48 protein-coding genes (1 of these 48 running past the window's edge) are annotated in these 57671 nt (G+C 61.3%); 14 read left to right on the forward strand and 34 right to left on the reverse strand.

Features of this window, described 5'->3' with window-relative positions:
• Positions 1–171: 171 nt before the first annotated feature.
• From L8I05_RS27825 to L8I05_RS27835, 3 genes are all read left to right on the forward strand, one after another.
• Positions 172–3264, forward strand: a complete 3093-nt coding sequence (locus L8I05_RS27825; RefSeq protein ID WP_242175785.1) for a transglycosylase domain-containing protein — start codon at positions 172–174, stop codon at positions 3262–3264.
• Positions 3265–3384: 120 nt separating this feature from the next.
• Complete coding sequence (locus tag L8I05_RS27830) at positions 3385–8454, forward strand: DUF6543 domain-containing protein (protein WP_242175801.1); 5070 nt, start codon at positions 3385–3387, stop codon at positions 8452–8454.
• A gap of 118 nt (positions 8455–8572) precedes the next feature.
• Positions 8573–9619, forward strand: coding sequence for a hypothetical protein (locus L8I05_RS27835; protein ID WP_242175811.1), 1047 nt, complete (start codon positions 8573–8575; stop codon positions 9617–9619).
• Here the strand turns inward: L8I05_RS27835 and L8I05_RS27840 are convergent.
• The 15 genes from L8I05_RS27840 to L8I05_RS27910 all read right to left on the reverse strand — a co-directional run bounded on the left by L8I05_RS27840 (position 9591) and on the right by L8I05_RS27910 (position 24501).
• Complete coding sequence (locus L8I05_RS27840) at positions 9591–10841, reverse strand: hypothetical protein (RefSeq protein WP_242175821.1); 1251 nt, start codon at positions 10839–10841, stop codon at positions 9591–9593. The genes L8I05_RS27835 and L8I05_RS27840 overlap by 29 nt on opposite strands.
• Positions 10842–10871: 30 nt before the next feature.
• Positions 10872–11372 (reverse strand): CS1 type fimbrial major subunit, encoded by a 501-nt coding sequence (locus L8I05_RS27845; RefSeq protein ID WP_242175832.1) that lies wholly within the window; start codon positions 11370–11372, stop codon positions 10872–10874.
• Entirely contained in the window at positions 11369–12109 is a 741-nt protein-coding gene (locus L8I05_RS27850; protein WP_242175841.1) for a molecular chaperone, read from the reverse strand. Before L8I05_RS27850 ends, L8I05_RS27845 begins: the two co-directional genes overlap by 4 nt.
• Positions 12110–12171: 62 nt before the next feature.
• Positions 12172–14691, reverse strand: coding sequence for a TcfC E-set like domain-containing protein (locus tag L8I05_RS27855; RefSeq protein WP_242175850.1), 2520 nt, complete (start codon positions 14689–14691; stop codon positions 12172–12174).
• 104 nt (positions 14692–14795) lie between these two features.
• Positions 14796–15287: a CS1 type fimbrial major subunit gene (locus L8I05_RS27860; protein WP_242175853.1), complete on the reverse strand. Its 492-nt coding sequence runs from the start codon at positions 15285–15287 to the stop codon at positions 14796–14798.
• Positions 15288–15772: 485 nt separating this feature from the next.
• Positions 15773–16732, reverse strand: coding sequence for a fimbrial protein (locus L8I05_RS27865; RefSeq protein ID WP_242175870.1), 960 nt, complete (start codon positions 16730–16732; stop codon positions 15773–15775).
• Positions 16733–16743: 11 nt separating this feature from the next.
• The gene (locus L8I05_RS27870; RefSeq protein WP_242175872.1) at positions 16744–17712 is read right to left on the reverse strand and encodes a fimbrial protein; all 969 of its coding nucleotides are present in this window, start codon (positions 17710–17712) and stop codon (positions 16744–16746) included.
• Between the two features lie 119 nt (positions 17713–17831).
• Positions 17832–18380 (reverse strand): fimbrial protein, encoded by a 549-nt coding sequence (locus L8I05_RS27875; RefSeq protein ID WP_159954451.1) that lies wholly within the window; start codon positions 18378–18380, stop codon positions 17832–17834.
• An 11-nt stretch (positions 18381–18391) separates the two neighbouring features.
• Positions 18392–18871, reverse strand: coding sequence for a fimbrial protein (locus L8I05_RS27880; protein ID WP_242175874.1), 480 nt, complete (start codon positions 18869–18871; stop codon positions 18392–18394).
• 13 nt (positions 18872–18884) lie between these two features.
• Complete coding sequence (locus tag L8I05_RS27885; RefSeq protein WP_237235729.1) at positions 18885–19382, reverse strand: fimbrial protein; 498 nt, start codon at positions 19380–19382, stop codon at positions 18885–18887.
• A gap of 7 nt (positions 19383–19389) precedes the next feature.
• On the reverse strand, positions 19390–19968 hold the full coding sequence (locus L8I05_RS27890) for a fimbrial protein (RefSeq protein ID WP_242175882.1): 579 nt from the start codon (positions 19966–19968) through the stop codon (positions 19390–19392).
• Positions 19969–19989: 21 nt separating this feature from the next.
• A complete protein-coding gene (locus L8I05_RS27895) occupies positions 19990–20751 on the reverse strand; it encodes a fimbria/pilus periplasmic chaperone (protein WP_242175887.1) in 762 nt (253 codons plus the stop codon).
• Positions 20748–23360 (reverse strand): outer membrane usher protein, encoded by a 2613-nt coding sequence (locus tag L8I05_RS27900; protein ID WP_242175913.1) that lies wholly within the window; start codon positions 23358–23360, stop codon positions 20748–20750. The genes L8I05_RS27895 and L8I05_RS27900 overlap by 4 nt, the downstream gene beginning before the upstream one ends.
• A gap of 19 nt (positions 23361–23379) precedes the next feature.
• Complete coding sequence (locus tag L8I05_RS27905) at positions 23380–23940, reverse strand: fimbrial protein (protein WP_242175923.1); 561 nt, start codon at positions 23938–23940, stop codon at positions 23380–23382.
• Positions 23941–23991: 51 nt separating this feature from the next.
• Positions 23992–24501, reverse strand: coding sequence for a fimbrial protein (locus L8I05_RS27910; RefSeq protein ID WP_197624766.1), 510 nt, complete (start codon positions 24499–24501; stop codon positions 23992–23994).
• Between the two features lie 536 nt (positions 24502–25037).
• On the opposite strand from L8I05_RS27910, the gene L8I05_RS27915 reads away from it, so the two are divergent.
• Positions 25038–25559, forward strand: coding sequence for a PadR family transcriptional regulator (locus L8I05_RS27915; protein WP_159954443.1), 522 nt, complete (start codon positions 25038–25040; stop codon positions 25557–25559).
• Entirely contained in the window at positions 25556–26323 is a 768-nt protein-coding gene (locus tag L8I05_RS27920) for a siderophore-interacting protein (RefSeq protein ID WP_242175933.1), read from the forward strand. Before L8I05_RS27915 ends, L8I05_RS27920 begins: the two co-directional genes overlap by 4 nt.
• Positions 26324–26446: 123 nt before the next feature.
• Here L8I05_RS27920 and L8I05_RS27925 read toward each other — a convergent pair whose 3' ends face one another.
• Both L8I05_RS27925 and L8I05_RS27930 read right to left on the reverse strand, forming a co-directional pair.
• A complete protein-coding gene (locus L8I05_RS27925) occupies positions 26447–27073 on the reverse strand; it encodes a Pr6Pr family membrane protein (RefSeq protein ID WP_242175942.1) in 627 nt (208 codons plus the stop codon).
• 4 nt (positions 27074–27077) lie between these two features.
• Positions 27078–27311 carry a VF530 family protein gene (locus tag L8I05_RS27930; RefSeq protein WP_010212838.1) on the reverse strand — a complete coding sequence of 78 codons (234 nt, stop codon included), beginning with the start codon at positions 27309–27311 and terminating at the stop codon, positions 27078–27080.
• A 321-nt stretch (positions 27312–27632) separates the two neighbouring features.
• Here L8I05_RS27930 and L8I05_RS27935 point away from each other — a divergent pair, with 321 nt between their 5' ends.
• Both L8I05_RS27935 and L8I05_RS27940 read left to right on the forward strand, forming a co-directional pair.
• Complete coding sequence (locus tag L8I05_RS27935) at positions 27633–29651, forward strand: TonB-dependent receptor (RefSeq protein WP_242175955.1); 2019 nt, start codon at positions 27633–27635, stop codon at positions 29649–29651.
• Between the two features lie 447 nt (positions 29652–30098).
• Positions 30099–32516, forward strand: coding sequence for a glucose/quinate/shikimate family membrane-bound PQQ-dependent dehydrogenase (locus tag L8I05_RS27940; protein ID WP_242175965.1), 2418 nt, complete (start codon positions 30099–30101; stop codon positions 32514–32516).
• Between the two features lie 175 nt (positions 32517–32691).
• On the opposite strand, the gene L8I05_RS27945 is transcribed toward L8I05_RS27940, so the two are convergent.
• The 9 genes from L8I05_RS27945 to L8I05_RS27985 form a co-directional block, all read right to left on the reverse strand.
• Entirely contained in the window at positions 32692–35040 is a 2349-nt protein-coding gene (locus tag L8I05_RS27945; protein WP_242176114.1) for a GGDEF domain-containing phosphodiesterase, read from the reverse strand.
• A gap of 198 nt (positions 35041–35238) precedes the next feature.
• Positions 35239–36414, reverse strand: coding sequence for a PotD/PotF family extracellular solute-binding protein (locus tag L8I05_RS27950; protein ID WP_242175975.1), 1176 nt, complete (start codon positions 36412–36414; stop codon positions 35239–35241).
• Positions 36411–37385: a GTP-binding protein gene (locus tag L8I05_RS27955; RefSeq protein WP_242175977.1), complete on the reverse strand. Its 975-nt coding sequence runs from the start codon at positions 37383–37385 to the stop codon at positions 36411–36413. The genes L8I05_RS27950 and L8I05_RS27955 overlap by 4 nt, the downstream gene beginning before the upstream one ends.
• On the reverse strand, positions 37382–37678 hold the full coding sequence (locus L8I05_RS27960) for a hypothetical protein (protein WP_177016381.1): 297 nt from the start codon (positions 37676–37678) through the stop codon (positions 37382–37384). The genes L8I05_RS27955 and L8I05_RS27960 overlap by 4 nt, the downstream gene beginning before the upstream one ends.
• Before the next feature lie 13 nt (positions 37679–37691).
• Positions 37692–38441: an SDR family NAD(P)-dependent oxidoreductase gene (locus L8I05_RS27965; RefSeq protein ID WP_242175984.1), complete on the reverse strand. Its 750-nt coding sequence runs from the start codon at positions 38439–38441 to the stop codon at positions 37692–37694.
• 137 nt (positions 38442–38578) lie between these two features.
• Positions 38579–39340, reverse strand: a complete 762-nt coding sequence (locus L8I05_RS27970; protein WP_242175988.1) for an SDR family NAD(P)-dependent oxidoreductase — start codon at positions 39338–39340, stop codon at positions 38579–38581.
• Between the two features lie 10 nt (positions 39341–39350).
• Positions 39351–40691 (reverse strand): MFS transporter, encoded by a 1341-nt coding sequence (locus L8I05_RS27975; RefSeq protein WP_069786160.1) that lies wholly within the window; start codon positions 40689–40691, stop codon positions 39351–39353.
• 30 nt (positions 40692–40721) lie between these two features.
• Positions 40722–41600: a polysaccharide deacetylase gene (locus tag L8I05_RS27980; protein ID WP_053254585.1), complete on the reverse strand. Its 879-nt coding sequence runs from the start codon at positions 41598–41600 to the stop codon at positions 40722–40724.
• Positions 41601–41611: 11 nt separating this feature from the next.
• On the reverse strand, positions 41612–42943 hold the full coding sequence (locus L8I05_RS27985) for an amidase (RefSeq protein ID WP_242175999.1): 1332 nt from the start codon (positions 42941–42943) through the stop codon (positions 41612–41614).
• Between the two features lie 350 nt (positions 42944–43293).
• Here L8I05_RS27985 and L8I05_RS27990 point away from each other — a divergent pair, with 350 nt between their 5' ends.
• The 7 genes from L8I05_RS27990 (at position 43294) to cmoB (ending at position 50413) form a co-directional block, all read left to right on the forward strand.
• Positions 43294–44283 (forward strand): GntR family transcriptional regulator, encoded by a 990-nt coding sequence (locus L8I05_RS27990; RefSeq protein WP_159954430.1) that lies wholly within the window; start codon positions 43294–43296, stop codon positions 44281–44283.
• Positions 44284–44420: 137 nt separating this feature from the next.
• On the forward strand, positions 44421–46844 hold the full coding sequence (gene lon / locus L8I05_RS27995; RefSeq protein WP_242176008.1) for an endopeptidase La: 2424 nt from the start codon (positions 44421–44423) through the stop codon (positions 46842–46844).
• Between the two features lie 183 nt (positions 46845–47027).
• A complete protein-coding gene (locus L8I05_RS28000) occupies positions 47028–47417 on the forward strand; it encodes a protease inhibitor I42 family protein (protein ID WP_242176017.1) in 390 nt (129 codons plus the stop codon).
• A gap of 1 nt (position 47418) precedes the next feature.
• Complete coding sequence (locus L8I05_RS28005; protein WP_242176027.1) at positions 47419–48063, forward strand: lysoplasmalogenase; 645 nt, start codon at positions 47419–47421, stop codon at positions 48061–48063.
• Between the two features lie 149 nt (positions 48064–48212).
• On the forward strand, positions 48213–48623 hold the full coding sequence (locus tag L8I05_RS28010; RefSeq protein WP_242176037.1) for a hypothetical protein: 411 nt from the start codon (positions 48213–48215) through the stop codon (positions 48621–48623).
• 93 nt (positions 48624–48716) lie between these two features.
• A complete protein-coding gene (gene cmoA / locus L8I05_RS28015; RefSeq protein ID WP_242176045.1) occupies positions 48717–49460 on the forward strand; it encodes a carboxy-S-adenosyl-L-methionine synthase CmoA in 744 nt (247 codons plus the stop codon).
• The gene (gene cmoB, locus L8I05_RS28020; RefSeq protein WP_242176055.1) at positions 49457–50413 is read left to right on the forward strand and encodes a tRNA 5-methoxyuridine(34)/uridine 5-oxyacetic acid(34) synthase CmoB; all 957 of its coding nucleotides are present in this window, start codon (positions 49457–49459) and stop codon (positions 50411–50413) included. The genes cmoA and cmoB overlap by 4 nt, the downstream gene beginning before the upstream one ends.
• Positions 50414–50551: 138 nt before the next feature.
• On the opposite strand, the gene tadA is transcribed toward cmoB, so the two are convergent.
• The 8 genes from tadA to lepA all read right to left on the reverse strand — a co-directional run.
• Positions 50552–51049, reverse strand: a complete 498-nt coding sequence (tadA, locus tag L8I05_RS28025) for a tRNA adenosine(34) deaminase TadA (protein ID WP_159954423.1) — start codon at positions 51047–51049, stop codon at positions 50552–50554.
• A complete protein-coding gene (locus L8I05_RS28030; protein ID WP_242176064.1) occupies positions 51049–52425 on the reverse strand; it encodes a multicopper oxidase family protein in 1377 nt (458 codons plus the stop codon). Before L8I05_RS28030 ends, tadA begins: the two co-directional genes overlap by 1 nt.
• Before the next feature lie 240 nt (positions 52426–52665).
• The gene (gene pdxJ, locus L8I05_RS28035) at positions 52666–53409 is read right to left on the reverse strand and encodes a pyridoxine 5'-phosphate synthase (RefSeq protein WP_242176070.1); all 744 of its coding nucleotides are present in this window, start codon (positions 53407–53409) and stop codon (positions 52666–52668) included.
• A gap of 51 nt (positions 53410–53460) precedes the next feature.
• Positions 53461–54150 (reverse strand): DNA repair protein RecO, encoded by a 690-nt coding sequence (gene recO / locus L8I05_RS28040; protein ID WP_242176077.1) that lies wholly within the window; start codon positions 54148–54150, stop codon positions 53461–53463.
• A 207-nt stretch (positions 54151–54357) separates the two neighbouring features.
• A complete protein-coding gene (gene era, locus L8I05_RS28045) occupies positions 54358–55260 on the reverse strand; it encodes a GTPase Era (protein ID WP_032886448.1) in 903 nt (300 codons plus the stop codon).
• Positions 55253–55942: a ribonuclease III gene (gene rnc, locus L8I05_RS28050; protein WP_003188856.1), complete on the reverse strand. Its 690-nt coding sequence runs from the start codon at positions 55940–55942 to the stop codon at positions 55253–55255. Before rnc ends, era begins: the two co-directional genes overlap by 8 nt.
• A 152-nt stretch (positions 55943–56094) precedes the next feature.
• The gene (lepB, locus tag L8I05_RS28055) at positions 56095–56949 is read right to left on the reverse strand and encodes a signal peptidase I (RefSeq protein ID WP_159954419.1); all 855 of its coding nucleotides are present in this window, start codon (positions 56947–56949) and stop codon (positions 56095–56097) included.
• A gap of 5 nt (positions 56950–56954) precedes the next feature.
• On the reverse strand, positions 56955–57671 hold the final stretch of the coding sequence (gene lepA, locus L8I05_RS28060) for a translation elongation factor 4 (RefSeq protein ID WP_003210439.1). The gene runs 1083 nt beyond the window's last position; the window shows 717 of its 1800 coding nt (coding positions 1084–1800); its start codon lies off the right edge, out of view; the stop codon is at positions 56955–56957.

The raw sequence follows: 57671 nt of genomic DNA on the forward strand, positions 1-57671 counted from the left end.
AATGCCGCTACGGACGCTCTGCGTCCGGCTCCTAAAGTCGTGACGCGGAGCGTCATAGGGTGCGTTACCACGCGGAGCGTGGGAACGATCACACACATTTCCCTCGCACTCAGCCCCCAGCGACTAAGCTTCAGACAAGTCCGATCAATCTGCGTTAAGGATCAATCGACTATGGGCGCACTGTGGCAAACCGAATCGAGCAAGGCTGCGAAATTACAAGGCAGTTCGGACCCAGCGCCTCTACCCAAAAACAAACCCAGGCCCCGCTATGTGCGGCGCCTGTTCTGGTTGATCGTGCTGATGGCGTTGGTGGCACTGGGGTTTGCTGCCCTTAAAGAGATGCGCACCTCGCGCCTGCAGGCCCAGCAACTCAGCCGCCTGGCACACGACCTCACCTGGCAGGTCGAGCCCGGCCCCAGCCAGGCCATGCGTTATCCCGGCGCCGGCCCCTTCGACCGCCGCCTGGGTTACAGCGACCTCGGCACTTTCCTGCCGCGCCTGCTCAAGCGCGGCTATGTCATTGAGGCCCAGGCGCGCTTTTCGCCGGCGTTGATGGACTACAGCGCCAAAGGCCTGTTTGTGCCCTATGCGGAAAAAATCCAGGCCGGGCTGACCATCACCGACTGCCGCGCCGAACCGCTGTACCAGTACAACTATCCACAACAGCTGTATGCGAGTTTCGCGGCGATTCCACCGGTGGTGGTCAACAGCCTGCTGTTCATCGAAAACCGCGACCTGCTTGACCCCAGCCAGCCCCAGGCCAACCCCGCCGTGGATTGGCCGCGCTTTGCCAAGGCCGCATGGTCGCAAGTCGCCAAAGTGCTGCACCTGCCCGGCCAGAGTGCCGGTGGCAGCACCTTGGCGACGCAGTTGGAAAAATACCGCCACTCCCCGGATGGCCTGACGGTGTCGGGCGAGGAAAAACTGCGGCAGATGTTTTCCGCCGCCGTGCGCGCCTATCGCGACGGGCCGCAAACCTTGCCGGCGCGGCAGAATATCCTGCGTGACTACCTCAACAGCGTGCCGCTGTCGGCGGTGCCCGGCCACGGCGAAGTGCATGGTTTGGCCGAAGGTTTGCGGGTGTGGTACGGCGCCGATTTCAACAGGGTCAACCAGGCGCTGGTCGGCCCGGTCAGCGCCGAACAAGGCCTGGCCCTGCGGCAAGTGCTGTCGCTGATCATCGCCCAGCGCCGCCCTTCTCACTACCTGGCCAAAGGCCGCGAAGAACTGGCCGAGCTGACCGACAGCCATCTGCGCCTGCTGGCGCAGAACGGCGTCATTACCCCTGCGCTGTTGCAGGCGGCGCTGGCGGCCAGCGTCAGCTACCGCGATTGGGTGCAACAACCCACCGTGCAGCCGGTGGAAACCAACAAAGGCATCAGCATGGCCCGTGCGCGCCTGGCCGCCCTGCTCGACCGGCCGCTGTACGACCTGGACCGTCTCGACCTGTCGGCCACCACCACTCTGCAAGCACCGTTGCAGGGCCAGGTCAGCGATTACCTCAAGCACCTCGCCGACCCCGACTTCGCGCGCCAGGTCGGGCTGCTCGGCGAACGCCTGCTGACCCCGGCCAACACCGCGCAAGTGCGCTACAGCTTCACCTTGTTCGAACTGACCCCGGACGGCTCACGGGTGCGCGTGCAAACCGACAACACCGACCAGCCCTTCGACATCAACGAAGGCAGCAAGCTCGAACTGGGCTCCACCGCCAAGCTGCGAGTGCTGACCACTTACCTGCAAATCATCACCGAGCTGCACGACAAATACGCCGCACTCGCCCCCGCCGCGCTGAAAAAAGTCGAGGTGCCCGAACAGGACCCGCTCTCGCGTTGGGCCGTGGATTACCTCACGCAAAACCCCGACCATAACCTCGCGACAATGCTCGACGCCGCGCTCAACCGCACCTACTCGGCCAGCCCCAACGAAGGCTTTTTCACCGGCGGCGGCTTGCATCATTTCCATAATTTTCGCAACGAAGACAACGGCCGCAGCCCGACCCTGCGCGACGCATTGCGCGAGTCGATCAACCTGCCGTTCATTCGCCTGATGCGCGACCTGGTGCGCTTCACCACCTACTCCGGCGCCAACAACAGCGCCGCGCTGCTCAAGGACGACAGCGACCCGCGCCGCCAGGAATATCTCGCCGATTTCGCTGACCGCGAAGGCACCACCTTCCTGCGCAAGTTCTGGAAGAAGTACCAGAAGAAAGACACCCAGGCGCGCCTCGACACCTTCCTCGACGGCCTGCGCCCCACGCCGATTCGCCTGGCCGCCGTGCACCGCTACCTGTTGCCCGAGGCCAGCCAGGCCAGCTTCAACCTGTTCGTGCGCGCGCACCTGACCGGCGTCAAAACCGGCGAAAAACTCAGCGACGAACGCCTGCAAAAGCTCTACAACGATTACCGCCCCGGCACCTACGACCTGCCCGACCAGGGCTACATCGCCAAGGTTCACCCGCTGGACCTGTGGCTGCTGGGTTACTTGCTCAACCATCCCGAAGCGTCCTTCAGCGAGGTGGTCAAAGCCAGCCAGTTCGAGCGCCAGGAGGTCTACAGCTGGCTGTTCAAGAGCCGCCATCAGAGCGCCCGCGACAGCCGCATCCGCACCATGCTTGAAGTGGAAGCGTTTCTTGAGATTCACCAGCGCTGGCAGGCGGTGGGCTATCCGTTCGATCACCTGGTGCCGTCCCTGGCCACGGCCATCGGCAGTTCCGGCGACCGCCCGGCGGCGTTGGCGGAACTGATGGGGATCATCCTCAACGATGGCCTGCGCGCAAAAGTGGTACGCATCGACAGCTTGCACTTTGCAGCCGGCACGCCCTATGACACCCAGGTCATCAACGACCCAGCCGAAGGCAAACGCGTGATGCCGGTAGAAGTCGCGCGGGCGCTGCGTGGTGCGTTGTCGCAAGTGGTGGATGCCGGCACCGCCAAGCGCGTGGCCGGCAGCTTCAAGCTGGACGACGGCACACCACTGGCCATGGGCGGCAAGACCGGCACCGGCGACAACCGCATTGAAGCCATCGGCGCCGGCGGGCGGGTGCTCAGTTCCAAGTCGATCAACCGCACCGCCACCTTTGTGTTTTACATCGGCGACCGGCACTTCGGCACACTCACCGCGTTTGTGCCCGGCAGCTCGGCGCAGGGTTTCCGCTTCACCTCGGCGCTGCCCGTGCAGGTGCTCAAAGGCATGGCGCCGATCCTTATGCCGTACTTGAAGCCGGGTGAGCAGACGCTGTGCGCGCCGATGGCTAGTCGGCAGTGAAAAAAATCGCCGGGCTGACCAGCAGGCCGCTCGGCAGCGCCTGTCGATAGACAATTACCGCCTGGCAGGCCCCTGCGCGGGCCTAGTCTGAGGGCCCTTCCTGCCACAGAAAACACCGTCATGACGACACTTGCCACCGCGTCCCTCGAAGCTCAAAGCCCGCACTACGAACTGATCCGGGACGCCTTGCCCGACTGGATAAAAACAGTCTCAACCGCAAGCATCAATGCCTTGAAAACCAGCCAGAAAAGCCTGCCGGCCTGGTACAAAAGCGCCTCGCCCCAGCAGCACCAGCTGTTGAAAACCGCGATAGCCGAACACTGGAAAACCCAAACGCTGGTCGACCAGAAACTGACCCCGGTCACCGACGTCAAAGGGTTTGCCGAGCCCTTGTTAAAAGCCGCGCTGAAACGGCACTACAACCTCGACGTGGATGTGCAGCGCACCTGCCTGCGGCTGTATGCGCCGGCCAAGCAAGCGTGGTGGGTCAAGAAACTCAGCGGCGGCGTGCAAAGCCGCACGGTGTCGCTGCTGGACGCGGCGTTGCACAACTTCGCCGACAGCGAGGTGTTCACCGCCGACTCGCAGTTCATCACGCGGCCCGATGCTTCGGGCCGTTTCGAGGTGCTGGGGCTCAACAACACACTGTCGGTCCAGCAGTTCAAAAACCTGGTGCGCAGCCTCGATATCGGTGCCCAGTATCAAACGCACCTTGAACGTTACCTGGGCCGCACCGAGCCGGTGGTGGACGGCGTGCTGCGTGCCCGTGTGACCGTCAACCAGCTGGCGGCCCTCAAGGTCGCGGCGCAGATGGCGCTGATGAAAGGCGATATCCAGCCGCAGGACCATCAACTGATCACCCACCTGATCGAAGGCCGCCAGGGGCTGACACTCGACGGCAAGGCCGCGCACTGCCATGACCTGAGCCTGTTGGACGCGACCTTGACCGGCGTCGTGTTGATCGCCGCCGACCTGGAGCAACACCGCCAACCGCTGCCCGTCATCGCCTATGTGCCGGATGACCCGCAGCACCCGCTCAAGCGCTACGCCTCGACAGTGGCGTTCATGCAGGCGCTGACCCGACAACTGCGCCAGCCCGACTACCAGAAATTCTTCAGCCGGTTTGTCGAGCATCAATACCAGGGGCATTTCTTCAGCCAGATGGGCGTGCGCCTGAGCGGGGTGAAGTGGCACGCGCATGTGCCCGGCGACCCACTGCCGAGCTGGCGCGAAACGGCGCTGGACCGCCCCCGGCTGCAGTTTCGCGCGACGCGTATCCGCACGGCACTGTGGGAACATGTGTACAGGCGCAAACTCAATAAAATCCTCAACGATGCGCGTGAACTGGCGGTGCCCACTGCTTACGCCGACCGCATGGCGCGCTGGGCCTGGTGGGACAACCTGGAAAAGATCTTCGCGGACATTCTCAATGCTGCGTTGCTGGTCGTGACCCCTTTCGTGCCGTTTTTGGGCGAGTTGATGCTGGCCTATACCGCTTACCAACTCGCCGACGAAGTGTGTGAAGGCCTGTTGGACTGGGCCGAAGGCTTGGGGCTGGAGGCGATTGAACATGTGGTCGGGGTGACCGAAAACGTGCTGCAACTGATCGCCTTCGGCGCCGCCGGGCAACTGGCGCACGTCCAGTTGTCGGCGTTTGTCGAAGGGCTGAAGCCGGTGACCCTGGCCGATGGCAAACAGCGGTTATGGCATGCGGACTTGAGCCCTTATGAGCAAACCGCCGTGACCTTGCCCCCAGGCGCGAAACCCGACGCCCAGGGCTTTCATCAGCACGACGGCAAAACAATCCTGCGCCTGGGCAACAAGCACTACGCCGTCAGCCAGGACGCCAACAGCGGCCAGCACCGGGTCATCCATCCACAACGGCCCGACGCCTATCGCCCCGAGGTGGTACTTAACCGTCGCGGCGCGGCGGTGCTCGAAGGTGAGGAACCCAGGGCCTGGGACGCGTCGCAACTGTTGCGCCGCGTGAGCCCGACCACCGCCACCTGGCCCGAAGCACGCCTGCAACAGGTGCGCGACATCAGCGGCACCGAACCGGGCGAGCTGAGGCGAATGTACGTCGAAAACCAGGCACCGCCACCACTGCTGGCCGACACCCTGGATCGCTTCGAACTGCGCCAACACATCGAGACCCTCAGCGAGTCGCCTGCCGGTAACGGTGAGGCCGCCTACTGGTCGGCCGATATGGTCACGCGCATGGACGGCTGGCCCAGCGGCAAAGCCATCGCCGTGTTCGAGGCGCCTGACCTGAGCGGCGAACCGATCCTGCATGGCGCAGCGGCGGATGCGACCCTGTCCATCAGCCGTGAAGACCTGCTGGCAGGCCGGCTGGCCGAGCGCGTGGTGGACTTCCTCGACGAAAGCGAACTCACAGGCTTGCTCGGCAAGCCATTGCCCGTCGACCCCAACACGCGGGCACAGGCACTGCGAGAACACCTGAGCCGCTATGTGGCATCGCGCAAGGACGACATTTTCGAGCATCTGTATAGCTTCAAACGCCAGTCAAAAAGCGCCCATGGTTTACTGCTGCAACGCCAGTTCCCTGACCTGCCCGACCACCTGGCCCAAACGATACTGGCCCAGGCGCGCCCCGCCGAAATGCGGCTCATGGACGAACAACAGCGCCTGTCGGTGCGCCTGAGGCATCAGGCGCGGGAGCTGCAATTCGAAGCGCGAGCCACCCACGCCTATGAAGGCTTTTACCAGGGTGATGCACCGACGCCCGACACCGAACGCCTGCTGCTCAATGCCCTGAGAATCCACAGTGACGCCTTCGGCAATCAACGCCTGAGCATTCATGAGCAACTGCCTGGCGGGCAATTGCGCTGCCGTGTCGGCCCGGATGATCCGGCCACCGAAACCCTGCTGATACGCACCGCGCCAGGGCGGTATGCGCTGCACGGGGCAGACCCAGAGGCCACCTGGGATTTATATGAGGCCGTGCTGCACGCCGTGCCCGCCGACACGCTGGGCTTCGCGCCCGGCCAAGGCGAGGCGTTGCGCCAGTGGCTCAAGCAAACCCTGCAACCACCGAGCGAGCGCCGTACCGTGCTGGCCGAACCGCCGATCTTCGCCGAGCCGCGCCGAGAGACCCTGCGCTTGCTGCAGAAACCCATGTTCAGCGCCCTGCGCCAGCGCATAGGCCGTACCAGCGTCGAGGAACGGCTCAAAGCGCTGTATCCGACACTGACCGAAGAAGACGTGACGGCCTACGCCCATTCCCTGAATACGGCCGATGGGCAACGTCTGTTACTCGAACTCGAAACCCAAAAGAAAACCCTGCTCAAAGAGCTCAAAACCTGGCAGCAACTCCCCGCTGCCGGCAGCCGGTACCTACGGCCATCGCTGCCGGAACAGTTATTCAGAAAACGCATGACCAAGCACATCAGGGAAAGTTGGGAGCAATCGGCCAAGGGGTACGAAACCGACACCGGCATCCGGCAACTGGGCAGCGAGCTGGACCTGCGCGGAGAAATCATCCACGGCTTTTTACAGAACTTCCCGCAGCTCAACACCAAGTTGAGCCACGTCACCAGCATCAATTTGACCGATACCGAATTTAACGACGCCGACAGCCCGTTCCTGCACAACTTTCCCAACCTGCGCAGCCTGGATATCACCGGCAGGCGCCTCAAGAAACTGCCGGACGCCATAGCGGGCATGCCTCGGCTCAGGCACCTGGGGCTGGCGGAAAACCCCATTCACTGGACCTCCCAGCAGTTGGAGAAGCTGCAAGACCTGCAGCATCTGCGGGTGCTGATCCTCTCGCACAACCCACACCTGAGCGTGCCACCCAACCTCAGCCGTATGCGCGCACTGCAAGTGCTGATGCTCAATAACACGCGCATCAGCCAATGGCCGGAAGGCCTCTTCGAGCTGCCCCGCAAGCAGGCTTTCCACCTCAACTTGCTGAACACACCTATCAGCCAGGTGCCCATCGTCGAGCCCGGGTCCGCGTCAGCGGAACTGATCGCCCGCACACGTCTGGACCGCCACAAGCTGGAGCGCGACGCTGAGGACCGCGTCGTGAGTTACCGCCGCGCCGCCGGCCTGGACCCTTACCGCACCTACCCCCAGCGAGGCGCAGAGGACAGCCAGTTCTGGCTCGGCCACTTGGCGCCTGTGCTGCGTCAAGGCTGGCAGGAAGTCTGGGATGAACTGGAGCAGGCGCACGGCTCCCAGGGCTTTTTCGAGGTTATAAAAAGCCAGCAGGCACCGGCCCCCGAGGTCGTCCAGGACCCGGCGGACCTGGTGCGTTATCAACAGAACCTTACCCACTTGCGCCAAAACGTATTGCGCCTGCTGCGCGCTGCCGACAGTGATGAAGAAACCCGTACCGCACTGTTCAACCTCGCCGCCGCACCGGCCCAATGCGCCGATGCCGGCGCCCAACTGTTCAACGCCATGGGCTTTGAGGTGCTGAAACTGGAGGCCTGGGTCAAGCCCACTGTGCAAGCGCGGACCAATGCACTGGTGCTGCTGGCCAAACAAAAGGCGCGGTTGGACAAGGTCAACCATATCGCCAATCGGGATATCCAGAGGCGCCTGGCCACGCCCACGCTCAACGACGACGGCAGTGCAGGCCCACCCTTGCGGCTGACCACCGATGTGGTCAATGGCGAACCGGGCACCCTGGATGAAGTCGAGGTGTACGGCGCCTACCAGACTGGCCTGAAGGCACGCCTGGAGCTGCCCTGGATGGCTGATCACATGCTCTACCGCACCACCGCTCAAGTCGATGCAGGGCAATTGGTCAGTGCCTACAACAAAGTGATCGAGGAAGAACAGGACGAAGGGCTGGTGGACCAAATGCTTGAGCAGTACTTCTGGAGCGACTATTTGCGCAACCTCCATGCCGACGACTACGACCAGATCGAAGACGCGCACAGACAGGTGGGTGAAACGATCGAAAGCTTGCGCCTGGCGCAAAACGCCTGGGCCGCACATGAGCAACTGCCGGCAGAGCAAAAAAACCAGGCCACCGGCGCGCAACTGCGCCAGCGCGTGATCGAGCTGGCCGACGCGCTGGAGATGGCCCCTGCGCCATTCTTGACCGGCGAACCCATGAGCGACGAGCTGTACGGGAGCCTGTTTCTCCAAGGCTTTGAGGATGAGAAGGAACTGGGCCGACGCCTGACTCGCCTGGCCATGGTGATCGCCGGCGTCTAACCCACCGACTTGTAGTGGTTATGTATTCCTGTGGCTTTCCCGGAGGTGATTAGTGTGGGCATTCGCGTGTGGTGCCCGCACTGCACGGTTACCTCTATCGCCACAGGGAATCCAAACCATGCCTTTACCCCCACTGCCCACTGCCGAGGAAATGCTCCGCGCGTTACAGACCTGTATCACCGCCATTGAGTATCTGCTGGATGCACAGCCGGACTTGGTGACGGTGATGGACGCTCAGTTACGCCAGGCATTCAGTGCGCTGAGCCCCGATACGGTGTTTCTCAACGAGTACGTTTACGACAGCACGTCGACACAGGGACACGACAGCCTGAGCCTGTACTTGCAGGCGCTCGCGGCATTCTGGTCAGCGCCCCACGCCAGCACCGGCGCCCTGAGCGTGCTGGAGGCTGTAAGCCAACAGCAGCGGGTGATGTTTGCGCTTGAGGCGGACCTGCAATTGCTGGATGCCCGGCAACAGCTCGCCCTGGCTGAGCAGGCCCAGGAGAACAGGCCTGGCGATGCTGCGGCGCTAACAGCCGTCGCCAGCGTCACCGCGCGCCTGAAGACGCTGACCGAGGGCCGACACTTGATCGAGAATCGGATACTCCATGAAACCTCGAACAACGCCACGCCACCGCAAACCGTCGGCATTAGCCTGTATTCAACAGCGTCGCCTGACGGGTCCACGCCGCTCAACGGCTGCTTCATACTGACCGAGCACCTGCATGGGCCACGGCCGGCAGTGCTTTATACGCCGCAATTCGGGGTTGAGATATTCGAGCACTTCTCTGCCATGGAGAATGTCTTGCGCCGCCGCCTGGTGAGCGGCGACGACAAAACCCTGCTGCTCGCCAACGTTGCTCAACGCCATCGCGCCCAGGCCAGTGAGACGTTACGCGACGGGCAATACCTGCGCTATACGCCGATCACCGGGCCCGTATTCAGTGCCTGCCTGCACGCCCTGCTCGACCAGCAACAGGCGGATATCGAGCAGGCGTTCAGCGCGTCCCACAGCACTTTTGACGCCTTGGCGACGAAAGTGCGCAGTTGCCTCGCGCTGCCACTCAAGGGCAGCCCGGGTGTGCTGGCGCGGTTGCCTGAACCGCTTGTACGCGTGGGGCCGAGGTGTATCGGCACTAAACTTCCGAATCCCAAATCACCGTGATGTTGCCTGAATAAGCCCGCGACTCACCCACCTTGAGCATCTTTTCCACTTCGTCCCGCTCGATCTCGAAATGCAGGGTGCTGGGCTTGCGGTCCACATAAAAAGTCGGCTGGAACAGCTCGGTGCCCACGCCATCGCGGCGCAACGGCCGACGGTTGACCGGGCGCCCGGCCGGGTCGGTAATGCCGTGGGGCAGGCTGACACTGACGTTCACCGGCACCGACTCACCGGATACGCTATCGAGAATCCGACAAGTATTGTCGGCCTCGGCATATTGGCAATCGAGGCTCATCTTGAAGCGCGAGGAGGCGTAGAGGTTGACGGTCTGGTCCTTGAATAAGCGCGTCGGTTTACGGCCCTGGTTCAGCCACGCTTGCCAGCCGCCCTGGGGCACCAGTTCGACAAGGGTGCCACCGGGCGGCACGTCGACCTTGAGGATATGGTCGACGTCCAGGGTGAAATCCAGGGTGAGCGAGCTATCACCGGTGGGGATCATATTATCGCCAAAGTCAAAGTCCGCCCCCGCGCCACCGACGGTGTACGTCATGCTGCCCACGTATTGCCCGGACGCCATGCCCAAGGGGTTGGGGGTGACGAGTTCGTAGGCGTACTCCAGGGTGTAATAGTTGAGCCACGCAAGGTCAGACGACGGTACACGGTTACACGCCCCGGCATCTTTGGGTACGACCCAGAAAAATGACGCATAAGAGGCGGATGCTGCCAGATGCCCGGTGCTGACGCAGGGGCTTGGCGCGCGCCGCCACTGGGTGTCCCAATTGGCCCCCGGCTGCGTCCATGCAGAAACACCAGGCGGCCTGGGCAACGACCAGAGCGCCCCGAGCCCGGCAATTCGCACCTGCACGGTTTCCAGTTCACCGGTTGTGGTATTGCGCACCTCCACGTCCCTGAACGATGAAGGCACCTTGAAATAGGCCCCGGCTCGTGGGTCCGCATGGTTGGCCACGATGGGCGCCTGGGAACTGGCTACGAAGTTGATAAAGCGCAGACTGAAAATACCCAACGCCTTGCATTGGGCCGGGATATGCCCTGCGCAAATCGAGCTTTGGGGTGTGGTGTTCTTGAACTTGTTGGCCGTCACATTCGTGGGGTCCGGCCTGAAACTGGCGGTGATCTGCTGAGTTTCTGCGCTTGCAGGTACAGTCCACAACGCACTCGCCAAACCGGCGGCCATGGCCTTTTGCTTGAATGTCTTGAGGTTCATTTCTATTACTCATCCATCGAGTCGGCGGCATCAAGGCCTGAGCGCATCAAAAATAATCTGCACGCTGCCGTAGTACTGGCCCGGCAGGTAGCCGTCCACGGGCGGCGGCTCGGCGGCAATCACCAGTGGCACGCGCTTGCCCACCCTGGCCTCGTTCTCCGGCACCACGAGGGTGTCGACCACATCCAGGCGGTGGCCATTGAAGGTCACTTGCAGGGCAATCACGTCAGTGCCATTGGACAGTACCGGTGCAAACCCCAGGCGCGCATTGATACCGCCCAGCACGTTCTTCACATCAAAGGGTTCACGCAACGGGCTGAGGTGTCCGGTCACCAGGTTGTAGTGCATGACCTGCTCGCGCTCGAGAAAGCCAGGGTTGAGCGCCAGCACGAAAAAGTCGCTGGTGGGCACCTTGACCGAGACGTGGAACACCGCTTCTTCACGGGCGGCGATGGCGGAAAAACTCAGCAGCACCAACCCACACAACAGCAGCACCGCCGACAACCGCCACTGCGGCATCGAGCGGTTCACTCTTTCACCACATAATCTTTGCGGGCCGCACCTTCTACGAGCTTGAAGCGGTACTCGCGACCGGCTTGCTTGTCGAACGAGAAAACGCGCCCCGGCAACACGTGGTTCTTGGTGGTGGGGTGGCAGTCATTCGGCTTGCCGGCCACGCAGTTTTTGAACTCATCCACCTCGATCACACTGTTGCCGCTATTGCGCAGGGTGTAGTGGGCACCGCCGTTTTCAATACGGGTGTCGAAGCGGGTGTCCTTGGGCCGCACAAAAAACACCGTGCCGTAACCGGCCAGCACGCTGACCCCGGCTTGCAAGGTGGTTTGGTAGGCCGCGCGTTCTTCCTCGGACACCGCGAATGCGTCCTCCTTTTCGGGCATCACCGGGATGTAGCGCACCCGGAAGTAACGCTCGCGGCCGCGCTCGCCCAGGTAGACCAGGCGCGTGCCCTGCATGCCGTTGGCCGGCACGATCAGCCGGGCGGGGCTGGCGATCAAGCCGTCGCGGGCGCTGCTGTCGGGCTGGGACTGGAGGGGTATTTCCCTGGCCGCGCCTTGTGCGTCGTAGACGATTTCCAGAATCTCGACCTTCACAAAAGCGGTGCTGGTGCCGCCATTGAAAATGCGTTTGAGATAGGTGCTTTTGTCGCCATCCAAGTAGTCATACACCACCCCGACGTTAATGCTGGGACCTGCCTGAACCCCGTGGGCCAACAGGCAAAAACCCATGAATGCCAATACTCGTTTCATTGCGTTGAACCTCATCGAATAACAGACGCAGGGGCGCGGGCCACCTGCCCTTTTCAACCCCTTCAACCCGCCGCTGGCGGCACCACCAACGCGTCGGCCAGGGTGTCTTGGGTGCAGCGCAGATCACCGATCATCAGCACATCGTTTTCACTGCGCGCCTTGCTCGGGTCGAGACGGAACCGGCACAGCAACTCGGTGCCACGGCGGACCTCAAGGGTCGGTGAGCCAGCGTTCATTTCCATCGAGAAAAACCCATCCACTTCGCTGACCCCACGGCTGGCGTGGTTGATGAGGTGATGGCCCTTGAGCGGGCGGCCCTGCGGGTCGACCAGGCGACCGAGTACGGTCACGGTTTTCATCACGCTGATCTTGCGGTAGCCGACCCCGCCCTTGTTCAGGTGGTAAGCGGTGCGCGCCGGCTGGATAGTGGCGGCCGGCGGGTGATTGCCCTCGAAGTCGAAGGCCACCGAGCTGCTCTTGTAAGCGGTGATGGGCACGAAGTTACGCCCGGGCCGCAGTGGCATGCTGGAGCCGGTCATGTCGTCGGCACGCAGGGCAATGCCCTCCATATCGGTTTCCACGTCAATGATCATTCCCGAGCCGCTGCCGTGGTACTGGCTGGTCAGGACCATCTTCTGCGCGCCCACCGCGAGGGTGTTGTTGAGGTTGAGGCCGCCGGTCAAATCGCCGTTATAGGACGAGCGCTGGGCAAAGGCATCACCCGCCAGGGTGTCGGTGGCGAAGCTGGTCATGCTCGACAGGCCCACGCCGTAGACATCGGTCAGGGCGGTGACCGAGACGTTTTGCAGGGCGTGATCCTTGAGTTCTTTGCGGTAGGTCAGCGAGGCGTTGTTATCGCGCTGGCCTTCGCGCGCGGTGCGCGAACCGATGCTGCCCGACCAGCTTTCCCCAGGGCCGCCGAGGGCCAGGTTGAGGGTCAGGTCGACGCCGCGATTGCGCTTGTCGCTGAGGCTGCCCGTGGCGGGCCGGTCGAACACCGACAGGCGCCAGTTGGCATCGCTGCCGAACAGGGTGTCGTGCCGGGACCAGCCCAGGTCCAGGCCGACACCTTCGACATTGCCCTTACTGTGGGAGACGCGGGCGTTGACGGAATTCTGGTTGCCCAAACGGTGGTTGACCGACAACGATGACGTGCTGGTCTGGCCGACAAACGTGTTGCGCTGGCGCAGGCGTGTGCCGTCGGGCAAGGTTTCGTAGGTGTTGCGGGTGTCGAGCCAACTGCGGTTATGGCTGGCGATCACGCTGCCCATGCCGTAGCTGAAAAGCCCTTGCACATCCATGCCAGTGCCGTAGTCGCGAGTCTGGTAGACGTTGGCATACACACTGGCGCTCTGGGCCAGGCTCCAGTCGATGGAACTGCCCAACTGCAGGCGGTCCTGCACCTGGCGGCCCGACAGGCCAAGGACCACGCGCGGGTGCGCCAGGTAGTTGATCGAGGCACCGGCGGTCATGTCGCCCTTGTCACGCTGTTCCCAGTTGTTGAGTAAGGTGCTTTCACGCCCGGCGAACAGGTTATAGCGCCAGCGCTCGTCATGGTTGCGCCAGTTATTGGGCTTGTACACCAGCTCCTGGCGGGTGGACGTGACCTGGCCGTCTTCGATCAGGCGCACTTCCACTTCATAGATACCGCCGGGCAAGGGCCGGGTGTCCAGCGTCTGCAAACCGGCCGGTACGGGTTGGGTGTTGATCAACAGGCCATTGCGGTAGATCTCCACCGAACCCTGGCGGTTGGACGTGACGTAGATCGGGTAAACGCTCGGCTTGGGGTTGTTGATCGCCAGGCTGTCGGAGCTGCCGACCATCACCCCGACGGCCACATCCGGCGCCGCGCCGAATGAACGAGGCTGGCGGTTCAAGCCTTCGGCGTTGGGGGTGAAATAGCCCAGGCGCAAGAACTGGCCCTCGAACTCACGCTGGGCGTAAGCCGAATAAAGCGCGTGGTAAAGCTGGGTATCCGGCCCACCGAGGCGCGCCAATTGCATATTCAGGGTCTGGCTCCAGTTGCCCAGGCTGCTGCTGGTTTCAATGCCGAAACGCCCGCCCAGGTCCTGGTTCTGCCCGCCATTGAGGTTCAATTGGTGGTTGATGATCAGCCCGGTGCTGCCGCCGTCGGGCTGGGTGTAAAACTGCTGCGGGGCCGCATCACGCTCGGCATTTTCGGTGAGGATGGAGACCAGGGAGTTTTCCAGGTTGTAGTGCACCGCCAGCAACTGTTCCGGGCAGCCCTGAGTGCACGCCCCCAAGGGAATGCCGGGCTTGAGGTAACTCGCCCAGGTATCACGTTCGGTGCCGCTGATCGGGCTGTCGCTGTGGTCGGTAAACTCCAGCAGGGTAAGCCGGTCATCCCGGCTCAGCACAATCATCGCTTCGCCCACGAACTGTTGATCCCGCTCGACCCGTACCGCCAGCGGCACATCGAAAAAGTGCTCTTCGAAATCGCTCGGCAAACCTTTAGCCTGAGACAACAAACTGCGCGGGGTGTAGTTGTTATCAGGCGCGGCCATAACGACCGAACAGGTGGCGAGCGCAATGGCTGCCACGAGGGGCCTCAAAGGGAACATGAACTCAATACTCTGTTGGCAAACTGCAAACCGGTTGAAAGCCGACCGCAGGAAGCAGCCGGCTGACGTGTTCAATAAGGGCTGGCCTTATTGGCCACCTGCACTCATGGCGTGGTGCGCGGCACGTTATCGAAGATCACGGTGGACACCGTGGCGTATCGGCCGGTTTGTGCGTCGGTCGGCTTGGCCGCCTTGATCACCATGGTTTTTTGCAGGCCCGGATTGGACTCCGCGTCTGCAGCCACTTCTTTAGGCGTGCCATCGAGCGTCACATCGCCCAGGGTGATGGTCAGTGGGATAGCGTCGGAGCCGTTGGTGAGCGCTGCGGGACCATCCTGCAGGTAGGCATCGATCGAGCCACCGGTGTTTTTCAGGGTGAAGACGGTCGACAGCTGGCTCAACTCGCCGCTCACCGTGTTGTAGGTCATGACTTCGTCACGACCGAAGTCAGGGTCCAGCGGCTGGGCGTGGAACTGCTTGGTCGGAATATCGGCGCGGATGTTAATGAGGGTGCTGGCATCGTTGGCGGCCATCGCAGCCGAAGCGCCTAATACCGCGACAGCCAGAGGGAGGCAAACTGCGAGTTTCTTGAACATGGTCAATACCTGTTTTTAACGTTTAGTTGAGGCGCTGCACGGCGAGATCGAGACAAACGCTGGGTCTGAACGCATTAACATCAGTCGCGTTAACCCCGCCCACTCAGTGTTGCAACGCTGCATTAGAATCCGTTAACTCAACCAACAGGTATGCCAGCCACGTCCCTACTCGGTGTGGGTTTAAAGTGTGATCTTTGAAAGAAAAAGGTGGCCTTTTGCCAAAACTTTTGAATTGACCGTAAGAGCAGGACTACACTTTTATAAACAGGAATTATTTAACGGAAGAGATTACTGTAATCCTTTACTCACACATCGCACCCAGGCAGGAGATGGATATATTAAAAGGTACAACAAGTTCCACTGCGCTTACACTTGAGCAATCACTCTAGCTTATAAAGCAGCCCTGTAAAGCACTCTTTAAGGGGATGGATAGCACTGCGTGCTGCTGAACCCGGATGGGCTCAGCAGGCAGAGTGAGGCGTGAGTCACGGCACGCCCATCACCAGTACACCGCTGCCATTGATGGGCCCCGCCGCGGGTAGCGAGCCATTGCGCCGCACCAGGGTGAAGGTCACATCATCGCCGCCCACGCTGTTGGTAATGCGGGTCAGGAACGAACCGCCGACCTGTACCGCAGAGCCGGCACGCACGAGGGCGGTGCCCACGTCCGGGTTGCTCATCACCAGCAGGCGTGTATCGAACGACGACGGCGTGCCTTTGTAGGTGATGGTGATCGGCGTGTTAACCCCACCGTCCGGGCAGGAATAGTTGAGCCTGCGGTCGGTGCGGATGGTGGTGGTCAGCGGATCGGTGCCGATGCCGCGCTGGTGGACGTTGCCGAAGTTGATATCAATCGGGTTGTTGTTATTGATCGTGCACGTTGACGGCGACACGGTGAAGTTGTTGGCGGCGGAGTAAGTCACCGTCAGTTGCGGGCGGGTGGCGTCGTAGTTGTTGGAACTGCTCAGACGTAATAGACCGAGGTTATCCCCGACTCGAATATCGATGGGGTTCGCCGGATAGTTACGCAGCAGAATATAGGGGTCGATATTGATGGGGTAACTGGCCAGGTTGTCCGGCATCGTGGCGGCCAATATCCCGCTCTGGACCGGCGTATTCAGGTACGCGCCGTTTATTCGCAAGCCCGTGCCTTCGCCGCTGAATTTTGGACCCGGTGTCCAAGGTGTCCCCGACAAGTTACCGGTCGCCCAATAGTCCGCCCTCCAGGAGGGGCTCCCCGACCACGGGGAGAACTTACATTCAAGCCGTGCACCTTCCAGCAAAACCCTCGTACGATCCGGGGCCAGGCGGACGGTAACGGGCACATATAAATTGGGGTTGCCCGTCTGCCACGGCCCGCCATTCACGCGACAATCGACAGCCTGTGCCGTCGCACCTATACCCATCAAGACCAGAATCGCCAAGGCTCCATAGAGTCGTTTCAAAGATAAGTAAGTCATGGCACCCCCATCACTAGTACACCGCTGCCACTGATAGGCCCGGCCGCCGGCAGGGAGCCATTTCGCCGCACCAGCGTAAACGTGACGTCGTCGCTGCCTACGCTATTGGTGATGCGGGTGAGGAACGAACCACCAACCTGTACCGCAGAGCCGGCACGCACAAGGGCGGTGCCCACGTCCGGGTTGCTCATCACCAGCAGGCGCGTGTCGAACGACGACGGCGTGCCTTTGTAGGTGATGGTGATCGGTGTGGTAATACCGCCATCCGGGCAGGAGTAATTGAGCCTGCGGTCGCTGCGGATGGTGGTGGTCAGCGGGTCGGTGCCGATGCCTCGCTGATGTACGTTGCCGAAGTTGATGTCAATGGGGTTGTTGTTGTTGATCGTGCACGTTGACGGAGACACGGTGAAGTTGTTGGCAGCGCTGTAAGTCACCGTGAGTTGCGTCGACTGCCCACTCCCCGAGTTGTTGGTCTGGACCATACGCAACAGCCCGAGGTTGTCGCCTACGCGTATATCGAAAGGGTTACCCGGCGTATTGCGCATCACAATATAAGGCGTCACATCAATCGGGTAAGCGACCGCATTATCAGGCATGGTTGCCACCCGGATCCCCACCGGAACCGGAGTGTCTCGGTACGTTCCATTGATGCGCAAGCCGGTTCTTTCCTGGGCGAATTTTGGACCCGGCGTCCAGGCTGCGCCGTTACCCGTGGCCCAGTAGTCCTCTTCCCAAGAGGGCGTTTTATGGCTGATAGTGAATCGGCATTCCAGCCTAGCCCCTTCCATTAAGATTCGGTTTTGGTTGGTGTCCAGCCGTACGGTGACAGGCACCTGCAAGTTGATATTCTGGTTCCCGCCTACCGTTACCCACGCGCCGCCATTTACACGGCAATCAACGGCTCTGGCGGTTGTAGAAACCGCCAGCAGGACTAAAAGCACCATGGCGCCATAAAGTCGTTTCATTTTTCTTGTCTCATTACCTCTCTACCCAGGCACCACCTGCCGAATAACCAGTGCGCATGCCTGGAAGAGAGTTGAAGTATGTCCAAAGCTGTTGCCAGCCGATGAATGACGGCTTACCGCTACGGATAATCGAGGGTGAACGTGGAGCTCACCGTGTACGCACCCGGCCCGATGGTCTGATCCCGGATCGCATCCGGCTCGCCCTGCACATAGGCTTTAAGCTCGATCACATTGCTGCCATCACTGAGCACCTGTTCGTCACTGACCGTGTTCACCGGCAATGGCTTGTTGTTGAGGGTCTCTATACCCACCGCGATACCTGTCGCGGCACTGCCACCGTCGAGGGCGAACAACCCAGGCAACTTGATGCTTTCAGTGCCGCCCAGGGTGATGGTTACCGTCTTGCCAATCGTGGTGTCGCAGTCTTGCAGGTGCAGCTTGAAGCCCTTCCCCTGGGTGCGCGTGTTGATATAGAGGTGCTTGCTGGTCACGTCCCAGAGTTCGAGGACGATGGCCTCGTCGCCAGGCCGGACGGTGCAGGCCTCTTCAACCAGGTTGCCCTTGAAGCGCAGGTTGTCCGCCGCCTGGGCCTTGGGCACCAGGCCGAAGGTCAGCAGTAATGCCAGGCCAGCCCAGGGCCAGGCCTTATGAAGCAGTTCATGTCGCATAGACTTCACTCCTACTCGTATTCAGCCAACAGCGTGGCCACCGCCGCAAACGGTGCGGGGGCCAGGACTGCGCCGAGCTGCTTGACCGGTACGACTTCCAACATCGGCGGTGACGACAGGTTTATGTCCATGGGTGTATTGAGCGGGAATGGCACGTTGTTCTGGAAAATCCGAATGCCCAGCTCCGGCACATTGGTTTGCACCGCTGCGCCGTCAAACCCCGTGGGTGTGCCGTTGACACTCAACTTCAATTCCCAGGGGAGCGTGTCGGCGCCGCAGCTGATGATGTAGCCGACGCTCTTGCGGTATCTCACGCCGTCGACGCGCTTGACCCCGATATCGCCAAAATCCACTTCAATGCTGTTGCCCGCATCAATCGTGCAAGGCGGTGGCTCGTTCAATGTTCCGCTGAACGTCAGGTTGGCCGACGCACCGCTGCACAGGCCGATGGAGCACAAGGCGAGGAACGCTCGCTGCTGCCAACGTGTCATGGATCGCTCCTCTTCATTGATAATCGATCACAAGGGTGGCGGCGGCATCGAATGCGCCCCCCGTCAGCCGGCTGCCCACGCGCTTGACTGGCACCGCCTGCACCGCTGGAAAGGTTGGGTAGGTAAAATTCACCGGCGTATTCAGCGGCCAATCAGCGCCGTTGACGAACAGCTTGACCCCAAGGTCTTGCTTGCGGGTCAGCAGCACTTTGGAATCAAACGCTGCCCCGGTGCCCCTGAGTTCCAGTTTCATTGCGTTGTTGAACGGCGCGTCGCACGCGACGGTATACGGCACATCCCGACGGTAATTGACGCCGTCCACCCGTGACGTCAGCAGGTCGTTGCCAAACGGCACATCCAGGGTACTGCCGCCGTTGATCACACACGGCGGCGGCGCGATGATGACCGCGCGGATGGTCAAACTGGTCTCGGCTTGCACGCCCTGGCTGACAGCCCACAGCAGGCCGCCCGCGATAAGAATGGCCCGCGAGCCGGTTGACTTAGCACTCATGCTGCCCTCACTCATAATTGAGCCTGAAATCCACCACGGCCCGAAATGCCCCGCTGGTCAACGGCGCCGAAGTGCGCGTGGGCCGAACCGTCCAGGTCTGGGTGCTGTCGCCCAAGGGCAACACCAACGGTTCGCCCTTGGAGCCCAGCTGTACATCCCGCCCCAGGGCGTCAGTCATACGCAAACCCATGCCAGTGATGCCCTGTACTTTGATCAGCCGTGTGTCTTCGGCATCGGACGGCGCTAAAAACGATATCGAGAGCACAGGTTGAAAGGCGCTCCATGTCAGGTTCCCGGTGCGTTCATTACGGATGCTGCCGGCGGTGCGCTGGCAGTCCCTGAAACCCAGCTGAAAGGTCACCGGCATGGCCTGATCGCCCGGCCGTTGCAACTGGCCGGCCGTGACGGCGCCCAGGTCAACCGTTTGATGCTGCGATGTCATCTCCACGCTGCACGGGGTTTCATGCATGGACCCACGAATGTTGAGCATCCCGCTCATGCCTTCGATGTCCTCTTCTGCCTGGGCCTGCGCGCTCCCCGCCAAGGCCAGCAGGCCGGCCAGGAGCTTCAGTGTGTGCAACTTCATGTTGTTCTCCGGCAGCAGGCCTTACTGAATCGGCGGTGAGACTTGCGCGTTGACCTGGCACGTGGTGCCGTTGCAGGTGAAGGCCATCAGCGGGCGACCGCCGTAGTCATTCACGTAGGCCAGATAGGGCGTGGTGCCGAGTGCCTTGGCCGTTGGCCCCAGGGTTTGCGAGCCTTTGGGCGCGATCATCACGGGCTCGAAGCCGGGCACGGTCTTGCCCTCCTTGCTTGCGCGCGCATCCACCAGCGTCACGTAGTACGGCGTCGGGTTATGCACCTGGTAAACATCGCCTTCGCGGGTGAGGGTCAGCTTTTCCTGCCAGGGGTTGGAGAGGTCTTGCTGGCTTGGCGTAATGGCCTGTGGGCGGTAGAACAATTTGATCCGGGTTTGCAGCGCAATTTGCAGGGTGTTGGCTTTATCGGTGCGCGGCGGAATTTCCCGCAAGTTGAAGTAGTAGACCGTCTCCCGATCCTGCGGCAATAGCTTGGCTGCCGGCAGCGCCTGGACTTTCACCTGGCTTTGTTTGCCGGGTTCCAGGCGTTGAACCGGTGGCAGCACGGTCAGGGGCGAGGTGATTTTGTTACCCGCCTCGTCCTCGATCCAGCCCTGGGCCAGGTACGGCAGTTGGGTATTGTTGTTGGTGATGTTCACGCTGGTGGCGTCTTTACCGCCCTCGAAAATCACGCGGGTACGGTCCAGGCCGACGGCGGCATTGGCGCTTTGGCTCAAGCCCAGCGCCAGCAGCGCGGCAGCGGGCAGTGTGGTGCGTATATTGAGCATCATGAGGATGTGTTCTCCGTGTCGATTGGCTTGCCGGTCAGCGCCGCTGGCTCGGGCAAGGAGGGGTTGGCGGCCACCATCTGGCAGCGCAGTTGCAGGGCATCGGTCAAACCGTCAGCGGGCAATGTGCCGGGCAGCGTGAGGACGCAGCGCTCGCTGCCGCCCCAACTGACGACCATCTGTTCGCCGGCTTGAATGCCGCTCAGGTAGACGTTGCCGCCGTCATTCACGATGCCGGTGTCCTGCTGTTTGGTGTTCCTCACCGTGGCGCCGAAGGGCGGCGAGCTGCCATCGGGCAGGCGCAGAACCGCCATGGCTTTCTCACCGGAAATCACTTCCAGCGAGCGGTAGCCAATCGCGCCTTCGGTGAGCGTCAGTTGCGTGACCGATTGAGTCGCTTCGACATTGCTCGGCAGATGCTCCAGGTCAACACTGGCTGCCGTGCGCTGATAGCTGCTGATATCGGAAATGACTGCCTTGCCGAAGGCATTGCTGCGGGTCGGTGAGCCGTAACCGCGTACCGGCACATCGGGCACACCAGCGGTGTCGACCATCAACCGCGTGCCGCCGATGCTGTTGGTGCGATGCAGGGCTCCGCCGTAAGGCGTGAGCGTGCCACCGCCGCGCGCCGACATGCTGAGGCTGGTGTAACTGCCTTCCTGCTGGCTGGCGCTGAGGTTGATGTCAGCCTGGTCACCCACATGGCTCAGGTAACCACTGGCACCGTTGTCGCTGGCGGACAACTGGTAGCTGTTGCGCTCATCGATACGGTCGGCGTAACGCGTTGTGTAACGGTTCTGGCCCCCGGCTCTGTTGGCGTCCATCGACAGTGTGCCGGAGCGCCCGAAGGGCAGGCTGACGGTCAGCGCCAGACCATTGTCCTTGTGGTTGAATTCCTGGCTGCGGTACATATTCAACGACAGGCTCATGTTCTTGATGGTGCCCACGTTGAAGTAGCGCGCCACCGACAGGTTCCAGCGCTGGGTGTCCGGCCGCTCCCAATAGGTTTGCTTGCTGTAGCTGGCGTAGACGGTGGCGCCCAGGTCACGAAACTGCTTGTTTACCGTCACCGTATACAGGGCCTTGCTGCCGCCGATAGGCCGCCAGCCCTCGCGGTACACGCCGTTTTCATCGTACTTGCCGCGCCCACCGAGCTCGCCGTTCAACCCGTAATGGCGAGCGTCCAGGTACTCGCTCATGCTCAAGAAGTTTTTCTCGGAAAAGCGGTAACCGGCGAAGGTCACTTGGCTGTCGTATTCCTCAAAGTTCTTGGAGTATTGAAGGCGATAGGATTTGCCCGTGAGCGTCTCGTCCCACACCTCGGCGTGGGAGCGTGAAACGTCCAGCGACACCGCGCCGAACGCCAGCAGGTCGCGGCCCACACCCACGGAAAGCGCGCGGTAGTTGTTATCGCCGATACCGCCGCCAAACAGCGACCAGCCATTGCTGACGCCCCAGGAAAACTCGCCCGTTGCGAAAGCGTCGCCGTCGGCCCCGTATTGAAGATTGGACGGCCGCCCCGTCGCCAGCTTGTAACGCACTTGGCCTGGACGCGTCAGGTACGGAACGCTGGCGGTGTCGACCTGGGAGGTGTGCACCGAGCCGTCCTGCTCTTCGACCCGCACGTCCAGCCTGCCGGTCACGGCGTCATTGAGGTCGCGAATGCGAAAGGGGCCAGCCGCCACCAGGCTTTCATACAGCACACGCCCCTGCTGGCTGATGACGACTTTGGCATTGGTTTTGGCCACGCCGACCACTTCCGGCGCATAACCGCGCAAGTTGGGTGGCAGCTGGCTTTCATCGGACTTGAGCGCCGCACCGGTAAAACGGAAGCTGTCGAACAGGTCCGAATACAGGTAATCCTCGCCCACCACCAGGCGTGCCTTCAGCGCAGGGATGGCGCGGTAAGCGTAGTAACGGCTCCACTCCAGCTTCTGGTGCCGGGCGGCGCCCTCACTGTTTTGCTCGACACGCCCTTGCCAATCCGCGCGCAGCCGCCACGCCCCGGCATTGGCGCCGAGTGTGCCGTTACCACTGAGGTTGGTGCGGTTGCCTTCACTTCTCTGGTGGCTGGATTGCGCGGTCATGTTGTAGTCAACCAACACCCCCGGCACGCCCTCGTCCCAACGCGAAGGCGGGTCCCAGTTGATCGCACTGTACTCAAGGTACGCCTGGGGCAAGTTAATGTTCAGTGTGGACGTTGCCAGGTCGCCACTGACGTCCATGCCAGGCAAACTTTCAATGTCCAGGCACTCCCCGCCTTTCCACCACGCGAGTTTGGCCCCGCCCGACTCTTTCAAGCCCAACTGTTCTACAAGACTGGGCGATAAACAGGCCTGGCTGCCTTTGGGATCATTATCGGGGGGATAAAATGCAACCGACTGTTCACTTATAGACTGGGTATTGATCTGCACGACCATCGAGTAAGTGCCCGGCAGAATAAACCCGCTGCGTGCAAACTGAGACAAGTCAATATTGGTGCGATCATTCAGATCAAGAACGTCGGTATTAAATTCAATATCCCCGGCAGCCAACGCAGTGCCTGCCAGTGATATCAACCCGCCAAAGAGGCTCGGGCCCAGCGCATGTTTGACCTTCGACTTATTCAACATGAAAGCAGTCCATCAATGTTCAAAAGTATTCCAACTTGAAACGCACTGCGGCACTGTGTGGTCCCGCCGCCAGCGGCCATCCGTTGCCCACCAGGCGCAGCGTGTAGTGGAGTGTCATGTCGCCTTCCACCAGTGGGCGCAACGCCATCGGCACACCCGGAACACTCTCTTCGCCCGCGGCATCCTGGATATGCAGCGCCACGCCCTCCGAGCTGCCAAAGAGCGCAAACGTGCGCCCGTCCATGTCGCTTGGGCCATCGAATGTCACCCGCAGATGCTCCCAGTCCGGCAGGCTTGCACCTGGGCGCGACGGGTCGGGGCGGCTCAACGTGCAATTGACCAGGCGCAACTGAAAGGGCTGTGGTCGCCCTATCGTGTGGCGCAACAACCGGCCGATGGGTTCGGGGTCCATCTCGATGGTCTGGTCGGCGCTGACTGCTTCCAGCCCGCAGGCTGAGTCAACGACCTCTCCACCCAGCGTGACCACGCCATCGCCTTGCGAATACGCCTGCGCGAATCCGTAAGGGCTGATGAACAGGGTCAATGAAGAGGCAATAGCGAGACGTATGAATGTGTTCACCTTAATCTCCCGCCAGCATTCCCCCGCCACGCATAGTGGCGGGGGAAAAACTTACTGATAAGCCAAGGTGAAATTGGTTACCGCGCTGAAATCGCCCGGGACAATGTCGCCGGTCGCTGCGCCTTGCACATAAGCTCCGAATTCCAGGGTGTTTCTACCCACGGAAATGGCTTGCGGGGTGGTCGGCGTGCCCAGCACGATGGGTTTGCTGCCATGGGTCATCATGACGCCCACGTTGCCCGCGCCACCGATGGTGCCGATTGCACCTGGAACAGTGCTGGAGGGAGCGCCGGTAAAGGTGGTGGTGACGGTGTTATCGGTGAGGCCGGTCAAATCGCAACCTTCAAGTTCGATCTTCACACTACGGGCTTCGGACTTGCCGCCGGTTTGCAACTGATGCTTGGCGATCGCCCCCAGGTGAATGGACTGGTCTACGGATTCAGGCTTGATGGAGCACGCCCCCGAGTGAACCGAGCCCAAAAACGTAATCGTCCCATCCGACGCCTGAGCCACGGAAATCGAACCCACCAGCAGACCGATGGACAACAGCGCAGTTTTCATCTTGGTTTTCATTTGCAGATACTCACACATTGATAAATGTCATAAAAAACCCTGCCGCAGCGGTGCGTAGGACTTATTAAGCAAGCGAAGAACGGGGTAGCCCCTGAATTGCACTTAACCGGTAGTGGCATCACGTGATAAACGCGACACCTGCTTTCCAATTAGTTTTATTGCAAATCAGGCTCCGTTCGAAGCCAGGCAAGTTTCTACTTCAAGATTGATTATGTAAGCCGTCCGTTTCCCTTAATCGCGTAGCTTGGTGACAGCAACACATATACGAAAATTATGGCAATTTGCCAAAACTTTAGTATGAACTGTAAGAAACAGACTACATCGAGCCCAATGAGAACGGTTTACACCCATAACTGTCCGTAAGAATGGGATGACAGACTTCAAAAAACAATAGCCTTTACTTGGTTTTATAAACTAAGTAACTAAAGAACCCGCGGTCGCTGGCAGACCGTCCGTCGGGGGCGGTTGCGCCGGTCATAAGATATATCTTACGTTATATCTAGACACACACAGAGGCTCCCATCATGCGAGACCATCCTCACCAGCGCGACGGTTTTGACCCCCGCGCCGGCCGCGGTCGCGGCCCCCGGGTATTTGCACCCGGCGATTTGAAACTGCTGCTGCCGGCCTTGATCGCCGAACAGCCGTGCCATGGTTATGACCTGATTCGCCGGATCGAAGGCCTGTTCGACGGCGCCTACACCCCAAGCCCCGGCGTGATCTACCCGACCCTGACCTTTCTGGAAGAAAGCGACTTGATCCAGGGCGACGCCGACGGCGGAAAAAAACGCTACACAATCACCGACGCCGGTCGTCTCTTCTTAAGCGAGCAGGCAGTTGCCCTGGACGGCGTACGCATGCGCATCGACGTCAGCAAACGCTCGCTGCGCGGCCAGGACCGCCCACCGGAGATTCACGAGGCGGTGCATAACCTGCGCCATGCCTTGCATTCGCATCACGGGCGCTGGAGCCCGGAAGAAATCGTTCGTGTCGCGGCGCTGCTCAATCGCACCGCTCAAGCCATTGCCGACGGGAAAGACCAATGAATACTCAAGTTATCCATCGCGTTACCCACGAAATCAAACGTCGCCGCCTGGATGTATTGCGCGTCGTCGACATCACCCCGCGCATGCGCCGCATCACCTTGGGCGGGCCTGAGCTGGCAGGTTTTGTCAGCCTGGGCAGCGACGACCATATCAAGTTGCTGTTCCCGCAGAACGCTGCCGAACTGGCCGCACTGCAAAGCCCGACATTCAGCATCAAGGGCGACGGCCCACAACCGGCCATGCGTGACTACACGCCACGGCGGTTTGATCTAAGCATCGGTGAGTTGGACATCGACTTCGTGCTGCACGGCGATGGCCCCGCGTCCACCTGGGCCGAGCAGGCGCAGGTCGGCCAGCAGCTGTATATCGGCGGGCCACGGGGCTCGATGATCGTGCCGGATATCTTCGACAGCTATTTGCTGATCGGCGATGAAACCGCCCTGCCCGCCATCGCACGGCGCCTTGAAGAACTGCCGGCAGGCCGCACGGTGCTGGCGGTGATTGAAATCGCCAATGCGGCGGAACAGCAAGCGCTGCAAAGTGCTGCGAATGTGCAAGTGATTTGGGTGATACGCGGCCAGGATGACCTGCTCGAAACCGTGCGCAACCTGAGGCTGCCTGGCGGCTCGCTGTACAGCTTTGTGGCGACTGAAACCAAGCTGTCGCGCCAGGTGCGCCGTGTGCTGCTGGACACCCATCAGGTCAATGAAGAATTCCTCAAGGCCGTGGGCTACTGGCGTGCGCAAGGCAGCGAAGAAGAGTAAAGCCGGACTCAAATCAACTGTGGGAGCAGGGCTTGCCCGCGATGCCGGCAACTCGGTTTATCTGTTACACCGAGTTGATGCTATCGCAGGCAAGCCAGCGCCCACACAAGCTTGCTCCCACATTTAATGTCGGGTTGGCTGCAAGATTTTATCCAGCCCCACTACTGCCAATGCAATCACGATGAACCCCGCCAAAATCCCCCCGGCATTCACAAACACTTGTGGATAACCGAGGGCGTCCACGTCAATGAACGGGTACTGATATTGCCCGAGCAAATGCCCGCGCAGCAGCACATAAGCGAAGTACACCAGCGGGTAGATCACCCAGCCGCCAATGTGTTTGAAACGCAAAAAACCCTTGGGCACACAGCGCCACCAATACACCACAAACAGCACCGGCATCACGTCGTGGAGCAATTCGTCGGCGATAAATTGAAAGCCGGTGGGGCTCCACAAATGCCGCAGCAGCAGGTTGTAGGCGAGGCTCACCACGATGATGCTCGCGGCAATGCCACTGCTGATGTGAGGCGCGAGAAAAAACCGCTTCGCGGCGCACTCCCGATTGACCAGCGCATAGCTCAACACCACCACGACGAGGGTGTTGGTCAGCACAGTGAAGAAACTGAAAAAGTTGATCAGCCCGCCCAGCAGGCTGGCGCCCGCTTCCCAGCGCGAATAGAAAATCAGGTATTGCTGAATCGCCAGCCCGACCCAGCCGGCCAGCGCCGCCGTTGCGATAAAACGCTTCACGGGTTCAATCCAGCGGGCGTTTGGTGCGCATCAATTTTACGTACAAGCCTTCGACTTTCTCACGCGCCCAGGGGGTTTTGCGCAGGAACGTGAGGCTCGACTTGATGCTCGGGTCGCTCTTGAAACAGCGCACATCAATACGCTCGGCCAGCCCGCTCCATTCGTAGTGTTCCACCAGGGTGGTGAGGACGTGCTGCAGGGTCACGCCGTGGAGTGGGTCATTGCTTGTCGCGGTCATGCCAGGCCTTTTGCAAAAAGAGGAAACACAGCCGCGCACCTTAGCCGACGGGGCGTACCGGTGGAAGCACTGCATTCACTGTAGACGCATGATCGTTCCTATGCTCCGCGTAGGAATGCTGCCTGGGACGCTCTGCGTCCCGCTTCGAAATAAGCGTCACGGAATGCATGCCCAGGCAGAGCGTGGGAACGACCAGCAGTAGAAAGTTCCCCTTCACGGCGAAAAAGAGATGTTATATTGTAACGATACTTATCAAAAGTAACGTTCTCGATACCGTTTTAAGCCTTCTCTTTTTCTGCCGTTTTGCCAAGGAATGTCCCGATGTCCCTCTCTTCTCTGTGGCGCTTGACCCCGCTCGCCGCCGCCTTGCTGATCTGCTCCGAAGCCCACGCCCTTGAGTTGCAACCCCAAATCATCACCGGCAACCCGCTGGGCAGTGAACAACTCGCCTCGCCGACGACCGTGCTGGAAGGCGATGACCTCACGCTGCAACAAAAAGGCAGCCTCGGCGAAACCCTGAACAAGCAGCCGGGTGTGTCGTCGTCGTATTTCGGCCCGGGTGCCAGCCGGCCCATTATTCGTGGCCAGGATGGCGACCGCATTCGCATCCTGCGCAACGGTGTGGGCGCGCTGGATGCGTCGTCGCTGTCCTACGACCACGCAGTGCCGCTGGACCCGGTCAATGTCGAGCGCGTTGAGATCGTGCGTGGCCCGGCTGCGTTGTTGTATGGCGGCAGCGCCATCGGCGGCGTGGTCAACACGTTTGATAACCGCATCCCCACCGAAGCCATCGAAGGCATCCACGGTGCCGGTGAATTACGCTACGGCGGCGCCGACACCACCCGCAGCAGCGCCGGCAAACTGGAAGCCGGCAACGGCACCTTCGCCTTGCACCTGGACGCGAATGCGCGGGAATTCAATGACCTGAAAATCCCAGGCTTTGCACGCAGCCGCCACGCCCCCGAAACCGAAGACGGCCCCGGCAAGAATGGCCGCCTGGGCAATAGCGACGGGCGCCAGGACGGCGGCGCCGTCGGCGGTTCCTACACCTGGGACGACGGTTACGCCGGGCTGTCCTACAGCAACTACGACGCCAATTACGGTTCACCCGCCGAGCAGGATGTGCGCATCCGCATGAAGCAGGATCACTACGCCTTTGCGTCCGAGATCCGCAACCTGCAAGGCCCGTTTACCTCGGTGAAACTCGACGCGGGCTACACCGACTATGAGCACCGCGAAATTGAAGGCGGCGAAACCGGCACGGTGTTCAAGAACAAGGGTTACGAGGCGCGTGTTGAAGCGCGCCACCAGCCCATCGGCCCGTTCGACGGCGTGGTCGGCGCGCAGGTGACCCGCAACGAGTTTTCGGCCCTGGGTGAAGAAGCCTTCGTGCCGCAGACCGACACCAACGCCGGCGCGCTGTTTATCCTCGAGGAAATGCAGGCCACCGAACGCCTGAAGCTCAGCCTCGGCGGGCGCCTGGAACATACGAGTGTCGACCCGGACGCCAAGGGCAACGCGCGTTTTGCGAATGCCGACAAAACCAACAATTTCACCGCCGGCAGCCTGTCGTCGGGCGCGGTGTACACCCTCACGCCCATCTGGTCGCTGGCCGCAACCCTGGGCTACACCGAGCGCGCACCAACCTTCTACGAGCTGTATGCCAACGGCGCCCACGTGGCCACCGGCACTTACGAGTTGGGCGACGCCAAGCTGAAGAAAGAAAAAGCCGTGTCCAGCGACCTGGCGTTGCGCTTTGACAATGGCACCCACAAGGGCAGCTTCGGCGTGTTCTACAGCCGCTTCTCCAATTACATCGGCTTGTTGGGCACCGGTCGTACGCTCAACGATGAAGGTGAAGAGGACGCAAGTGGCATCCCCGAGTACACCTACTCCGGCGTGCGCGCACGTTTCGCAGGGTTTGAAGCCCAGGATCACTGGAAGCTCGGCGAAGGCGCCTACGGCAAGTTCGCCCTGGAGCTGTCAGGCGACTACACCCGCGCTACCAATCTGGATACCGGCGAAGCCTTGCCACGCATCGCTCCACTGCGTTTGAACAGCGGTTTGCTCTGGGAACTGGACCGCTGGCAGGCGCGTATCGATGTGGAACACGCGGCAGGCCAAGGGCGTGTGCCGGATAACGAAAGCGGCACCGATGGCTACACCACCTTGGGCGCCAGCGCGGGTTACCGTTTCAATGTCGGCGGCAGCCAATGGCTGGCGTTCGTCAATGGCGAAAACCTGACCAACCAAACCGTGCGGTATGCCAGCTCGATCCTGCGCGATATCGCCCCGGCACCGGGGCGCAGTGTGCAATTCGGCGTGCGCACCACCTTCTAACTCTGTACTGATCGTTCCCACGCTCCGCGTGGGAATGCCGCCCTGGACGCTCCGCGTCCGTCCTGTAAACCGTGACGCAGAGCGTCACAAAAGGCGTTCCCACGCAGAGCGTGGGAACGATCTGTCGCGCGACGTTCTGTCACTGTTACCAAAACTGAAATGATGCATCTTGCGATTTGCGCTTTCTCTTGGCGCATCAGCGCTTTATCCTTGCCGCAACAAACTGAAACGTTTCACGCCCGCGGTCGATCCCATCTTGCCAAACGTACCTCTCTTCAAAGACAGCGCTGTCTTACACCGACCTGCGCCTGGGAATAAATCGCCCGCCGGTGGATAACCACGGTTTCCCCAGAAAAACCCAAATAACGCTGAACCAAGCCCGCGCCGAATCGTCATCTACAGTGAAGCACGGGGTTACATAATTCCAACGTCACGGAGAAACACACTATGAGCACTGATGGTGCTTCAAGCCCAAGCCGCCTGCTGCCCAGGCTGCTAGGCGTCTTGCTGCTGATCATGGGGCTGGCCTTGCTGGCCGGCGGCGTCAAGCTGAGCATGCTCGGCGGGTCGCTGTATTACCTGTTGGCCGGTATCGGCATCGCCCTCACCGGCGTTTTGCTGCTGGCCACCCGCCGCGCTGCGCTGGGCCTGTACGCACTGGTGTTGTTCGCCAGCACCGTGTGGGCACTGTGGGAAGTCGGCCTGGATTGGTGGCAGCTGGTGCCGCGCCTGGCCCTGCTGTTCGCCTTGGGCATCGTCCTGTTGCTGCCGTGGTTTCGCCGTCCGTTGCTGCGTGGCCAACCCGCGCCGCTGGGCACTGGCGCCCTGAGCGTGGCTGTGGTGCTCGCCGGTGCTACCGCCCTGGCCAGCCAATTCACCAACCCGGGTGAGATGGTCAAGACCGGCCAATTGGACCGCGACGCCGTACCGGGCATGGCCAGCGCCGCGCCGACCCAGGCCGATGGCGACTGGAATTCCTACGGCCGTTCGGCTTTCGGTGATCGCTACTCGCCACTGGCGCAGATCACCCCGGAAAACGCCCACAAACTGGTGCCGGCGTGGACCTTCCGCACCGGCGACATTCCTGGCCCAGGCGATCCCGGTGAAACCACCGCGGAAAACACCCCGCTGAAAGTCAACGGCATGCTCTACGTGTGCACGCCGCACAGCCAGGTGATTGCCCTGGACCCGGATACCGGCAAGGAAATCTGGCGTTTCGACCCGAAGATCAGCACCGAAGGTGCCGCGAACTTCAAAGGTTGGGCGCACATGACCTGCCGTGGCGTGTCGTATCACGATGACGCCGTGTACGCTTCCGAGCAGAGCCCAACCGGCAGCGCCAGCGCTGCTCCGGTCAGTGCCGTTTGCCCGAAACGCATTTTCGTACCGACTGCCGACACCCGTCTGATCGCCCTGAACGCCGACACCGGCAAGATGTGCGAAGACTTCGGTGACAAAGGCCAGGTCGACCTGCGTGCCAACATCGGCAGCTTCGCCCCAGGCGGTTACTACTCCACCTCGCCACCGGCCGTGACCAAGAACCTGGTCGTGATCGGCGGTCACGTCACCGACAACGTTTCCACCGACGAGCCTAGCGGCGTGATCCGCGCGTTCGACGTGCACACCGGCAAACTGGTGTGGAACTGGGACAGCGGCAACCCGGACGACACGACCCCGTTGGCCGAGGGCAAGACCTACACCCGCAACTCGCCGAACATGTGGTCCATGTTCAGCGTCGATGAAAAACTCGGCATGCTCTACCTGCCGATGGGCAACCAAATGCCCGACCAATACGGCGGCGACCGTACCGAAGACTCGGAAAAATACAGCGCCGGCCTGACCGCCCTGGACATCGACAGCGGCCACGTGAAGTGGACCTTCCAGTTCACTCACCACGACCTGTGGGACATGGACGTGGGCGGCCAGCCTTCGCTGATCGACATCAAGACCGCTGACGGCGTCAAGCAAGCGGTCATGGCATCGACCAAGCAAGGCAGCATCTACGTGCTGGACCGCAGCAACGGCAAGCCGGTGGTGCCGATCAACGAAATCCCTGTACCGCAAGGCGCAGTGGCCGGTGATCACACCTCGCCAACCCAACCGAAGTCCGACCTGAACTTCATGCCGCCGCCGTTGAAAGAACGCGACATGTGGGGCGTGACCCCGTTCGACCAGATGCTGTGCCGGATCGATTTCAAATCCATGCGCTACGACGGTCCGTTCACCCCGCCATCGCTGCAAGGTTCGATCGTTTACCCAGGTAACTTCGGCGTGTTCGACTGGGGTGGCATTTCCGTCGACCCAGTGCGCCAGATTGCTTTCGTGAACCCGAGCTACATGGCGTTCAAATCGAAACTGATCCCGGCCGCCGACATCGCCAAACAAGGCCCACGTGTCAGCGAAACCGAAGGCGTGCAGCCAAACAAAGGCGCGCCGTACGGCGTGATCCTCGAAGCGCTGCTGTCGCCTCTGGGCCTGCCGTGCCAGGCGCCGGCGTGGGGTTATGTGGCCGCGGTCGACCTGACCAACCACCAGACCATCTGGATGCACAAGAACGGCACCGTGCGCGACAGCTCGCCGGTACCAATCCCACTGACCATGGGCGTGCCTAGCCTGGGCGGTACATTCACCACCGCCGGTGGCGTGGCCTTCCTCAGCGGCACCCTCGACCAGTACCTGCGCGCCTATGACGTGAAAAACGGCAAGCAGCTGTGGGAAGGCCGCCTGCCTGCAGGCGCGCAAACCACACCGATGACCTACACCGGCAAGGACGGCAAGCAGTACGTGCTGGTCATGGCCGGCGGTCACGGCTCGCTGGGCACCAAGCAGGGTGACTATGTGATGGCGTTCAAACTGCCGGACTAAGCGTTAACCGGTGGTAAAACAAAGGCGGCTACCTGATGGGTAGCCGCTTTTTTTTGTGCCCATGTTTACTCAATGTGGGAGCTGGCTTGCCTGCGATGGCGGTGCAAGAGAAACAGATTGTTTGACTGCCACACCGCCATCGCGGGCAAGCCCGCTCCCACAGGGTTTAGGGGGTTCAGGCGAGTGGGTTTACAAGGCAACGCGCACGCCGCATCCACCGCTCGAACGCCATGGCATTTAACGGCCGGCTGATCAGGTGACCCTGGGCCGTGTCGCACTTCCACTGTTTGAGCAGCTTCAGGCTGGCCTCGAACTCCACGCCCTCCGCCACCACTTTAAGCCCCAGGTTGTGGCTCATTTCAATGGTCGACCTTACGATCACGCCGTCGCCGCTGGCACTGTCGAGGTTGCGGATAAAGGACTGGTCGATCTTCAACTCCTGCACCGGCAAACGCTGCAGTTGCGCCAGCGATGAATAGCCGGTGCCAAAGTCGTCCACCGACAGGCTGATGCCGCAGGCGCGCAGTTGCTCCAGCACACTCAGCGCCTGTTGCGGGTTGTGCATGATCGCGCTTTCGGTGATTTCGAAAAGCAGCTGCTCGGCCGAGACCTGGTATTGCATGAGCAACGCGGTGACGCGAATGGCCAGGTCATCATCGGCCAAATCGTCCACCGAAATATTCACCGAAAGCTGCATGTGCAAGCCGCGCTGCGCCCAGTCGGCGATCTGGCGGATGGCTTCTTCGATCACCCACAGCGTCAGGCCACTCATGCTGCCGGTGCGCTCGGCCAAGGGGATGAACTCGGCAGGTGACACCTGGCCCAGGGTCGAATGCTGCCAGCGCAGCAAGGCTTCGGCCTGGCGTACATGGCCGTGGTTGAGGTCGAGTTTGGGCTGATAACACAGGAACAATTCGCCCTCGACTACCGCACGGCGCAAGTCGCGGATCAGGGTGATCTGGCGCTGGTGCGCCAGGTCGCGGTCCTGCTGGTAGATCTGCAAATGCCCGGGCAGGCTCGCCGCATCATGCCGGGCAATTGCGGCGCGGCTGATCAGCTCTTCGACCTGCTGGCCATCGGCAGGATAGGCCGCAATGCCGATACTGACTTCATGGCGCACTTCATCGTTGCCGATGCGTTGGGGTTCAGTGAGCAGCCCGTAAAGACGGTCGGCGCGGGCCACGGCGCGGTCGACCTCGGTGTTTTCCAGCAACAGCAGAAACTCACTGCCGGCGATGCGCGCTGCGGTGTCGCTGGCCAACAGGCTCATGGACAAGCATCGACTGGCTTCGCGCAGCATTTGCTCGACGCCCTGGGGCCCAAAGCCTTCGTTGATCACCCGGTAGTTTTCAATCCCCAGGTACAGCAACACCACCGGCCTGCGCGCACTGATCGCACTGCCCAGGCGCTCCATGGCCAGGGCGCGGTTGGGCAAACCGGTGAGCGGGTCATGCAGGGCGTTATGGGCCAATTGCCGCTCGCGCATGGCGATCCCGCTTTGCATGGCGTTGAACGCACGGGCCAACAAGCCGAACTCATCGTGGCTGCGGACTCGCACCGGCGTGTGATAGTCACCGGCACCGATTCGCTCGGCGGCCTCGACCAAGGCATTCAGCGGACGCGAGACGCGCCGCGCCAGGAACAACGCGCCCGCCAGCGACACCAGCAGCACCGCCAGGGCAATCCCGAGAAACTGCCGGTCCAACGGCGCAAAGGATTCCAGCGCATGGTCGAGCGGGCTTTGCAGCAACACGCGCACCTCATCGCCATCGCCGGTGTTGGCCAGGGGCAATACCTGGCTGAGCACGCGTCGCCCGTGGAACAGCGTGATCTGCGCTTCAGGGTTGAGGTGCGCCTGGTGCAGTGTTTCGATAATCGCGGCCTGATACGCCTCGGGCTGGGTGCTGAACAGCTCGCCGACGCGGCCGTCCTGCACGCTGAGAAACGACACCTCGAGGTTGCTCATGGAACGCAGTTCGTTGGCGAACAGTTTGTCCATCGGGAACCCCATGACCACACGGGCGATAGGCTCCGGGTCGAGCACGTCCTTCTGCACCAGCAAATAGGGCTGGCCGTCCAGGGCGACAATGAGCATTTGCTGGCCACTGCGCCGCGCATGGCGCAAGGCAACCTCATAGGGAAATGGCTGGCCGTGTGTCAGCACGGGCAAGGTGCTGACCATCACCTTGCCATCCAGGCCCAGCACAAACACTTCACTGCCTCGCAGGCCGGTGCCATGCCGACGCAGCGCGGTCAGAATCGATTCATCCTTGCCCTCGATCACCGCCTGTTTGAAGGGGCCATCGGCCGTCAGCCAATCCAAGCCGTATTGCAGGCGACGCCCGCGCAGGTCCAATAAGCGTTCGAACACTTGGCTGCCGGTTTTGAGTTGCACCTGAGCCTGGTTTTCCACGGCCCGCGTGGTGGCAGCCTGGACGGCAAAGTAAGTGGCGGCCACGACCACCAGCAGCAACAGCGCCAACACCCCGGCAATACGGGTTTGGAAGGTGTGGCGCCACTTCATGGCCGTGCCCTCTGGCAGCGTTCGCCGTTCTTTGCCGATTCGTCCCTTTTTCATACGCATTCCCGGCGGCTGCTAACCTGACGTCAAAAAAACATCCATTTTTAGTGAGTGTTTGGTTTTAGCAGATTAGCTGGCAGCCAGGATAAGTAAACCTCAGTAAATACTGGGGCCACTTGTCATTTTATTGGCGAAACAGTCTTACAAAGAGCGAGCGCGCATAAAATCGCCCCAACGCCGCACCAGGTAATTGTGCTCGTCCATGACCGAATTCCACACGGCGATGTTGCCCATACGCTGCTCATACGAGCCCCCATCGCGCACGTCACCGATATCAATCAACGGCAACCCGTCACTGCCAGGCAACTCTTCCCGAGCAGGCAACCCCGCATACCAATAATCCCACTCGGCACGGCTCAAATGATCCCGCGTACGCGCCGGGTTGCCGATGTAATAGCCCTGGCGCGCCATCACCGCCCCCGGCCACCCCGACAACCACCAATTAAGATAGGCATACGCCGCATCCAACACCGGCCCCTGGGCATGGCGCGACAATGACAAGCCACCAAACCACGCGCGATAGCCTTCGCGGGGCACCGCCAGCCGGTACTTCACCCCGGCCCGGTGCAAGCGCATCAAGGTCGGCGACCATAAACTCTGGATATCAATGCTCGGGCTGAGCATCAACTGCGCCGCCTCTTCATCATCCGACCAGAACGCCGCGAAGTGCCCTTCCTTTTGCTTGCGTACCAGAATGTCGGCGAGCACGTCGATCTCTTCGATGCTCATATTGCCGACGTCCCCGAACTGCGCCAGCCCCGCGCCCTGCACCGCCAGCGCGGCATCCAGCGCACCAATCGCGGCATCACTTTGTAGCGCGGTGCGCGCGCGCCACGCCGGGTCGAGCAGCCAGCCCCAACTTTCATTGCCGTGGCTGAAGCCTTCGGGCAACCGCTCGGGGCGGTAGGCAAAACTGTCGGCATTGTGGGTCAGCGGCAACATGCTGATGCGTTCGGTCACCGTACTGCCGAGGCTGCCGTCGTGCTGCACAAACAAGCGCTCGCTGGGCACACTGCCGCTGCCCAGCCGGTCGTTGGCCGACAGCCGCCCGCGTTTGGGCAGGTCGTTGATCTCGTGCCACAGCGCAATGCGCCGCGTGTCGATAGGCTGGATCGCCCGCGCCGGCCACACGAAGTCAACGTTGTGGAACCACTGGTCATACAGGTCGTAGCTTTCAGGCTGCATCACGGCGATGCGCTGGGCCTGCGCCACATCGTGCACCTGATACACCAGGCGAATCCCCAACTCGTGCTCAGCGCGCACGCGCAAGCATTCCAGCAAGGTCACGGACGTACCCAGCACGCGCAATGTGATCATGCGGCGAACCGCCGGGAGAACACCTCGAAAGACCGCCGCAGCAGCGCCGGGTCGAGGCCACGCAGGATAAACACCAGCCGCGACTGGCGGTCGGCGCCCGGCCACGCGGGCAAGTGCACCGGGGCATGCAGGCAGTGCTGCACGCCATGAATGACGATGGGGGCCAGGCTTGCGTTCACGTTGAGCAGTCCTTTGACGCGAAGGATTCGTTCGCCGTGGCATCTTAACAGCATCGACAACCACACCCCGAAACCCACCCAGTCCAGCGGCTGGTCGAAGTTCAGGCAGCACACCTGCGCCGCGCCGTGGGTAGCGGTGGTGGTTTGATGCAGTTGCCAGCGGCTGACTTCGACGGCGGGTTCGGCACTGCGCAAACCCTCGCCGAGGAGCAATTGATCGCCACTGTGAATCTCATCGGTATTGAGGATCGGCGTGCCGGCGTTGAGTGCCTGCAGGTGCGCGCGCAGGGCTGCACTGTCGCCCGCCAGGTCAGTCTTGCTCAGCAACAAGCGGTCAGCCGCCGCCACCTGGGCCAGCCATTCCGGGTGCAGGCGCTCCTGCAGCGTGGCGTGGCTGGCGTCGACCAGGGTAATCACCAAGCCAATATGAAAACGCCCGCGCAGTTGCACGTCGTTGTTCAGGGTGGCGAGGATGGGCGCCGGATCCGCCAGGCCGGTGGTCTCCAGGATGACCCGTTTGAACGCCGGGATTTCGCCACGCTCACGCCGCTGCAACAGGCCGAGCAACGCGTCTTTGAGTTCGCCACGAATCGAGCAACAGACACAGCCGCTGGGCAGCAGCACGGTGTCAGGCGCCACTTCTTCCACCAGCAGGTGATCGATACCGACATCGCCGAACTCGTTGATCAGCAACGCGGTGTCGCCGAGGCTTTCGCCTTGCAGCAGGCGCTTGAGCAAGGTGGTTTTGCCGCTGCCGAGGAAGCCGGTGATGACATTGAGGGCAATGCTCATGATGACTCCAAGTGATCGAGCAGTTGCGGATCAAGCGGATCCAACGGGCGGCCGAGCATGCTTTCCGCCTCCAGCCAAAGTTGATCCAAACCGCTCGCCAATGCCTGCTTGCCGGTGGCGCCCAACAGCAGATAAGACGCGCCTTGAAAGTCCTCGACCTTGAGCCGGAACACCGCCAGTACCTGGTTGATCGCCGCGATCCGGCGCAGGCGCTCGCGGCGCCGGGGCAGTTCATCGCCCAAGGGGTCGCTCCAATGCAGGTCTTCGCCGAGTAAACCGCAGAGTCCGCACATGGCTACACCTCACTCATGGCATGACATCGCCGGAGTTCGGGCCCAGGGTCTGGCCGACGAACAAGTTGCCACCCGGTTCACTGGCGAGCAGCACGGCGGTGGGCGCCACCTCATCGGCCAGGCCGAAGCGGCCCAAAGGCAATTCGGCAGCCTTGGCGCGTTTCCAGTCCTCGCTGATGCCGCCCACCAGCGGCGTTTCGATAGGGCCCGGCGCGATGGCGTTGACCAGCACATTGTCCTTGGCCACTTCCAGCGCCAGCGACTTGGTGAAGCCAATCACCCCGGCCTTGGCCGCAGCGTAATGGGTCAGCTCGGCGCCGCCCTTGATGCCCAGTTGCGAGGCGACATTGATGATCCGCCCCCAGCGCTGCGCCAGCATGTGCGGCAAGGCGCGCTGGCTGGCGACGAACACGCTGGTGAGGTCGACACGCAACATGTCGTTCCACATCTCGATGGACAGGTCGACGCAACGCGCCTGGGTGAGCATGCCGGCGTTGTTGACCAGAATATCGATGCCGCCAAAGTGCTCGACGCAGCGGTCGACACTGGCCTGGGCACCTTCGACCGTGCCGACATCCGCCAGGCATTCAAACACCTCGGCACCGAGGTTGCGGCAGGTGATGGCGGTTTCGGCAAGGCTGGCGGCATTGCGGTCGGCCAACAGCAGGCGCGCGCCTTCGGCGGCATAGGCACGGGCGATGGCAGCACCGATGCCGCTGCCGGCGCCGGTGATGACGGCACGGCGGTTACTCAGTTGAGGCATACAAAATCTCCTAAAACAAACACGTTCCCTGTGGGAGCTGGCTTGCCCGCGATAGCGGCGGATCAGTCAGTACATGTGGGGCTGAAACACCGCTATCGCAGGCAAGCCAGCTCCCACATTTTTTTAACCGCGTACAGTCAGTCGGGCCAGCGCACGGTCAAGCCACCATCGATAACGATGCTCTGCCCGGTCAGATAACTCGACGCCTCACTGGTCAAAAACTGCACCAGCGACGCCACTTCATCCGCCCGCCCTACCCGGCCCAACGGAATCGCCCGCGCGGCTTTCGCCAAGCCTTCCGGCCCCAACGAATTCTTCGCATCCAACGACTGCGGCGTCTCGATCAACCCCGGAATCACCGCATTGCAACGAATCCCCAACGGCGCCAACTCAACCGCCAACGACCGGCACAACCCCGGCACGCCGGCCTTGGCCGCCGCGTAGTGGCTGTGCTCCTGCCAGCCGTACACGCCACCGGCAATCGACGAAATCGCCACCAATGCGCCGCCCTCCTGCATATGCCGCGTCGCTGCGCGGAAGGTGCGCATCACCCCCGTGAGGTCGACATTGAGCATCTCGTTCCACAGCTCATCGGTCATTTCCAGCAGCGGTGCGCGGCGCAATAAACCCGCGTTGGCCACCGCATAATCGAGGCGGCCGAAATGCTGCACGGCCTGTTCGGCCAGCGCGTCCACCGAGGCGCTGTTGCCGACGTCCAGCGGCAACATCAGGCACTCGCCGCCCGCCTCTTCCACCAAGGCCACGGTGGTGTGCGGGTCATGCGGGTCGGCCGGGTAGTACCCGCCCACCACCGCCACGCCGCTGCGTGCATACGCCACGGCGAGGGCTTGGCCGATGCCGCTGGCGGCACCGGTAATCAAGGCAACTTTACGGCTCATCACACACTCCTTACTGAACGGTTTCCGGGCGCACATGGCGGGCGGCAAACATCAGCGCGCCGGACAAGAAGCACGGCAGCGCGCCGAACCACAGCGCGGCGGTCTGCCAGTCACTGCCGGCGGACAACACTTGGGTGGCGCCAAAACCTGCCACCACCGCCCCAATCGGGCCCATGGCATGGATGATCGCGCCACCGGTGGCGCGGATGCTGGTGGGGAAACTCTCGCTGATAAAGAACAGCGCCGCCGAGTACGGCCCGATCAGGAAGAACAGGCCCAGGCTGTACAGGCCCACCACCATCGGCATATTGCTCGGGCCAAACAGCATGCCGGCAAACGCCAGGCCGCCGAGCATCCAGCCCAGGCCAATCACGTTGCGACGGCCGATCTTGTCGCCCATCCAACCGTGGGTCAGGTAACCGCAATAGCCCACCAGGTTCGACAGCACGAGGATGATCAACGAGTTCTCGAACGAGATGTGGTGCACGCTGACGATCACCGAAGTGCCCAGCACGCTGAACACCTGGATCGCCGCCCAGTTGAGCAACAGCGCAGCGCCGATCACCAGCGTGGCGCGGCGGGCCGGGCCGCGGAAGGCGGCTTTGAGGCCGGCCTTGCTGTGCTCGTCATAGTCGACGCCGTAGGTCACGGCGACGTTTTGCGCTTCTTTCACTGCGCCGCTTTTGCGCAGCTCGCTGATGCGCTGGTGAATCTGGAACTGCGGGCTCTCCTTGAGCTTGCGCGCCATGATTGCAATCACAATCGCGGGGATCGCCGCGAAGATGAAGCAGCCCTGCCAGCCGATGATCGGCAACAACAGTGCGGTCAACCCGGCGGCGATTAACGCACCGACCGGCCAGCCGCCCTGCACCAGGCTGTAGATAAACCCGCGACGCTTGGTCAGTCGCGGGTCTTCGGAGGCGCCATACAGCTCGCTCAAATAGGTGGCGTTGACGGTTTCCTCGGCATAGCCCAGGCCGCCCAACGAACGGATCAGAATCAACGGCGACTTGCCCCACGCCCCGCCAATCGCGGTGAGTGCCGAACACAGCGCGGAACCGGCCACGGTGAAAATAATGCCTTTGCGCCGCCCCAACTTATCGACGACCGGGCCAATCGCAAAGGCCACCACTGCCGTGCCCACCGCCACCCAGGTCGCGATTTCAGCTTGCTCCACTTCACCCCAGCCGAAGTGCCGGCCGATCTCCGGCAGCAAGGTGCCGAAGAGGATGAAGTCATACACCGCAAACACCCAGGCGAAAAACGCGATCCAGGTGGCGAAGCGCACTTCCTGGGACGTCAGTTGCCGGGGTTTCCAGCCAGTCAGGTCAAGCTTGTTGTAGATGGACATAAATCGCGCCTCGGGGGTGTGGGCTAAGGTTCAGGAACGCGGTTGGCGGCGGATAAAGTCGTCGGCGATTTCGTCGAAGGTGACGAAGCGCACGCCGGCATGGCTCTGGATGTGTTCGATCAAGCGCTCGAGCATCAACAGCACTTGCGGGCGACCGGACACGTCAGGGTGGATGGTCATGGTGAACACCGCGTGTTCGTGCTCGCGGTAGACCCAGTCGAACTGGTCGCGCCACATTTCTTCCAGGTGGCGCGGGTTGACGAAGCCGTGGCTGTTGGGGGCTTTTTTGATGAACATCATCGGCGGCAGGTCATCGAGGTACCAGTTGGCCGGGATCTCCACCAAGTCGGTTTCTTCGCCGCGCACCAGGGGTTTCATCCAGGTGTCGGGGTGCTGGCTGTAGTCGATCTTGGTCCAGCTGTCGCCCTTGCGCACGTAGTACGGGTGGAAGTCGTTGTGCATCAGGCTGTGGTCGTACTTGATGCCTTTTTTCAGCAGCAGCTCGTTGGTGACCTTGCTGAATTCCCACCAGGGCGCGACGTAGCCGGTCGGGCGTTTGCCGGTGACCTGGGTGATCAGTTCGATGGATTTATCCAGGACGATTTCTTCTTGCTCGGCCGTCATCGCAATGGGGTTTTCGTGGCTGTAGCCGTGCACCCCGATTTCATGCCCGGCGTCGGCCACCGCCTTCATCTGCTCGGGGAAGGTTTCCATCGAGTGGCCAGGGATAAACCAGGTGGTGCGCAGGCCGTAACGCTCGAACAATTTGAGCAGGCGTGGCGCGCCGATTTCACCGGCGAACAGGCCACGGGAAATGTCGTCCGGCGAGTCTTCGCCGCCGTAGGAACCGAGCCAGCCGGCAACGGCGTCAACGTCGACGCCAAATGCACAGAGAATGTCTTTAGCCATGGTGTGTCTCCTTAAATAGTCATTACGGATTCGACGGACAACGCCGTGCGCAACAGGCGTGCGTCTTCGCCCGTCGGGACGCTGAGCAGCAGCCCGGTGGGCAGGCCCTGGGCATCGCGGCCGCTGGGCAAACTGACGCCCGGCATGTCGAGCAAACTGCCGGGCATGGTCAGGCGCAGGGTGGCGAGGTTGGTTTTCACAAACAGATCGTCGTCGGCTTCAAGCGGCGCCAACAGCGGGGCGACATGGGCAACGGTCGGGGTAATCAGCACGGCGCCCTCGAGTTCGTCGATCAGTTGCAATTGCAGGCGGCGGCGCGCGTCGATCAGGTGGAGCAATTGGCTGGCGGGCAATGAGCGCGCAGCTTCAAGGCGGCGGCGTACGCGTGGGTCGAGCTGTTCGGCCTCGGGGCTGTCGAGCAGGGCTTCGTGCAGCGCGAAGGCTTCGAATGAACCGAGCCAGCCGTCCTGCTTGATCAGGTTGAGCGTGGCCTGGAAGGTGGCTGACGGGCGCACTTCGATCAGCGCACCTGCGGCCTTAAGTTGGTCCACCGCACGCAGCAGGTTATTGCGTACGCCAGGCTCTATGTCTTCGAGTGCGCCTTGCTCAAGCACAAAGCGCTGGCCCTTGAGGCTGCGTGGGCTATGGGTTTGGCTGCGGCCGTTGAGCAAATCGTCGATGGCCAGCGCATCGCGCACGCTGCGGGTCAGTGGGCCGAGGCTGTCGAGGGTGTGCGCCAGCGGGAATACGCCGTCGCGGCTGTAGCGTCGGCAACTGCTGCGGTAGCCGACCACGCCATTCAGCGCGGCGGGAATACGGATCGAGCCGGCGGTGTCGGTGCCCATGGCGATCGGCACGATCCCGGCCGCCACGGCCACGGCCGACCCCGACGATGAGCCTCCGGGAATCCGCGGTTGATCGCTACTGCCGGGGTTTTGGGGCGTGCCGAAATGTGGGTTCAAGCCCAGGCCGGAATAGGCCAATTCACTGAGGTTGGTCTTGCCTACGCTGACCATCCCGGCGCGGCACAGCAACCCGACGCTCGGAGCGTCGAGCAAGGCGGCGGGCGCCTCGCGACGGTAGGCGGCACCGGCTGTGGTGATGCTGCCGGCCAGGTCGAACAGATCTTTCCAGGCCAAGGGCACGCCATCGAACACGCTCAAGGGCTGGCCGGCACGCCAGCGGGCGGCGGAGGCTTCGGCCTCGCGGCGGGCGCGCTCGGCGGTCAGGGAAATAAATACGCTCGGGGCCATGCTGGCGTGGAGCAGAGCCTGTTCGAGCGCTTGCACCGGGTCGCTGCGACCCCTGGCGAAAGCCTCGGCCATTGATGTGGCATCTGACATCAGGGCGGTCCTCAAAAAACGTACATATTAATAAAATGTACGTTTTATAAAGGCAGCTTTCGTGCCAGTCTCTTTACAGCCGTTTTTCTGCGGATAGGCTTTATCGTCCAGACCTACGGGCTAGATGGTTTTGCAGGAAGCAAAATAATACGGTGCCGGTGTTGGGGGTGACTTCGAATGAAATAATGTATCTTTTATTAATCAGTACATTTTGGTGCATAAAAGTAACACGGTGATGTGCAAGGCCCCAAAAAGGGCCACTGACGTGGCGCAGAGTGACAGGTGCATCTATGAGAGAATCCCCGGCCTACGTCCTACACCACTTAGTACTTTTTACGTCAGAGAATGCGATGAAAGCAGTGTCCGCCTCGGCCTCACGCTACGCGATGATTCACCAGGTGTTGCGTGACGCGATCGTCAACGGCACCGCGCGCCACGGGCTGGTCTTGCTCGAAGCGCCGCTGGCCGAATTGTTCGGCACCAGCCGCGTACCGGTGCGCAAGGCCTTGGACCTGCTGCATGACGAGGGCCTGATCTGCCGTTTCAACGGCCGCGGTTACCTGATCAACCCCGAAGGCCTGGCCATGGAGCCGCTGCGCCTGCCCCTGAGCCACGCGCACCTGGGCCTCAATGGCGACGACGAGCTGGTCGACACGCGGCCGCTGGGCGAACGCATCGTCGAAGAAATCGGTGCGGCGCTGTCCACCTGCATTGCCTTCGGCCATTATCGCCTGGACGAGCAAGCCGCTGCCGACCACTACGGTGTCAGCCGCGCCGTGGTGCGTGAAGCGCTGATGCGTTTGCGCGATCGCGGCCTGGTGGAAAAAGAGCCGTACTCACAATGGCTGGCCGGGCCGCTGACCGCCCGCGAAGTGACCGAAGACTACGAACTGCGCGCCTGCCTGGAGCCCGAAGCCCTACGCCAGAGCGCGCCGAACCTCGACCGCGACATGCTCGAAGCCATGTTGCAACGCGTGCTGGCGGCCCAGGCAAATCCGCAATGCAGCCTGGAAGCCATCGAGCAGATCGAAGAGGATTTGCACCAGCACTGCCTGGCCGGCCTGCAAAACCGCAAGATCGCCGCGCTGATTCGCCAGGGCCAGAGCCCGATGATCATCAGCCGGATTTTCTACCGTTTACTGGGAATCGGCGCCGATCCGACCATGCTCGCCGAACATCGCCTGATTCTTGAGCTGTTGCTGCACGGCGCCTTTGATGCGGCAGCGTTGAATCTGCGTGAGCATTTGCAGCGCGCACGCCAGCGGATGTTGCAGCGGTTGAAAGTGTTGTCGGTGCTACCGGAGCAGCCGCTGCCGGCCTACCTCCACAAAATCAGCTGACTTTATGCAGTACAAAATGTGGGGGTAAAACGGCATTCTTGAAAATATTATGCAATATGTTGCTATCTCTCCCCCACCATTGAAACCACCGTCGACCCGCCCCATCTAACCTGCATACTTCCTTATGCAGGTGCCCCATGAGCGACCAGCAAGAATTCCCGGACATCGACTTGAACGATTACGCTGACCCCGAAAACGCTGAACACGACGCTTCGTCCAACACCGGCCTGGCCCTGCCTGGGCAAAACCTGCCGGACAAGGTCTACATCATTCCGATCCACAATCGGCCGTTCTTCCCGGCGCAAGTGCTGCCGGTGATCGTCAATGAAGAACCGTGGGCCGAGACCCTGGAGCTGGTGAGCAAATCCGACCACCACTCCCTGGCCCTGTTCTTCATGGACACGCCGCCGGAAGACCCGCGCCACTTCGACACTTCCAGCCTGCCGCTGTACGGCACGCTGGTGAAGGTGCACCACGCCAGCCGCGAGAACGGCAAGCTGCAATTCGTCGCCCAGGGCCTGACCCGCGTGCGCATCAAGACCTGGCTCAAGCACCACCGCCCACCGTACCTGGTGGAAGTCGAATACCCGCACCAGCCAACCCAGCCGACCGATGAGGTCAAGGCCTACGGCATGGCGCTGATCAATGCGATCAAGGAACTGCTGCCCCTCAACCCGCTGTACAGCGAAGAGTTGAAGAATTACCTCAACCGCTTCAGCCCCAACGACCCGTCACCGCTCACCGACTTCGCCGCCGCGTTGACCTCGGCCACCGGTAACGAGTTGCAGGAAGTGCTGGACTGCGTGCCCATGCTCAAGCGCATGGAAAAAGTGCTGCCAATGCTGCGCAAGGAAGTCGAAGTTGCGCGCCTGCAAAAAGAACTCTCCGCCGAAGTGAACCGCAAGATCGGCGAGCACCAGCGTGAATTCTTCCTCAAGGAACAGCTCAAGGTCATCCAGCAGGAGCTGGGCTTGACCAAGGACGATCGCAGCGCCGACGTCGAGCAGTTCGAGCAACGCCTGGTGGGCAAAGTGCTGCCCGCCCAGGCGCAAAAGCGCATCGGCGAAGAAATGAACAAGCTGTCGATCCTGGAAACGGGCTCGCCGGAATACGCCGTGACCCGAAACTACCTGGACTGGGCGACCGCCGTGCCGTGGGGCGTGTATGGCGAAGACAAGCTCGACCTGAAACACGCGCGCAAGGTGCTGGATAAACACCATGCGGGCCTGGATGACATCAAGAGCCGGATCCTCGAGTTCCTCGCGGTGGGCGCTTATAAAGGCGAAGTCGCCGGTTCCATCGTGCTGCTGGTCGGCCCGCCGGGCGTGGGCAAGACCAGTGTCGGCAAATCCATCGCCGAGTCGCTGGGCCGGCCGTTCTACCGCTTCAGCGTCGGCGGCATGCGCGACGAGGCCGAGATCAAGGGCCATCGCCGCACCTACATCGGCGCCCTGCCCGGCAAGCTGGTGCAGGCGCTTAAAGATGTGGAAGTGATGAACCCGGTGATCATGCTCGATGAAATCGACAAGATGGGCCAGAGCTTCCAGGGCGACCCGGCTTCGGCTTTGCTGGAAACCCTCGACCCGGAACAGAACGTCGAATTCCTCGACCACTACCTTGACCTGCGCCTGGACCTGTCCAAAGTGCTGTTCGTGTGCACTGCCAACACGTTGGATTCGATCTCCGGTCCGTTGCTGGACCGGATGGAAGTGATTCGCCTGTCGGGCTATATCACCGAGGAAAAAGTCGCCATCGCCAAGCGTCACCTGTGGCCGAAGCAACTGGAAAAAGCCGGTGTATCAAAAAACAGCCTAAGCATCAGCGACGGCGCCCTGCGCGCACTGATCGACGGTTATGCGCGGGAAGCCGGGGTGCGCCAGCTGGAGAAACAGCTGGGCAAACTGGTGCGCAAAGCCGTGGTCAAGCTGCTGGATGAGCCGGACTCGGTGATCAAGATTGGCAACAAAGACCTGGAAAGCTCACTGGGCATGCCGGTGTTCCGCAATGAGCAAGTGCTGTCCGGCACCGGCGTGATCACCGGCCTGGCCTGGACCAGCATGGGCGGCGCGACCTTGCCGATTGAGGCGACACGCATCCACACGCTCAATCGCGGCTTCAAGCTCACTGGGCAGTTGGGTGAAGTGATGAAAGAGTCCGCCGAGATTGCCTACAGCTACATCAGCTCGAATCTGAAGTCGTTTGGCGGCGATCCGAAGTTCTTCGACGAAGCCTTCGTTCACTTGCACGTACCCGAAGGCGCTACGCCCAAAGATGGTCCGAGTGCGGGTGTGACCATGGCCAGTGCGCTGTTGTCGCTGGCGCGCAACCAGCCGCCGAAAAAAGGCGTGGCCATGACCGGCGAGCTGACGCTGACCGGGCATGTGCTGCCGATTGGCGGGGTGCGTGAGAAGGTCATTGCGGCGCGGCGTCAGAAGATTCATGAGTTGATTCTGCCGGAGCCGAACCGCGGCAGTTTTGAAGAGTTGCCGGAGTACCTGAAGGAAGGCATGACGGTGCACTTTGCCAAGCGTTTTGCGGATGTGGCGAAGGTGCTTTTCTGATCTGATTTGATCGTTCCCACGCTCTGCGTGGGAACGCCTCTCTGGACGCTCTGCGTCCGCTGCTGGGACGCAGAGCGTCCCTGGCTGCCTTCCCACGCGGAGCGTGGGAACGATCAGCTGTCTGTCACACCTTGTCTCATCTTCGGTTATGCTCGCCCTTCGTCGCCATACAAAGGAGCCTCCATGACCGCTGCCCGCCTGCTTCTCCCCTTGAGCCTTGCCCTGCTGGGCGCCTGCGCCAGTGCCCCCAAGCAAAACGTCAGCGTGGAAAACCAGAGCGCCTGCCCGCTTCAGCTTAAAACCGGGCAAAACCTGATCCTCACCTTGCCAAGCAACCCCACCACCGGCTACCGCTGGGCCATCCAGGATTCCGCCGGCGGCGTGCTGCGTGCGCTGAGCCCCGAGGTCTACAGCAGCGCAGAATCCGGTGTGATCGGCGGTGGCGGCCAATCCACTTGGCGCTTCCAGGCCTTCGCGGCCGGCCAGGGCCGTTTGCGCCTGACGTCGCAACAACCGTGGGAACCGGAAGCGGAACCTGCCGAAACCTTCGACTGCGCCATTACGGTGAACTGATATGCCTTGGCTGATTCTTGCGTTGATGGGCGCCGGCACCTTTATCTACGGCCTGACCACCCATGCCACCTTGTTGTGCCTGTTGGTCAAGCCGCTGCCGGTGCTGGCATTGCTGGGCTGGCTGCATGATGCGCCGCCCACCGACTATCGACGCTGGATCAGCCTGGGGCTGATTTTTTCCCTGGTCGGCGACGTATTGCTCGCCTGGCCGGGCGACCTGTTTATCTTTGGCCTCGGCGCCTTCCTGTTCGCGCACCTGGCGTACTTGAAAGCCTATTTCAGCGACTGCAGGCGCTTGGCGGTGTTGCCGCTGGTATTGGCACTGGGCGTGGGCGCGATCCTGTTGAGCATCCTGATTTCCCACGGCCTGGGCGACTTGCTGATTCCGGTGGTGGTGTATGCGCTGGTGATCAGCGCCATGCTCTGGCGTGCATTGGCGCGACTGGGCAGTGAGGTGCCGAAACAGTCGGCGCTGTTGGCGGCGGCGGGTGCGGTGTCGTTTGTGTTTTCCGACACCTTGATTGGGATCAACCGGTTTGTGGTGTCATTTGAAGCGGCGCCGTATTTGTTGATCACCACTTACTGGTTGGGCCAGTGGGGGATTACGGCTTCGGCGTTCTCGCAATCGTCTCAATCGCGAGTGTAATAAAGGATTAGGCAATAAGCATCGGGTTTCACTGCCAAATCAGGTCTAAAGAACTGTCAGTTATGACAGTTAAACCGCTCGATTAAAAAACATACAGTGTTTCGCAAGCGATAGCCGGATGGGTTTGTCGCACTATCGAGATACTCGACATGAGCACAACATCTGATACGACCAACGTGTTTAGCATGGGCATCAACGGGGCGAAACCACGCGACTTCGAATACGCCAATGCCTTTACGGAACCCTACGGCTTTAGAATTTCAGGCGGGTATGCAGAGCTTGAGCAGCAGGTAAAAGGTATTGAGTTCCGGCTGGCAGGCAACATCGAAGAGAAGCAGTACAACGTCGAAGTACCCGACGTAAACAAATGGGTAGCCATTGATGCCGGCCTGATCGATACACACTACAGCCCGGGAACCCTGAAGCTGGAGATTATTACCGTAAACCACACCACCCAACAGATTGTCGCCGAGTACGAAATCTATGCCGAAGAGGACCATCCAGAAGGCTCAGGCACTTCCATTACCTTAAAAGGGCACATCGACATTCACTACAAATAGACACCGTACTATGAGTGCGTCCCCTTTAACCCGCGCACACGAGGATCAATTTGGCTAAAATGCCGGGCTTTCCCCCTCGTCGCCGGAACAACCGTGAGCAAAGAACCCGATCGCCTATTCGCCCAGCCCCTGCCCCAGGTGCCGGACTTCGCCTTTAACGAGGACGTGGTGCGGGTGTTCCCGGACATGATCAAGCGCTCGGTGCCCGGTTACCCCACCATCGTCGAGAACCTCGGTGTGCTGGCCGCACAGTTTGCGCAACCCAACAGCGTGCTCTACGACCTGGGCTCGTCCCTCGGCGCGGTGACCCAGGCCTTGCGCCGCCACGTGCGCACCGACGGTTGCCGGGTGATCGCGGTGGATAACTCGGCGGCGATGGTCGAGCGCTGCCGCGAATACCTCAATGGCCAGGACTCGATGTTCCAGGAGTTGCTGCCGGTTGAAGTGATCGAGGGCGATATCCTCGCGCTGCAGTTCAAACCGGCCTCGGTGGTAGCGCTGAACTTCACCCTGCAATTTATCGCCCCTGATGAGCGCCTGGCGTTGCTCCGGCGCATCCGCCAGTCGCTGCTGCCGGGCGGTGCGTTGATCCTCTCGGAAAAGCTGCGGTTCAATGATCCGCAGGAACATGCGCTGCTCACCGACCTGCACATCGCGTTCAAACGCGCCAACGGCTACAGCGAACTGGAAATCGCCCAGAAGCGCAGCGCCATCGAAAACGTCATGAAGCCCGACAGCCTCGAAGAACACCGTGAGCGCCTGCTGGCGGCCGGGTTCTCGAAAGTCGTGCCGTGGTTCCAGTGTCTTAACTTTGCCTCGTTGATTGCCTTGCCATGATTGATCTGTCCCCCCTCGCCCGCCACCTGGTCGGTACTCCTTTGGCTGTGTGGGCCCAGGGCCTGCAAGCGCAACTCGATAGCAAGATGGAAAAGGGTCATGGCGACCTGGAACGCTGGCAGAGCGCGCTGGATGCGCTGCCGAACATTCAGCCCAGCGACGTCGACCTGCTCAACGGCCTGACACTCGACACTGACTGCGACGACGCCACCCGCGCGCAAATGCGCACCGCGCTGATGGGCCTGAGCCCGTGGCGCAAGGGCCCGTTCAACCTGTTCGGCGTGCACGTGGACACCGAATGGCGTTCGGACTGGAAGTGGTCGCGGGTCGCGCCTCATCTGGATTTGAAGGGCAAGCGCATCCTCGATGTGGGCTGCGGCAACGGCTATTACATGTGGCGCATGCTCGGCGCCGGCGCCGACAGCGTGATTGGCGTGGACCCGAACTGGTTGTTCTTCTGCCAGTTCCAGGCGGTGCAGCGCTACTTGTCGGCGCCGAAGGCCTGGCACTTGCCGTTCCCGTTTGAAGATTTGCCGCCGAACATGGAAGGCTTCGACACGGTATTTTCCATGGGTGTGTTCTACCACCGCCGCTCGCCGATTGAGCATCTGCTGGCGCTGAAAGATTGCCTGGTCAAAGGCGGTGAGCTGGTATTGGAAACCCTGGTGGTGGAAGGCGATCAGCAGCAAGTGCTGGTGCCGGAAGACCGCTACGCGCAGATGCGTAACGTGTGGTTCCTGCCCTCGGTGCCGGCGTTGATGCTGTGGCTACGGCGTGCAGGCTTCAGTGAGGTGCGCTGTGTGGATGTGAGCGTGACCACAGTTGAGGAACAGCGCGGCACGGAGTGGATGAAGTATCAGTCGTTGAGTGATTTCCTCGATCCGGACGATCACAGCAAGACGATTGAAGGGCTGCCGGCGCCGATGCGGGCGGTGATTATCGCCAAGAAGTGAGGATGATATCCCTGACTAAATGGAGATCAACATGTGGGAGCGGGCTTGCCCGCGATAGCTATCTGTCAGTCAATTCATCAGTGGCTGATACACCGCTATCGCAGGCAAGCCAGCTCCCACATTGGTTTTCAGTGTTATTTAGAGTGGGGGCTTGGCTCTTCTGGCCTTGAAGAACTCACTCAACACCGTCCCGCATTCCTCCGCCAACACCCCACCTTCAAACAACACCCGATGGTTGAGAAACCCCTGGGTAAAAAACTGCCCCTGGCTTTGCACAATCCCGGCCTTGGGTTCCAACGCGCCATATACCACCCGCGCAATGCGCGAGTGCACGATCAGGCCCGCGCACATGCTGCACGGTTCCAGCGTCACATACAGCGTGCTGCCGACCAGGCGGTAGTTGCTGATCGCCTGAGCGGCAGCGCGGATGGCGACCATTTCGGCATGGGCGCTGGGGTCGTTGCCGCTGATCGGGCAGTTAAAGCCGCGACCGATGATTTCACCGTCCTGCACCAGCACTGCGCCCACGGGTACTTCACCGAGTGCGGCGCCTTGGGCGGCGAGGGCCAGGGCTTCGCGCATGAAATCCTGGTCGCGGCTGCGGTCGATGATCGCGGCGGGGCGAATCTGGCGCATCACGCCACCTCGATGGCGGCCATCAGGCCGGTTTCCATGTGGTCGATCACGTGGCAATGGAACATCCACACCCCCGGGTTATCCGCCACCAACGCCACGCGGGCGCGCTCGTTTTTGCCCAGCAGGTAGGTGTCGGTGAAATACGGGATCACCTTGTGGCGGTTCGAGGCAATCACCTTGAAACTCATGCCGTGCAGGTGGATCGGGTGCTGGTACTGGGTCATGTTCTTCAATTCGAAAATGTAGCTCTTGCCCTTTTCCAGCTTGGCGATCGGGCGGTCGGCGCAGGTCTTGTCGGTGATGTCCCAGGCCTTGCCGTTGATTTGCCACAGGCTCGGCGGCTTGCCGTCATCCACCGACACCGTGCCGACCCACTCGAAATTGAAGTTGAGTTTCTCCGCATTGGCCAGGTCGGGTTCGGCAATCGGGTTGGCGGGCAGCGCCGGTGGCCATTCGTTGGGTGCATCAGTGTTGGCCACCGAACGGAAGGTACCGAGGCGCACCGGGCCGTTGCGGATGGACAGCTCTTCGCCGGCTGGCGGTGCCTTGATCGCCAGGCAAATGCGCATGCCCGGGCCCAGCCAGTATTCCTTGCCCAGCGGGCGCGGCTCGACGGGGTTGCCGTCCAGCGCGTAGATCTGCGCTTCGACGTCAGGGATGTTGATGCGATAGGTCAGGGTGTTGTCGAGGTTGAGCAGGCGCACGCGGGTGATCTGCCCGGCGGGCAAATCGATCACGGCCTGGGACACGCCGTTGATCGTCGACAGGCGCCCGGCCGTGCCGCCACGCGCCGCTTCACGGGGCACGCTGAAGGCGACAAACGCGCCCTCTTCGTCCACGTGCCAGCTTTTCAGGCTGAGGGTGCGCTCGTGTTTGAAACCGGTGGGTTCGCGCTCTTCGATGATCAACGGGCCGACCAGGCCACGGCCGAGTTCTTCGCTGCTGTTCACGTGCGGGTGATACCAGTAGCTGCCGGCGTCGGGCACGCGGAATTTGTAGTCGAAGTATTCACCGGGCAACACCGGCAATTGCGAGACGTAAGGCACGCCGTCCATTTCCAGCGGCAGGCGGATGCCATGCCAGTGAATGGTGGTGGCGACCGGCAGGTTGTTGATAAAGCGCACCCGCAGCCACTCGCCCTGGCGCACACGCAACTCAGTGCCCGGCGCGGACGGGCCGAATGCCCAGGCTTGGGTTTTGTGGCCTGGCACCAACTCTACGTCCAGCGGCGCTGCGATCAATTGGTAATCGTGCCCGGCTTCGGCGTCTGCGACTTTCCCCAGCCAGTAGCGATAGCCGCCACCGGCACCGACGCCCACTACGGCCAGGCCTGCAAGACCACCCAGGATTTGTCGACGGGAAAAGGATCGGGACACAACAACCTCACGTATCTGCCGCAGGCCAGAGGCCCGCAAAGGGCAGATACGATACACCTGACCCGGCTAAACAGTAAGGCTTCGCATTGCCGCACGGCGAAAACCCGGGTGAAGGCTCTGGAGATTTCCTGTGGGAGCTGGCTTGCCTGCGATAGCATCGCTTCGGTCTGTTTGATAGACCGAGTCGCCTGCATCGCAGGCAAGCCAGCTCCCACACAAGCCCGCTCCCACATTGCTCACTCAGTGTTTGGCAGCCGCCAGGATCAGCGCTTTCATATCGGCGACGGCACCTTTGAAACCGACGAACAACGCATGCGCCACCAGCGCGTGGCCGATGTTGAGTTCGTTGATGCCCTTGATCGCAGCCACGGCTTCGACGTTGTGGTAGTGCAAACCATGGCCGGCGTTGACGATCAGCCCTTCGTTCAGGCCGCACTTTACGCCGTCGATGATGCGCTGCAGTTCGTCAGCCACTTCGGTCGGCGTGGTGGCATCGGCGTAGCGGCCGGTGTGCAGTTCGATGGCCGGCGCGCCGATACGGCGTGAGGCTTCGATCTGGCGCTCGTCGGCGTCGATGAACAGCGAGACTTCGCTGCCGATCTTCGACAGGCGCTCAACCGCAGCCTTGATCCGCGCTTCCTGGCCGGCCACGTCGAGGCCGCCTTCGGTGGTGAGTTCCTGACGGGTTTCCGGCACCAAGCAGATATGCGCCGGGCGGATGCGCTCGGCGAACGCCATCATTTCTTCGGTCACGCCCATTTCGAAGTTCATGCGGGTTTGCAGCACGTCCTTGAGCAGCAACACGTCGCGCTCCTGGATGTGGCGGCGGTCTTCGCGCAGGTGCACGGTGATGCCGTCGGCGCCCGCTTCTTCGGCGTCCAGCGCGGCCTTGACCGGGTCGGGGTAACGGGTGCCCCGGGCCTGGCGCAGGGTAGCGACGTGGTCGATGTTGACGCCAAGAAGAATGCGATTGCTGGTGGTCACGGAAGCGCTCCTGAAAAGGGAAAGAAACGCTGCACAGCATACACGGGGTTGTCAGGGCTTTCGAAACAACTCGCGACTGACCAGCGGCCGCCCGCCCAAGTGCACGGCCAGTGCCTGACGCATCAAGCGCTTGGCGGCAGACAAGGCGCCGGGAGCGCTCCAGTCGGCTTCGCTCATGGCCAGCAGCTCAGTGCCCTGGAACAGGCCCGGTTGCAGCAGGTACACGCGCTCAAGGCCGGCGTCGACTTGCAGGCGGTACATGCCGTCTTCAGCAATGGGATCGCCGTGCAAATCGTTGCTCAGTTCGAAGCCGTAACCGAGGTCGTCGAGCAGGCGCCATTCGAAGGCGCGCAGCAGCGGCTCCAGGGGGCGGCCTTCGGCCAGGGCTATGAGTGTGGCGGCGTAGTGGTCGAACACCGCAGGGTGCGGGTCTTCGGCGGGCAGCAGGCGTATCAGCAGTTCATTGAGGTAGAGGCCGCTGAAGAGCGCTTCGCCGTTAAGCCAGGCGGAGGTGCCGACGCTTTCCAGGCGGCCGACGTTTTTCAGCTCGCCCTTGCCACGAAATTCCACGTCCAGGGCCACAAATGGCCGCGCCAACGTGCCTGCCTTGCCCCGCGCGCTGCGCAACACTGCGCGCAGGCGGCCTTGGGGCGTGATGAAGTCCACCAGGGCGCTGGTCTCGCGGTAGGCGCGGCTGTGCAGGACGTAGGCGAGTTGGCTGGTGGGTGGGGTTTGGGACATGAAAGTCTCTTCGCGGAACTTAAGAACAGCGATAAACCAATGTGGGAGCGGGTTTGTGTGGGAGCCGGGCTTGCCCGCGATGCAGGCACCTCGGTTCTTCAGTTGTACCGAGGTGATGCTATCGCAGGCAAGCCAGCTCCCACACAAGCCGGCTCCCACACAAGTCCGCTCCCACAAGCTTGCTCACACAGAATTACTGGCGGTGTTTTATAGGTCGCCATAGCCCAGGGAACGCAGCGCACGCTCATCATCGGACCAGCCACCCTTAACCTTCACCCACAGGTTAAGCATGATCTTGGAATCGAACAGCAATTCCATGTCCTTGCGCGCCTCGGTGCCGATGCGCTTGATGCGCTCGCCCTTGTCGCCAATGATGATTTTCTTCTGGCCGTCACGCTCGACGAGGATCAAGGCGTGGATATGCAGGGTTTTGCCCTGCTGCTTGAACTCTTCGATTTCGACGGTGATCTGGTACGGCAGCTCGGCGCCCATCTGACGCATGATTTTCTCGCGGACCAGTTCGGCGGCAAGAAAACGGCTGCTGCGGTCGGTGATCTGGTCTTCCGGGAAGAAGTGCTCGTTCTCCGGCAGGTAACCGGCGATCACGCGTTCCAGGGCTTCCAGGTTGTGACCGTGCTGGGCCGAGATCGGCATGATCTGGGCATTCGGCAGTTGTTCCTGCAGCCACGTCAGGTGCGGCATCAGTTCGGCTTTGTCTTCGATGCGGTCGGTCTTGTTCAGCGCGACGATCAACGGGCCGGTGACGTACTGCACGCGCTCCAGAACCATCTGGTCTTCGTCGGTCCACTTGGTGCGGTCAACCACGAAGATCACCACGTCGACGTCTTTCAACGCCGCCGAAGCGGTTTTGTTCATGTAGCGGTTCAGCGCTTTTTCGCCGCCTTTGTGCATGCCTGGCGTGTCGACGTACACCGCTTGCACGGCGCCTTCGGTCTTGATGCCCAGCATGTTGTGGCGGGTGGTCTGCGGCTTGCGCGAGGTGATCGCGAGCTTCTGGCCCAGGATGTGGTTCAGCAGCGTGGACTTGCCCACGTTCGGGCGGCCGACGATGGCAACATAGCCACAGCGTGTTGCGGTTGAATCAGTCATGGCCATTCTCCACGCCCAGGGCAATCAGTGCTGCAGCCGCCGCTACCTGTTCGGCAATACGACGGCTCACACCCTGACCTCGGCTTTTTTCATTCAATAAGGTGATTTCACATTCCACGAAGAAGACGCGGCAATGCGGCTCACCCTGGATATCCACCACTTCGTAGCGTGGCAGTTCGCAACCACGCGACTGCAGGTACTCCTGCAGGCGGGTCTTGGGATCTTTGTTGGTGTCGACCAGCGTGAGGCTTTCGATCTCCGACGCGAGCCAGGCAACGACGCGCTCCTTGGCCGTCTCCATGCCTGCATCCAGGTAGATCGCACCAATCAACGCTTCCAGGGCATCGGCCAGGATCGATTCGCGACGGAACCCACCGCTTTTCAATTCACCGGAACCCAGGCGCAGGTACTCGCCCAGGCCGAAACCACGGGCCAGCACGGCCAGGGTCTCGCCTTTCACCAGGCGTGCACGCAGGCGTGACAGCTGGCCTTCGCGCGCTTGCGGGAAGCGCTCGAACAGCGCCTCACCGGCGGCAAAGTTGAGAATGGCGTCACCGAGAAATTCCAGGCGTTCGTTATTACGCCCTGCAAAACTGCGGTGTGTGAGGGCAAGGACCATCAATTCCTGGTCCTTGAAGGTGTAGCCGAGCTGGCGCTCGAGACGACTGAGAGAAACGGTCACGGTTTATCCATATCTAGTTGGTGGCACCGGCGGCCATCGACGATTGACGCAGTGTTCAAATTCAAATCCTGGTTGGTGCCGCATGAGGCCGGACGGTGCATTGTCCAAGCCCCAGAAAAGCATTCGGCGCTGTGTTCACAGCGCCGCCTGTATTACTTGATCAGCCCGACCCGCGAGAAGTTCGGCAGGTGGCTGAGTTTGGGTTCCGGCCAACTCATCCAGACCGCAAAGGCCTTGCCGACAATGTTCTCGTCGGGAACCATGCCCAGCAGGTCCTTGGGAATATTGGGGTCATCCCAGTACCGGCTGTCGTTGGAGTTGTCGCGGTTGTCACCCATCATGAAGTAGTGCCCGGCAGGCACTTTCCATTCGCCATCGGGCATCGCGCGGTAGCGGCTCATTTCCTTGCGGATTTCGTGCTCTACCGCCCCGAGTTTTTCCCGGTACAGCTCGGCGCTGCCCAAGGTGTTCGGCTCAGCGCCGATCAACTGCTCGGCCACCGACTCACCGTTGATGAACAGGCGCTTGTCGCTGGTGTAGCGAATCACGTCACCCGGCAGGCCCACGACGCGCTTGATGTAGTTGACGTTCGGGTCGCTTGGGTAGCGGAACACCATCACATCGCCGCGTTGCGGGTCACCGACCGGGATGACTTTCTTGTCGATCACCGGCAGGCGTATCCCGTAGGAAAACTTGTTCACCAGAATGAAGTCGCCCACGTCCAGGGTAGGTTTCATCGACCCCGAAGGAATCTGAAACGGCTCAACCAGGAACGAACGCAGCACCAGTACGATGAACAACACCGGGAAGAACGACTTGCCGTATTCAACCAGCAAGGGCTCTTTGTTCAGCTTCTCGACCACCACCGCATCGGGCTGGCTGACGCTGCCCTGATAGGAGGCGATAGCCGCCCGCCGACGCGGGGCGAAGAACACCAGATCGAGCAACGCCAGGAGGCCGCAAACGGCGACGGCGATAACCAGCAACAGCGGGAAATTTAGTGACATAGGACCTAACTATCCAACCTGAGCACCGCAAGGAAGGCTTCCTGTGGAATTTCCACGTTGCCCACTTGCTTCATGCGTTTTTTACCGGCCTTTTGCTTCTCAAGCAGCTTGCGCTTACGGCTTACGTCACCGCCGTAGCATTTGGCCAGTACGTTCTTTCTGAGTGCCTTGACGGAGGTCCGTGCAATGATCTGCCCGCCAATGGCGGCCTGGATCGCGACGTCGAACATCTGGCGCGGAATCAGTTCTTTCATCTTTTCGGTCAACTGGCGACCTTTGTAGTGCGCGTTGTCCTTGTGCACGATCAGCGCCAGGGCATCGACCTTGTCGCCGTTGATCAGCACATCCAGTTTCACCAGATTAGCCGATTGATAACGATCGAAATGGTAATCCAGCGAAGCATAGCCGCGACTGGTGGATTTGAGACGGTCGAAGAAGTCCAGGACCACTTCGTTCATCGGCAAATCGTAGGTCACTTGCACTTGGGTACCGAGGAACAACATGTCGTGTTGTACGCCACGTTTTTCGATACACAGGGTAATGACGTTGCCCAGGTGTTCCTGCGGCACCAGGATATTGGCCCGCACGATCGGCTCGCGCATGTCTTCGATGGAGGACAGATCTGGAAGCTTGGACGGGTTGTCGACGTAAATCGTTTCACCGGTTTTCAGCGCCAGCTCAAAAATAACCGTTGGCGCGGTGGTGATCAGGTCCAGGTCGTA

It is taken from the genome of Pseudomonas sp. MONT-RG-20F-20-E-7-02 (genome assembly GCF_022662395.1).
Classification (GTDB): Bacteria; Pseudomonadota; Gammaproteobacteria; order Pseudomonadales; family Pseudomonadaceae; genus Aquipseudomonas.

What these genes read in the sequence shown, in the direction of transcription:
- L8I05_RS27825 (WP_242175785.1), top strand. Translation starts at nt 172, where the DNA reads ATGGGCGCACTGTGGCAAACCGAATCGAGCAAGGCTGCGAAATTACAA.
- L8I05_RS27830 (WP_242175801.1), top strand. Translation starts at nt 3,385, where the DNA reads ATGACGACACTTGCCACCGCGTCCCTCGAAGCTCAAAGCCCGCACTAC.
- L8I05_RS27835 (WP_242175811.1), top strand. Translation starts at nt 8,573, where the DNA reads ATGCCTTTACCCCCACTGCCCACTGCCGAGGAAATGCTCCGCGCGTTA.
- L8I05_RS27840 (WP_242175821.1), bottom strand. Translation starts at nt 10,841, where the DNA reads ATGAACCTCAAGACATTCAAGCAAAAGGCCATGGCCGCCGGTTTGGCG.
- L8I05_RS27850 (WP_242175841.1), bottom strand. Translation starts at nt 12,109, where the DNA reads ATGAAACGAGTATTGGCATTCATGGGTTTTTGCCTGTTGGCCCACGGG.
- L8I05_RS27855 (WP_242175850.1), bottom strand. Translation starts at nt 14,691, where the DNA reads ATGTTCCCTTTGAGGCCCCTCGTGGCAGCCATTGCGCTCGCCACCTGT.
- L8I05_RS27860 (WP_242175853.1), bottom strand. Translation starts at nt 15,287, where the DNA reads ATGTTCAAGAAACTCGCAGTTTGCCTCCCTCTGGCTGTCGCGGTATTA.
- L8I05_RS27870 (WP_242175872.1), bottom strand. Translation starts at nt 17,712, where the DNA reads ATGAAACGACTTTATGGCGCCATGGTGCTTTTAGTCCTGCTGGCGGTT.
- L8I05_RS27875 (WP_159954451.1), bottom strand. Translation starts at nt 18,380, where the DNA reads ATGCGACATGAACTGCTTCATAAGGCCTGGCCCTGGGCTGGCCTGGCA.
- L8I05_RS27880 (WP_242175874.1), bottom strand. Translation starts at nt 18,871, where the DNA reads ATGACACGTTGGCAGCAGCGAGCGTTCCTCGCCTTGTGCTCCATCGGC.
- L8I05_RS27885 (WP_237235729.1), bottom strand. Translation starts at nt 19,382, where the DNA reads ATGAGTGCTAAGTCAACCGGCTCGCGGGCCATTCTTATCGCGGGCGGC.
- L8I05_RS27890 (WP_242175882.1), bottom strand. Translation starts at nt 19,968, where the DNA reads ATGAAGTTGCACACACTGAAGCTCCTGGCCGGCCTGCTGGCCTTGGCG.
- L8I05_RS27895 (WP_242175887.1), bottom strand. Translation starts at nt 20,751, where the DNA reads ATGATGCTCAATATACGCACCACACTGCCCGCTGCCGCGCTGCTGGCG.
- L8I05_RS27900 (WP_242175913.1), bottom strand. Translation starts at nt 23,360, where the DNA reads ATGTTGAATAAGTCGAAGGTCAAACATGCGCTGGGCCCGAGCCTCTTT.
- L8I05_RS27910 (WP_197624766.1), bottom strand. Translation starts at nt 24,501, where the DNA reads ATGAAAACTGCGCTGTTGTCCATCGGTCTGCTGGTGGGTTCGATTTCC.
- L8I05_RS27915 (WP_159954443.1), top strand. Translation starts at nt 25,038, where the DNA reads ATGCGAGACCATCCTCACCAGCGCGACGGTTTTGACCCCCGCGCCGGC.
- L8I05_RS27920 (WP_242175933.1), top strand. Translation starts at nt 25,556, where the DNA reads ATGAATACTCAAGTTATCCATCGCGTTACCCACGAAATCAAACGTCGC.
- L8I05_RS27930 (WP_010212838.1), bottom strand. Translation starts at nt 27,311, where the DNA reads ATGACCGCGACAAGCAATGACCCACTCCACGGCGTGACCCTGCAGCAC.
- L8I05_RS27935 (WP_242175955.1), top strand. Translation starts at nt 27,633, where the DNA reads ATGTCCCTCTCTTCTCTGTGGCGCTTGACCCCGCTCGCCGCCGCCTTG.
- L8I05_RS27940 (WP_242175965.1), top strand. Translation starts at nt 30,099, where the DNA reads ATGAGCACTGATGGTGCTTCAAGCCCAAGCCGCCTGCTGCCCAGGCTG.
- L8I05_RS27945 (WP_242176114.1), bottom strand. Translation starts at nt 35,040, where the DNA reads ATGAAGTGGCGCCACACCTTCCAAACCCGTATTGCCGGGGTGTTGGCG.
- L8I05_RS27950 (WP_242175975.1), bottom strand. Translation starts at nt 36,414, where the DNA reads ATGATCACATTGCGCGTGCTGGGTACGTCCGTGACCTTGCTGGAATGC.
- L8I05_RS27955 (WP_242175977.1), bottom strand. Translation starts at nt 37,385, where the DNA reads ATGAGCATTGCCCTCAATGTCATCACCGGCTTCCTCGGCAGCGGCAAA.
- L8I05_RS27960 (WP_177016381.1), bottom strand. Translation starts at nt 37,678, where the DNA reads ATGTGCGGACTCTGCGGTTTACTCGGCGAAGACCTGCATTGGAGCGAC.
- L8I05_RS27965 (WP_242175984.1), bottom strand. Translation starts at nt 38,441, where the DNA reads ATGCCTCAACTGAGTAACCGCCGTGCCGTCATCACCGGCGCCGGCAGC.
- L8I05_RS27970 (WP_242175988.1), bottom strand. Translation starts at nt 39,340, where the DNA reads ATGAGCCGTAAAGTTGCCTTGATTACCGGTGCCGCCAGCGGCATCGGC.
- L8I05_RS27975 (WP_069786160.1), bottom strand. Translation starts at nt 40,691, where the DNA reads ATGTCCATCTACAACAAGCTTGACCTGACTGGCTGGAAACCCCGGCAA.
- L8I05_RS27980 (WP_053254585.1), bottom strand. Translation starts at nt 41,600, where the DNA reads ATGGCTAAAGACATTCTCTGTGCATTTGGCGTCGACGTTGACGCCGTT.
- L8I05_RS27985 (WP_242175999.1), bottom strand. Translation starts at nt 42,943, where the DNA reads ATGTCAGATGCCACATCAATGGCCGAGGCTTTCGCCAGGGGTCGCAGC.
- L8I05_RS27990 (WP_159954430.1), top strand. Translation starts at nt 43,294, where the DNA reads ATGAAAGCAGTGTCCGCCTCGGCCTCACGCTACGCGATGATTCACCAG.
- lon (WP_242176008.1), top strand. Translation starts at nt 44,421, where the DNA reads ATGAGCGACCAGCAAGAATTCCCGGACATCGACTTGAACGATTACGCT.
- L8I05_RS28000 (WP_242176017.1), top strand. Translation starts at nt 47,028, where the DNA reads ATGACCGCTGCCCGCCTGCTTCTCCCCTTGAGCCTTGCCCTGCTGGGC.
- L8I05_RS28005 (WP_242176027.1), top strand. Translation starts at nt 47,419, where the DNA reads ATGCCTTGGCTGATTCTTGCGTTGATGGGCGCCGGCACCTTTATCTAC.
- L8I05_RS28010 (WP_242176037.1), top strand. Translation starts at nt 48,213, where the DNA reads ATGAGCACAACATCTGATACGACCAACGTGTTTAGCATGGGCATCAAC.
- cmoB (WP_242176055.1), top strand. Translation starts at nt 49,457, where the DNA reads ATGATTGATCTGTCCCCCCTCGCCCGCCACCTGGTCGGTACTCCTTTG.
- tadA (WP_159954423.1), bottom strand. Translation starts at nt 51,049, where the DNA reads ATGCGCCAGATTCGCCCCGCCGCGATCATCGACCGCAGCCGCGACCAG.
- recO (WP_242176077.1), bottom strand. Translation starts at nt 54,150, where the DNA reads ATGTCCCAAACCCCACCCACCAGCCAACTCGCCTACGTCCTGCACAGC.
- era (WP_032886448.1), bottom strand. Translation starts at nt 55,260, where the DNA reads ATGACTGATTCAACCGCAACACGCTGTGGCTATGTTGCCATCGTCGGC.
- lepB (WP_159954419.1), bottom strand. Translation starts at nt 56,949, where the DNA reads ATGTCACTAAATTTCCCGCTGTTGCTGGTTATCGCCGTCGCCGTTTGC.